Source organism: Sphingopyxis sp. 2PD (assembly GCF_005503695.1).
Lineage (GTDB): Bacteria > Pseudomonadota > Alphaproteobacteria > Sphingomonadales > Sphingomonadaceae > Sphingopyxis.
Window position 1 is genome coordinate 55,636 of sequence record NZ_SCMU01000008.1, and the last position, 57,109, is coordinate 112,744.

Below are 57,109 nucleotides of genomic sequence, written 5' to 3' on the forward strand. Positions count from 1 at the left end.
GAAGACGCAAGCGGAAATGGGACGTGCTGTCGGCGACCATAGGGCCAAGCCTCTAAAGCGTGGATCGCCGAAAGGGAAGCATGCTTGCGGCGTGGCGCTATTCTATTGCCCGCCGCCAGGCGGAGGAGGACCGGCCAGGTCGAGCAGCGCGAAACGCAGCATCGCGGCCACGTCGGCCAGCACTGCCACCCGTGCAACGCGGTCTTCTTCGTACAGCATTTCGTCGGCGGCAAAGCCGAGCTCGACCGCCAGCCGGAGCCGCGACCACAGCCGCTGTCGGTCGGGGGCCGCCAGATGCGCGGCGCAGGCGTCGGCCAGCCGGTCGGTCACATGCCGGTGCGATTCGAGCCGGACATGGACGAGCCGCGGCGAGGCGTGGAGCGCGCGCAAGATCCACACCGCGCCCGGCTCGGCGCGCGTCACGGCGGCATTGTCCGCGAGCAGGTCGCCGATATGGTCAGCCATCGCCGCGATCCCGGCGGGCGCGTGCCGCGCCAGCCAGGTCTCCAGCACCGCATTCTGCCGCTCCATCAAGCGGCGCCCGAGCGCCTCGAGCACCGCATATTTGTCGCTGAAATAGCGGTAGAGCGCGGGCGGCGTCAGCCCGGCGCGCGCGGCGATCATATTGGTCGAAATCCGTTCGATCCCGACCTCGGCCAACAATTCGCCCGCGACGTCGAGCAGGCGGGCGCGGGTCAGGTGCGCACGATCCTGTCGCGGCGGGGCAGCGATCATCGCGCCCGGCCGCGCGCGCTGACCGGCCAGATGTCGGTCAGCGTATCGCCCGCGACGACATGGTAGCTGTCGTAGAGATTCACCGTGGGATCGCAGTGCGGCACGGTCAGGCTGACCGGATCGCCGGGGGCGAGCTCAGCACCGATGCCCGGCGCGATCAGCGCCGCATGCTCGTCGCCCATGAAGGCAAAGAAGGCGGTTTCGGGCGCGCCGCGCTGAACCACCGCGACGCCGCCGTCGGTCGAAAGCGATTTATACCCGGCATCGATGGTCACCAGCCCGTCATGATTGGCGCTGACCACCCGGGCATCGACCGACAGCGAAACCGCGAATGGCGATTCGCCGCCCGCGCCGGTCAGGTCGCAGTCGAGATATTGTTTGTCCATAAACACATAGCTGCCCGCCTGGAGTTCGGTGAACACACCAAGTTCCAGGTCGATGCGGTGGGTTCCAGTCCCCGATCCGGTGACGATGGCCGGCGCAAAGCCCGCATCGGTCAAGGCCGCGATCACCGTCTGCAGATAGGCGGTGCGCTCGACGATCGCGGCGCGGCGATCAGCAAAGCTTTCGATATGCTGCTGCGACCCGCAATAAAATTGTACCCCGCGATAGGCGAGGTTCGGTGCGGCGGCGATGATCCGCGCCAGGGCGACGGCGGCATCGGCCGACGCGACGCCGGTGCGCGCGATGCCAGGGTCGATGTCGATGATCACGTCGAGCCGCGCGCTTGCCGCGGCGAGCGCGGCATCGATGCGCGTCGCGACGCCCGGATGGTCGACTACTGCCATCAGCCCTTCGGTGCGGCTCGCGAGCGCCGCGAGCCGGTCGATCGCGCGCGGCGCCGCAACCGGTGAGGTGATGAGGATGCCCGTCACCCCGCCGTCGCTCAATGCCTCGGCCTCGCCGATCTTGGCGCAGCAGATGCCGACCGCCCCCGCACCGATCTGCCGCTTGGCGATTTCAACGCTCTTGTGGGTCTTGGCGTGGGGGCGCAAGGCAACACCCTTGTCTGCGGTCAGCGCCGCCATCGCCGCGATATTGCGGTCGAGCGCATCGGCATCGAGCACCAGCACCGGGGTGTTGAGGTCGGCGCGAGACCCTTGCTGGCCGATCAGATGCGCGTGGAGATCGCGGTCGGTTGTCATGCGAACAGGCTTTCCAGATGCGGGTTGAGGAATTTTCCGCCGGGGTCGGCGGCGCGGCGGACCGCGGCATAGCGCCCCGCCATCGGATAGAGCGCCGCGACATCGGCGCGGGTCAGCGTGTGGCGTTTGGCCCAATGGGGACGCCCGCCATGGCCGCGAAAGATCGTCTCGGCCTCGGCGAACAGGTTTCGCCACGGCATTTTGGCATATTGATGCATCGAGATCGCCGCGACCGGCCCCGCGTTCATCGGGCTCATCCAGATGTCGTCTTCGGCGACGGTGCGAAATTCGAACGGAAAGGTGACCGGCAGGCGCTTGCGGCGAATCCACCCCACGACTTCAAAGAGCGTGTCGAGCCCCGCCGCGCGCGGCATTTCATATTCCATTTCCTCGAACCGGATCGTGCGGTCGGATGGAAAGACCAGGTGCGCGGGCCCGCGGCGGCGCCCCGAAATGCCGCTTTTCATCATCAGCCGCTGGAGCGAGGGGGTCAGGAAGGGCAGCCGCGCCGCGATGTCCAAGATACGGCGAAAACTCGCCTCCTCCATATCGGTCGTCGTCGGCGGCGGGTCGCATGGATCGCACGGATCGAGCGTTTTCAGGATCACATCGTCGCTGTGCGGAAAGAACCAGAATTCGACGTGGCGGTGTTGCTGCGCCAGATCGTCGTAGCTTTCGCGGATTTCGGCCCAACGGCGCTTTTCGATCCGCTCCGACAAGTGAAAGGCCGTGACGACCGCGACCTCGATCTCGGTCGCCACTCCGAACAACCCGAGCGACAGCCGCTGTGCCTGAAAGAGGTCGGGGTTGGTGGTCGCATCGCACCAATGCGCCGCGCCATCGGCGCCGATCAGCCGGAAGCCGCGCGCAAAGGTGGCGAGCGAGCCGAGTTCGACCCCGGTCCCGTGCGTCCCGGTCGCCATCGCCCCCGCGAGCGACTGCGGATTGACGTCGCCCTGGTTGGCGAGCGCCAGCCCTTCATCCCACAAGGCCGCGGTCAGGCGCCGGATGCTCCAGCCCGCCGGGATGCGCGCGCTCTGGCGGTCCGGGGAGATGTGCATATCGCCCGCCAGATCGTCGAGACTGACGATCAGTTCGTCCGATTCGCAAAGCGGCATGAAACTGTGTCCGGCGCCGGTGACGCGCACCTTGTGCGCGCTGCGGATCAGCGCGGCGAGTTCGTCTTCGCTATGCGGACGGGCAATTTGCGCGGGTGCGGTGACGCTGCCCGACCAGTTGCTCCAGCTCATAACTCTCTCCCGCCATCGGCATGGAAGCTGGATTCGGGAGAAAAGTTAGTCAAGACTATATTTATAAGTCCGACGACCGCTGGCGAACGGATAGCGGACATTTCTTCTCCCCTCCCGCAGGCGGGAGGGGTCGGGGGTGGGCAGCGACGGTGAGAAAGCCCACCCCGCTGCGACTAACGAACAAGTTGTAAGTCTCGCTGCCCCTCCCGCAGGCGGGAGGGAAAATTAGTTCACGATGCGAACGGCCGCGCGCCGACCCAAACGCAACGTCCGGCCCTCAGCGCGCCGCGATCTGCCGCGCGAAATGGATCTGGACCGCATCGCGCACCCCGCGCGCGACCTTCTTCTGTCCCGCCGCCGACGCCAGAAACTCGGCGTCCTCCTTGTTCGAGATGAAGCCGGTTTCGAACAGCACCGACGGCGTGTCGGGCGCTTTCAGCACCACGAACGAGGCAAAGCGGTGCGCGTTGGTGCGGAATTTGATCGCTTCGCCCGCTTCGCGCTGGAGCAGGCGAGCAAAATCGGAGGCAACATTCATCGTCTCGCGCTGGGTCAGGTCAATCAGGATCGACGATACGTCGCCGCTGTGCGCGCCAAGATCGACGCCGTTGATGACATTCGCCTTGTTCTCGCGCGCCGCTAGCCGCGCGGCCTCGCGGTCGGAGGCGACTTCGGACAAGGTGTAGATCGACGCGCCATTGGCGGCCTGATTTTCGGCGGCGTCGGCGTGGATCGAGATGAACAGGTCGGCTTTCAGCCGCCGCGCAATACCAAAGCGTTCCTCGAGCACCAGATACCGGTCGTCGCCGCGCGTCAGCGCCACGCGAACGCGGCCCGACGCGAGCAGATCGTCACGGATCGCGCGCGCTAGCGCCAGCGTGATGTCCTTTTCGCGCTTGCCGCTGTGCGGGCTGATAGCGCCGGGATCATGCCCGCCATGACCGGCGTCGATCACCACCAGCGGCAGGCGGCTGTTATTCGGCCCCTCGATCCGCGGCAACGCCACGCTGGGTTTGGGTTTGCCGATCGGGACGCTGACGCTGTAGCGCTTTTCAGGCGGCTTGGCCCGAAATCCGGCCGGCGGTTGCAATTCGGTGCGTGGGCCGCGCGATACGCGTGCGAATTCGTCGGCGGACACCGGGCGGAGGTGAAAGGTCAGGCTGCGGCCGTCGGCAGCGAAGCGCGCGCCCGTCACCACCGCGGGACGCGCAAGGTCGAGCACGATGCGGGCGGTCCCGGCGTCCTTCTGGCCCTGTCGCACCGCGCGGACCAGCCCCGCTCCTTGCGTCGAACGACCTGGCTGCGCGCCCGCGATGTCGAGCGCGATGCGGTCGGGACCGGCCAGCAAAAAGGTCGAGGCACCCGCCACCAGATCGTCAAAGCGCAGCGTCACGTCCGAATCGCCGATTTCAACCGCACCGACCGACCCCGCCAGCGCCGCTGCCGGGTTCATCATCATCGCGATCAGGACGAACAGCAGGCTCATGACGCTTTTATGCCGCCGCCCGCGCGCGCTGGTCCAGTGCTTATTCGAAAACATGTGGCCCCCAGCCATGGAATGTCGTGAACCCGGCATTAGCCATTGGGGGTCAAACCCCCGTCAACCGGCAGGGTTAACCGGCAATTCAGCATATGTTGGGCCTCCGCGGGACTTGCACGCGCGCGCCTGCGTCCCATCTTTCTGCCCGGCCGCTGTTGCCGTCGGCCCGTGCCGATGCTAGCACAGCGCCACTGACGGTGTCGTTCCCGGTGCCGTCCGGCCTTTTGAGGGGAAGGCCTGCTCCGCAAAAACTGCGGAACATGGCCGCCTTGGCGCCGGATATGCGGGGATCGGCAACCTGCCGTCAGTCCACCCGGTTGACCGGACAGTCGGGGCGATCGCCACACGCACGCCCTGCCTGCCCGCTCAACACCGTAAACAGGTTGATGCCGCATGAGGCTTGCCATGCCCTCTTTCTATCCCGACGCGGGCCTTTGCGCCCCGGTCGTCGCCGGATGGAACGACTGCATGCGCGTCCACGATCGGACGCAGGCCACGCGCAGCAATAACGTCTTTTGTCTTTCCACCCTTTTCCGCCGCGACCGTCCCTCGAGGAGGGCCGCGGGAATTTTTGATGGCGCGCCGAGGCGCGCTTGGAGTGTAACTAATGACCACGCGCATGTTGATCGACGCGCGGCACCGGGAAGAAACCCGGGTCGCCGTCACCAAGGGAAACCGCATCGAGGAGTTTGATTTCGAGTCCGCCGAGCACAAGCAGCTCAAGGGCAATATCTATCTGGCCAAGGTAACCCGTGTCGAACCGTCGCTGCAGGCGGCGTTCGTCGAATATGGCGGCAATCGCCACGGCTTCCTTGCCTTCAGCGAAATCCACCCCGATTATTACCAGATTCCGAAGGAAGACCGCGACGCGCTGCTGCGCGAAGAGGCCGAACATGCCGCCGCCGCCGCGCAGCGCGCCGAGGACGACCTCGATGAGCTGGAAGGCGATGTTGCCGACGTCGAATATCATGACGACGAAAATGGCGACGCCCCCGCGCCGGAAACCATCGGCGAAGGGGCCGATGACGATAGCGACGACGGCGCGGAAAATGGCGACGGCGAAGAGGGCGACGAAGGCGGCGATGCCGCAGACGACACCGAGGGCAAGGATGGCCGCGGCGACCGCAAGCGCCGTGGGCGCGACGGGCGCAAGGGCGGCCGCGGCCGCGGGCGTGGCCGCCGCAACGACGACGAGGAAGGCGAAAGCCGGATGTCGCTGCGCCGCCGCTACAAGATCCAGGACGTCATCCGTCGCCGTCAGGTGATGCTGGTGCAGGTCGTCAAGGAAGAACGCGGCAACAAGGGCGCCGCGCTCACCACCTATCTGTCGCTCGCCGGCCGCTATTGCGTGCTGATGCCGAACACGATGCACGGCGGCGGGATCAGCCGCAAGATTTCGAACGGCGCCGATCGCCGCAAGCTGAAGGCGATGATCGACGAGCTCAACCTGCCGCCGACGATGGGCTGCATCGTCCGCACCGCCGGGATGAGCCGCACCAAGGTCGAGATCAAGCGCGACTTTGATTATCTCGCCCGCCTGTGGGACGAAATTCGCGAGAAGACGCTGGCGTCGAGCGCCCCGGCGCTGGTCCATTCGGACAGCGACCTCGTCAAGCGCGCGATCCGCGACATCTATCACAAGGACATCGAGGAAGTGCTCGTCGAAGGCGACGAGGGCTATAAGGCCGCCAAGCAGTTCATGAAGCTGCTGATGCCGAGCCACGCCCGGCGCGTGAAACAATATGCCGACCCGGTGTCGCTCTATCAGCGTTACGGCGTCGAGGATCAGCTGGCGGGGATGCTCAATCCCGTCGTGCAGCTGAAATCCGGCGGTTACCTGGTGATCAACCCGACCGAGGCGCTGGTGTCGATCGACATCAACTCGGGCCGGTCGACGCGCGAGCATAATATCGAGCAGACCGCGCTCAACACCAACCTCGAAGCCGCGCATGAAATCGCCCGCCAGCTGCGCCTGCGCGACATGGCCGGGCTCGTCGTGATCGACTTCATCGACATGGATCATGGCTCGAACGTCCGCAAGGTCGAGCGCGCGATGAAGGACGCGCTGAAGAATGATCGCGCGCGCATCCAGGTCGGGCGTATTTCGGGTTTCGGCCTGATGGAAATGAGCCGCCAGCGGCTGCGCACCGGCGTGCTCGAAGCATCGACGCGCCCCTGCCCGCATTGCGAAGGCACCGGCCTCGTTCGCACCGCCTCGTCGGCGGGCCTCAGCGCGCTGCGCCTGATCGAAGAGGAGGCCGCGCGCGGCAAGGGCAGCCGCATCACCCTGCGCGCCAGCCAGGAAGCGACCTTCTACCTGCTCAACGAAAAGCGCCGCGAACTGCGCGACATCGAAGAACTTTACGGCGTCACCGTCGAAATCCTGCCCGACGGCGAGACCGAGGGCGCGCGGATGGCGGTCGAGGTCAGCGGCCCGCCGCCGGTCGCCCGCCGCAGCTTTGCCCCGATCGCGCCGATCGAGGATGACGACGACGACATCCCCGAGGACGAGGATGACGAAGCCGAGGACGAGGCCGCGGACGAACGCCCCGCGCGCTCGCGCGATCGCGAGGAAGGCGAAGGCGACGGTGAAGGCCGCAAGCGTCGCCGTCGGCGTCGCCGTGGCCGCCGCGGTCGCCGCGACGAGGAAGGCAATGAAATTGCCGACGGCAGCGACGACGGCGAAGCCCGTGATGGCGACGCCGAGGGCGACGACAATGGTGAAGCCGAGAGCGAGAGCGACGCGGCACCCGCAGAGGCGACCGCCGAAACCGACGCCGACACGGCCGACGCCAAGCCGCGCCGCCGCCGGGGCGGACGCGGACGCAAAAAGGCCGACGCGGCTGATGCCGCCGACGAAGCGGTAGTCACCGACGAACCCGCTGCGCCGGTCGAAGCCGAGGTAACCGAACCGGTCGCCGAGGAAGCCCCGGCAGCCGAGGAAAAGCCGAAGCGCAAGCGCGCACCGCGCAAGACCAAGGCCGCCGCAGCCGCGGAGGCCGCCGAGGCTGCCGAAGCGGCGCCCGAAGCGGTTGAACCGGAGCCTGTCGCCGAAACCGAAACCGAAGCCGAACCCGCCAAGCCCGCGCCGAAGAAGCGCGCCAGCCGCGCGAAAAAGGCGGTCGCCGCCGAAGCGGCGCCCGAGGCCGCGGCAACGCGCGAGGCTGAACCGGTCGCGGCCGATGCCGAAGACAATGGTGTCGGCCCCGACGGCGAACCGCGCCGCGGCTGGTGGCAGCGCACCTTCGGCAACTGATTGCGCCAACGCGTCTCATGAGATCGTCATCCCGGTACCGGCCGGGATGACGATTAAACGCCATGCAGCTTGCATCTCGCGCGCTGCCCCCCAATAGTCGTCACATGGCTTCAGTTGCGGTTCAGGCGTACAACGCAAGACAGTCGGCGATGACAGTCCCCCCGCCGCGAACCGCGCTGCGGGCGCATCGATCGCGCCCGCTTTTCCGCATCCTCCTGACCCTGCTCGCCATGCTGGCGGTCGCGATGCGCCCGGCGATGGCGCAGTCGATCCTGCGCGACGCCGAAACCGAGGCGCTGTTTCAGGACATGATGGACCCGCTGCTCGTCGCGGCAGGGCTGCAACCGGGGCAGGTGCGCGTCCACCTGCTCGGCGATCGCAGCATCAATGCCTTCGTTGCGGGCAGCCAGGATGTATATGTCTTTGCGGGTCTGATCGAGGCCGCCGACACCGCCGAAGAGGTGCAGGGCGTGCTCGCGCACGAGCTCGGCCATGTCATCGGCGGCCATGCGATTCGCGTCAACGAAGGCGCAAAGGCGGCAACCGGGATTTCGCTGCTCAGCCTGCTGCTCGGTGCCGCGGCGATCGCGGCGGGGGCGGGCGAGGCCGGCATGGGGGTGATGATGGCGGGGCAGCAGGCCGCGCTCGGCAAGTTCCTGGCGTTCAGCCGCGTCCAGGAATCGACCGCTGACGCTGCCGGCGCGCAATATCTGTCCAAGGCGGGGATCAGCGGGCGCGGCAGCCTGGCATTCTTCAAGAAATTACAGAATCTGGAATTCCGCTATGCGGTCAAGCAGGACGACGATCAGGCCTATGGCCGCACCCACCCGATGTCAGGCGACCGCATCCAGACGCTGCGCGAGGTCTATGTCATCGATCCGGCGTGGGCGAAGCCCGCCGACCCGGTGATCGAAAAACGGTTCCAGCGCATCAAGGCCAAGCTGTCGGGCTATATGACCGACCCCGACCGGACGCTGCGCAAATTCCCCGAAACCAATACGACCATTCCGGCACGCTACGCCCGCGCCTATGCCTGGCACCGCAGCGCCTATCCGCAAAAGGCGCTGTCAGAGGTCGACGCATTGCTCAAGACCGATCCGAACGACCCCTATTTCCTCGAACTCGAAGGGCAGGTGCTGCTCGAATCCGGGCGTCCGAAGGAGGCCATTCCCGCGCTGCGCAAGGCGGTGACGCTGTCGCGGTCGCAGCCGCTGATCAGCGCCACGCTGGGGCATGCGTTGATCGCGACCGAAGACCCGGCCAATTTCGCCGAGGCCGAACAGGTGCTGAAAACTGCGGTCGCGCTCGACAACCAGAACCCCTTTGCCTGGTATCAGCTGGGGATTGTTTACGCGAACAAGGGCGATCAGGCGCGCGCCGCGCTCGCCTCGGCGGAACGCTATACGTTGCAGGGTGGACAGGCGTCGCTGGCGCTGCGTAATGCCGAAATGGCGATGCAGGGTTTGGCGCAGAATACGCCCGACTGGATCCGTGCACAGGATATTGCGCTGGTTGCGCGCGCCGAGGTGGAACAAGAGCGCAAACGACGCTAGATTCGCCAGCAATTTGCGGGGACGCATCGCCAAAATCGATGCATAAGGGCAACAAGTGACTGACAATAAAGACGAATATTACCAGCCGTGGCTGCGCGATGCGGAGCCGACCCCGACGGCCGCGCCGCGGCCGCCGGTCGGCGCAGACGACGGGCTGGCGAAGCCGCGCGACATCCCGCCGGTCGGCATCGACCTTTCGCGCTACGCCGCCGACGCACCCGCCCCGCGCAAACCCGTCGTTACCTCGGCCCAGGTCAAGGCCGGTGCCGCAGGTGTCTGGCAGGCGCTGCGCGCCGGAGCCGACGCCTTTGCCGACTGGACGATCCGCGTCGGCGACCGCGCCGACATTCCGGCGCGCGTCGAAGCGATGGAGATTCCCCGGCGCACGCGCGACCTCACCGCCAGGACCGGCGCGCTGACGGCCAGGGCGGCGCGCGCGATCGGGCGCGGGTCGGCGCAGGCGGGCCGCGCCACCGCGCGGGCCAGCGGCGCAGCGTGGGACAAGTTGGCGCTCGGCGACAAGGCCCGGAAGCTGTCGAGCGACGCGGGCCGCGGGCTCGGCGAGGTCGCGGACCGCACGAAGGCCGGCGTCGGCCAGATCGCCAAGGCGGGAAGCGAAAGCATCCGGGGCAGCATCGGCGAAGCCGCGACAAAGCTGCGCCCGAGCCCGCGCGAAGAGCTGACGCCGCCGCCCTCGGGCCTGGAGCAATTGCTCGCCCGCGAGGAAGCCGCGGCGCGCGCCAAAGACCAGTCGGCACCCGACCTGCCGCTGTTCGCGGGCGAAGCGGCACGCGCGCCCGTATCGGTGGCGACGGCGATGGCCGAAGGCGACGATCGATCGCCAATGGTCGCGCCGCCAGCAAGGAAGCCGACGGCGACCAGGCCGATGGCCGCGCCGCGCTTGCCACAAATCGGGGGGATGGGGATGGACGGCGGATCGACACGGATCTGGGGCATCGCGCTTGGCGGGCTGTTACTGCTTGCCGCCACATTCTGGCTCGGCGGCCGCTTCGGCGGCGGGATGAGCAAGAGCGAGGTCGAGGGCGTAGTCGCCGATTACATCAAGGCGAACCCGCAGATCATTCCCGAGGCATTGGAAGCACAGCGCAACAGCGAAATCGCCAAGGCGATCGACGTCGTCCGTCCGGCGCTGGAAAAACCCTATGCCGGGGCGTGGGCGGGCAATGCCGACGGCGATGTGACGCTGGTCGTGTTCACCGATTATGCCTGCGGTTTCTGCCGTGCGAGCGTGCCCGACGTCGACCGGCTGATCCGCGAAGACAAAAGGCTGAAAGTCGTGTTCCGTGAACTGCCGATCATCGCGCCGCAGAGCCGCGATGCCGCGATCATGGCGCTCGCCGCGGCGCGCCAGGGCAAATATGACGCGTTCCACCACGCGATGTTTGCGGCGAGCTCGCTCGACAAGGCCGCGATTGCCGCCGCCGCCGCCAAGGTCGGGGTCGTTACCGACGGCACCGCCGACGCGACCGCGAACGAGGCTTTGTTCCAGCGCGAGATCGACAGCAACCTTGCGATCGCCACCCAGCTGCAACTGAACGCCACCCCGACGTGGATCGTCGGCGACCAGCTGTTTCAGGGGCAGATCGGCTACGACGCATTGAAGCAGGCGATCGCCAAGGCCCGCGCGGCCCAGAGCTGACGACGACGGGCATGGCGACGGTCACCCATGATGCCGCGATCGCCAATGCGCGCCGTCTGCTGGTCGCCGAACCCGCAAGCGCGCTGGCGCAGGCGCAGGCGATCATCGAGGCGGTGCCGACATCCGCGGCCGCGCACCGGCTGGCCGCCCAGGCGCTGCGCGCGCTGGATCGGGTGGGCGAAGCCCAAGCCGCGTCGCTTGCGGCGGTCGGCGCCACAATCCACGATGAAGCGATGGTCGATGCGGCGCTGGCGCTTGCCGACAACCGACTGCCCGATGCCGAAGCGGCGCTCCGCCAGCGGCTGCGCGAGGATGCGACCGATGTCGCCGCAATCCGGATGCTGGCCGAGGTCGCGGGGCGGATCGGGCGCTATGGCGATGCCGAAAAATTGCTCAACCGGGCGCTCGAGCTGGCACCGGGTTTCGGCGCCGCGCGCGCCAATCTCGCCACCGTCTATTACAAGCAGAACCGCTATGCCGAAGCGGCGGAAACGCTCGATGCGGTGCTGGGCGAGGATCCCGACAATCCGGCGCATGCCAATCTGAAGGCCGCGGCGCTGGGCCGGATCGGCGGCTATGACGAAGCGATCGCACTTTACGAACAACTGACCCGGCGCTTTCCGGATCATGCCAAGCTGTGGATGAGCTATGGCCATATGCTCAAGACCGTCGGGCGGCAGGACGACAGCATCGCCGCCTATCGCCACGCACTGGCGATCGATCCGGGGCTGGGCGAGCTCTGGTGGAGCCTCGCCAATCTCAAGACGATCCGCTTCGGCGCCGATGATCGGACTGCGATGGAGGCGGCGCTCGCCGCGATCGATACGCGCGACGCCGGGCGCGACGACGACCGACTGCACCTGCACTTCGCGCTCGGCAAAGCCTATGACGACGCGGGCGAGGCGGAACCCGCATTTCGCCACTATGCCGCGGGCAATGCGATCCGCGCCGCCCAGCTGGGCTATGACGCCGCCGACACCAGCGCGATCGTCGATGCCGCGATCGCGACCTGCACCGCCGATTTTTTCGTCGCCCGCGCCGATATGGGCGATCCCGCGCCCGACCCGATCTTCATCCTTGGCATGCCGCGCGCCGGATCGACGCTGATCGAGCAGATATTGGCCAGCCATTCGGCCATCGAGGGCACGATGGAGCTGCCCGACATCCCCGCGCTGGCGCTGGGGCTGGGGCGCGAGACGCAGGGCGAAGGGCGGCATTGGGTTGCCGCGCTCGCCGACGCGCCGCCCGAGCGGCTGGCCGAAATGGGCGCGGCCTTCCTTCGCCGCACCGCGGTGCAGCGCAAGACCGGCAAGCCCTTCTATATCGACAAATTGCCGAACAACTGGCGCTATGTCCCGCTGATCCGCCTGATCCTGCCGCGTGCAAAGATCATCGATGCGCGGCGGCACCCGCTCGACTGTTGCTGGTCCAATTTCCGCCAGCATTATGCCAAGGGACAGGCGTTCAGTTACGACCTCGCCGACATGGGCTCCTATTACCGCGATTATGTCCGGCTGATGGCGCATATCGACGCGGTGCAGCCGGGCTGTGTCCACCGGGTGATCCACGAAGCGTTGCTCGACGACCCGGAGGCCGAAGTCCGCGCGATGCTGGGCTATCTCGGCCTGCCGTTCGAGGAGGCGTGCATGGCGTTCCACGCCAATGCGCGCGCGGTCCGCACCGCATCGAGCGAGCAGGTTCGCCGCCCGATCAATCGCGACGGGGTCGATCAGTGGCGCCCCTATGACGGCTGGCTCGCCCCGCTAAAGGCCGCCCTCGGGCCGGTCCTCGGCGCCTATCCGGCTCCGCCGCTCGGCTTCGACTGAGCGCGCGAGCAAATTCGTTGCCTTTTGGCAACAGCAAGCGACATTTTCGACCAACGACGCACCGGGTCAGCGAACAAGGCTTGCGCTCTTGCTGCGCTGCGTCATGTTCGCGTCATACAGCTGTCATTTGAGGGGGGTCTCATGGTCAAGTTCTCAGCCGGTCTGGTACGGAGCAGCGCGCTGCTGCTCACCGGGACCATCCTGTGCACGTCGGGCGCGGCGTTGGCGCAGGAAGCGGCAATAGACGACGATCGCGACATTGTCGTCACCGCGTCGAAACGCGAGCAGAATTTGCAGGATGTGCCGCTGGCGATCACCGCGATCGGCACTGAGCGGCTCGACGAGCTGCAGGTCAAGGAATTCCAGGATGTCGTCAAATTCCTGCCGTCGGTGACAATCCAGACCGCGGGTCCGGGTTTTGCGCAGGTCTATTTCCGCGGCGTCGCCTCGGGCGAGAACGCCAACCACTCGGCCTCACTGCCGACGGTCGGCACCTATCTCGACGAAATGCCGATCACCACGATCCAGGGTGCGCTCGACATCCACGCCTATGACCTGGCGCGCGTCGAGGCGCTCGCCGGGCCGCAGGGCACGCTCTATGGCGCCAGTTCGATGGCGGGCACGATCCGCCTGATCACCAACCAGCCCGATACCAGCGGCACCTATGGCTCGATGGGCCTTGAGCTCAACACGGTGTCCAAGGGCGGCATCGGCGGGGTTGCCGAAGGCTTTGTCAACGCCGCGCTGGGCGAAAAGGCGGCGCTGCGCCTTGTCGGCTGGTACCGCCATGACGCGGGCTATATCGACAATATCGCGGGCAGCCGCACCTATGCGACGAGCGGTATCACCCAGTCGAACGCCAATCTGGTGGAAAAAGACTATAATGACGTCGATACCTATGGCGCGCGTCTGGCGCTGGGCATCGAACTCGACGACGACTGGACGATCCGCCCGAACCTGATGGGCCAGATCCAGAAGGCGAACGGCAGCTTTACGCAGGAGCGGTCGAGCGCGGTCACCGGTAAGCTGCAGACGGTGCAATATAACCCCGAGCGCGGCGACGACAAATGGATCCAGGCCGCGATGACGATCGAGGGCAAGATCGGCAGCTGGGACCTCACGGTCACCGGCGGGCATATGCGCCGCAAGACCGAGACCGAAAGCGACTATTCGGACTACGCCTATTTCTATGACGCGCTCTATGGTTATGGCGCCTATTTCACCGACAATAACGGCGATCCGGTCAACCCGAACCAATATATTCAGGGCATCGACCGCTATAAGCGCAGCTTCGCCGAAATCCGCGTCGCCTCTCCGGCCGACGCGCGTATCCGCTTCATCGGCGGCCTGTTCTGGCAGCGCCAGTCGCACAATATCGAGCAGAATTACATCATCGACAACATTGGTGACGCGATCACGGTCACCGGCACCGACAGCAATATCTGGCTGACCAAACAGCTGCGCATCGACCGCGACTATGCCGCGTTCGGCGAGATCAGCTTCGACATCACCGACCAGTTGACGCTGACCGGCGGCGGCCGCGTCTATAAGTTCGATAACAGCCTCGTCGGCTTTTTCGGCTATTCGGCAGGGTACAGCAGCCGCACGGGCGAAGCGGCGTGCTTTGCCCCGACGATCATCACGGGTTCGCCCTGCACCAACCTCGACAAGAGCACGAGCGACACCGACTTCATCCACAAGCTGAACCTGAACTACAAGGTCAACGACGACGTGATGCTGTACGGCACCTGGTCGCGCGGTTTCCGCCCGGGCGGGATCAATCGCCGCGGGACGCTCGATCCCTACGGGCCTGACACGCTCGACAATTATGAATTCGGTTGGAAAACGTCGTTCGGCCCGGTCCGTTTCAACGGCGCCGTGTATCAGGAGGATTGGAACAACATCCAGCTGTCGTTCCTGGGCGCCAACGGCCTCACCGAAATCCGCAACGCCGGCATCGCCCGGATCCGCGGTATCGAAGCCGACCTCAACTATCGTGCCGGCGGCTTTACGCTGAACCTCGGCGCCAGTTACAACGACGCGACGATCCGCCGCGATTTTTGCCGCATCGCCAATGCGACGTTCGATTGCACGATCAACCCGCCGGGTCAGACCAACGCGCTGCTCGCCCCGGCCGGTTCGCGCCTGCCCGTTACCGCCAAATTCAAGGGTAATGCCATCGCGCGGTACGAATTCCCGATCGGCGGCATGGACGGGCATTTCCAGTTCGCGGTCAACCATATCGGCAAACGCCGGTCCGACCTGCGTCCGTTCGAAAACGACATCGTCGGCAATTTCAAGGCCTATACCACCGCCGACATCAGCTTTGGCGTCAAGGGCGAAGGCTGGGATGCCGAGCTGTTCGCGACCAACTTGTTCAACAGCAATGGCGTGATCAACAGCGCGGTCCAGTGCGGCGAGTCGATCTGCGGCGACCCCGGCGGGGTCAGCAGCACCGGCGGCGTCTTTTACGACAATATCGTGCGTCCGCGCCTGATCGGGATCAAGGTCAGCAAGGATTTCTGACCGGGTGACCGCCAGCGTGACCAACGACGAAAGGCCGAGCCAAAAGCTCGGCCTTTTGATGTGCGTCGCGCTCGGCATGGGCAATATGATCGGAGCGGGGGTGTTCCTCCTGCCCCGCGATCTGGCGCCGCTCGGCTGGAACGCGGTCATCGGCTGGGGGGTGTCGATTGCGGGGACGCTCTGCTTGGCGGTCGCGTTCGCGCGGCTCGCAAAAAGGCTGCCGCGGGGCTGCGCGACTTACACCTACGCCGCCGCCGCCTTTGGTCCCGGCACCGGCTTCATCGTCGCATGGAGTTATTGGATCAGTTGCTGGACCGTCGTCGCGACGCTCGCCGTGGCAGCGATCAGCAACTTGTCGATCCTGATGCCATCCCTGGGCAACGCCGGAGCGGGGACGGCGGTGATCGCAATCGCGTTCATCTGGATTTTCACGCTGATCAATTTGATGGGGGTGCGCCGCGCCGGCGGAGCACAGTTGCTGACCCTCGGGCTCAAACTGATTCCGGTGGTCGGCGCAGTTATCGTCGCGCTGTGGCTGCTCGGCACCGGCGACGCGCCGACCGCGACGATGGTCGGCACCAAGCCCGTCAATATCGGCAATATCGGTACCGCCGCAACGCTGACGCTGTTCGCGCTGCTCGGGTTCGAGAGCGCCTGCATCGTCGGCGACCGCGTCCGCGACCCCGAACGAACGGTGCCGCGCGCAACGCTGATCGCCGCGGCGGCGACGGGGCTGCTTTATCTGCTGTCATGTACGACGGTGACCTTGCTGTTACCGCTCGCGACGCTCGAGGGCTCGAACGCCGCCTATGCGACCTTTTTCAGTGCGCTCGTCAGCCCGTCGGCGGGGCAAGCCGTCGCGCTGTTCGCCGCGGTTGCGGCGCTCGGAGCGCTCAATGGCTTCGTGCTGCTGCAAGGCGAAATCCCGCGCGACCTCGCGCATCGCGGACTGCTGCCCGCCGCCTTTGCCAAGGACAATCGTTTCGCGGTGCCTTGGGTAACGCAGATCGTGTCGAGCACACTCGCCAGCATTGTCGTCTATGCCAATTATTCGCGCGGTCTGGCCGAATTGTTCAAATTCATGGTGCTGGTGACCACCTCGACCGCGATCATCTTTTACATCGTCGGCGCGCTCGCCGCGCTGAAGCTCGAGCATGAAGGCGCGATCAAGGCGTCACCGACCTTTGTGACGCTCACCCTCCTGGGCTTCCTTTATAGCTGCTGGGCCTTTTACGGTGCCGGGTTGGACGCGAGCCTGTGGAGCATCGGGCTGACTGCCGCCGGGCTGCCGATCTATCTCGCGATGCGGCGATCAGGCCCAGCGGGGCGCGAACCAGCCGCGATCGCGTAGGATCACCTGCGCCGCATTGTGCCCTGGCGCGCCGGTAACGCCGCCGCCGGGGTGGGTGCCCGCGCCACACATGTAGAGGTTCTTCACCGGCCCGCGATAGGCGCCGTTGCCGAGCACCGGGCGCGCCGACGATAGCTGGTCGAGGCTCATATTGCCGTGCATGATGTCGCCGCCGACGAGGCCGAACTTGCGTTCGAGCCCCTTGGGGCTGAGGATCTGGCGGCCGACGATCGAGGCGCGGAAGCCGGGGGCGTGCGCTTCGACGGTATCGATGATGCAGTCGGCGGCGGCGCCCTCTTCGGCGTCCCAATCGCGACCATCCGGCAGCTCGGGCGCAAATTGCTGGCAGAACAGGCTGGCGACATGCTGGCCGGGAGGGGCAAGGCTGTCATCGACGGTCGAAGGAATGAGCATTTCGACGATCGGTTTCTTCGACCAGCCATGTTCCTTCGCGTCGAGGAACGCCTTGTCCATATAGTCGAGCGTCGGGGCGATGATGATCCCCGACTGATGATGCTCGCCCGGTTCGGGCAGGCAGGTGAATCTGGGTAGCTCGCTGAGCGCGACATTCATGCGGAACGTCCCGCTGCCCGCCTTGAATGCCTTGATCCGGCGGCGGAATTCGGGGGCGATGTCGGCTTCGTCGAACAGGCGTTCGTAGAGCAGTTTCGGGCCAACATTGGCGATGACGCGCGCCGCCGCGATTTCCTCGCCGCCGACCAACTTGACGCCGACCGCCTTGCCGCCGTCGACAAGCACCCGCGATACGGGGCTTTCGAGGCTGATCTCGACGCCCAGCTGGGTGCAGACCTTCGCCATCATCTGGGTGATCGCGCCCATCCCGCCGACGCTGTGTCCCCACGCGCCCTTTTTGCCATTCACCTCGCCAAAGACGTGGTGGAGCAGGACATAGGCGCTGCCCGGCGTGTCGGGGCTGGCGTAGTTGCCGACGACGGCATCGAAGCCGAACGCCGCCTTGACCGCCTCGCTTTCGAACCAGCTGTCGAGGAAGGTGCGCGCCGATTTGGTGAAGAGTTCGAGCACGTCGCGCTGCTGCGACAGGTTGAGCTTGGTCAGCCCGCGCCCCTGCCGCGCTGCATCGATCAGGGTCTTGAAGCCGTCGCCGACATTGGGAGGCGATTTGAGCGCGAGGTCGCGGAGGACATCGGCAACCCCCTCCAGCATGTCATAATATTCGGGAAGGCGCGCCGCGTCATGCGCCGAGAAGCGCGCAAATTCCTTTTGCGTGCGCTCCAGCCCGCCGCCGAGCTTCAGGTAACCGCCATCTTCCTGCGGCAGGAAGTTGCTGATCGGCCGCTCGATCACGCGATAGCCATGATCGGCGAGCTTCATGTCGGCGATCACCTTGGGCTGAAGCAGGCTGACCGTGTAGCTGGCGACCGAATTGCGGAAGCCCGGTGTGAACTCCTCGGTCACCGCGGCGCCGCCGACGACGTCGCGCGCTTCGACGATCCGCACCTTCAGCCCTGCCCGCGCGAGATAGAAGGCACAGACAAGGCCGTTGTGGCCGGCGCCGATGATGAGGGCGTCGTAAGATTTCGTCATGCTTTGCTCCATCCCGCACGCGGGGCTTGTTCGAGGCGGGATTCGGGGATCAGGTCGCGCATCCGGGCGCAGAAATGCTTGAGGCACACTTCCTTGTCGCTGAGCGGCCCCATGGTGAAACTCTGCGAGGCCATCCCCTGCTGGACGCGGGTGATGAGCAACGTGTCCTCGGCATTGACCTGGCGGTTGATCCGCCAGTTCAGGTAGCGCGCCGCCTTCATTTCGCGGCGCGCATCGGGGAGGACGTAGCTGATTTCGCGGATCAGGCAGCTGGTCGGGCCGGTCGGCAGCCATTGCATGAAATCGACCTGGTCGGGGTAGATGTCGAAGGCCACGTTGGGCCACAGCTTGAAATAGAGCCAGTGGCGCTGGTTCGCTTGCGGCAGATGCGGGACCGGCGGCAGCAGCCGCTGGTACATGTGTTCGGACCAGTTGACCGATGGCCGGTCGATCAAATCGCCCCACATCCGATCAACATGATCCGTCGCCTCGACCCCATAGCTTTTGCCAAACAGCCGGGTCAGGCCGGGGTGCGCGACTGGGATGTGGAGGCCGTCGGAATAATTGTCGCCGACATTTTTCCAGTTCACCTCGCGCGGGCGGAGCGTGACACGGCCGAGCGCGCCGAGGTCCTCGAAGCGATAGGGCGCGACCTGCTCCTCATAGGGCGCCATCATCGTGGCGACCGTAGGGCCGCCATCGTCGGTCAGGCGCACAAACCAGAAGCCGCGCCATTGTTCCAGATCGACCTGCACGAGGGACGCCTTGCCCTTGTCGAGGGTGGGATAGCTGGCGCTGTCGGGGACGCCGGTCAGGCGGCCGTCGAGGTCGTAGGTCCAGGCGTGATAGGGGCAGACGAGCTTTTTTGCGCAGCCCGCGCTGCCGTCGACCAAGCGCGAGCCGCGGTGGCGGCAGACGTTGGTGAAGGCGCGGACGATGCGGTCGGCGCCGCGCACGACGATCACGCTTTCGCCGCAATAATCGATGCTGTGCCAGTCGCCCGCGTTCGGAATGTCGCTATCGTGGCATACGACCTGCCAGCTGGGGCGGAAGATTCGCTCCATTTCGGCGGCGTAGAAATCGGGGTCGCTGTAGGTCCAGGCCGGGAGCGACCAGCCGTCGAGGTCGTCGATGTTGTCCAAAGTGTCGCGCAGCGTTGCCATGAATCGATCCTTGTTGTACAAACGTATAACAAGATGCAACCCGCTCGCCAAGCCTTTACGCGCGAAAGCGCCGATGCCCGCCGGGCTGACCTGATCGAGGCGACCGCGGCGGTGTTGGCGGAGCATGGGCTGGCGGGAACCAATGTCCGGGCGATCTGCGCCAAAGCGGGGGTGTCGCCGGGGCTGCTGCGCCATTATTTCGATGGCATCGACGATCTGGTCGCGGCGACCTATCAGGCGACGAGCGACCGGATGGACGCGATTTTTGCGGCGGCGGTCGCGGGCGCCGGTGCCGATCCGCACGCACGGCTGACCGCGTACCTCACCGCCAGCTTTCGCCCGCCGGTGACCGATCCCGAACTGCTGGGGGCGTGGACAGCCTTCTGGGCGCTGGCGCGCAGCGATGCGCGGATGGCGGAAATTCACGCGGAAAGTTACGCCGGGTACCGCGCACGGCTGGGCGAGTTGCTGACCGCATGCGGCGCGCGCGATGCCGAGCGGCTGGCGATCATGCTGACCGCGATGGTCGACGGGCTGTGGCTCGAACTGTCGCTGGATGCGGGCAGCTTTGGCGCCGAGGCGGCGGTGGCGATGATCGAGCGGGCGGTGGCGGCGTTGGCATAAACGTCGCCCCCGCGCAGGCGGGGGCCGCTGGCCACCTTAATCCACACCGCCGTGAAAAGCCGATGGCGGCCCCCGCCTGCGCGGGGGCGACGACCTGATTAGCACGCCTATTTCGACAAATCGCGGAGCAAACTGTCCCAATGCGCCAGCGCGGGCGCGATCGCGTCGACGGGGACGCGTTCGTTAAGGCCGTGCGCGAAGCTGTCGCTGGCTTTCGAGAACAGTCCCGCAACGCCATAGCTCGGCACGCCCTGCATCCGGAAATGATAGCTGTCGGTGGCGCCGGCGCTCATCGACGGGATGATCGGCAGGCCGGGCGCGCGGGCGTGGACCGCTTTCTTGACCGCCGCCATGACGTCGGGGCGCAGCGGCGAGGCGTCGCTGGCGCTGGCGTCGGGATCGGTGTTCACCTTGACGGCCGGATCGGCGATCACGCGTTCGAGTTCGGCGCGTACGGTTTCGACCGGCACACCGGGGAAGATGCGGCAGTTGATGTTCGCGGTCGCGCGCTGCGGCAGCGCATTTTCGGCATGGCCGCCCTTGACCAGCGTCGGCACGCAGGTGGTGCCGATCTGGCCGACATATTCGGGGTCGGCGCGAATCTTGGTGATCGCCGCTTCATCCTCCGGATTGGCGGCGAAGGTCTTGAGCGCGGCGCCCATATTGCCGCCGACCTGGTCGGCGACGATCGGCAGGCCGATCCTGGTGAGCTCGTTCTGCTGCGCGGCGAATTTATAGGCGCCAACCTTTTCGAGCGCCGCGGCGAGTTGGACAATCGCATTGACCGGCGACGGGCGCGAGCTGTGACCGCCGGGGTTGGTGACTTCGAGCGTGAAGTCGGCGTAGGTTTTTTCGCCCGCCTGAAGCCCGTAATATTGCGGCTTGCCATCCTCGCCGAGCGTCCCGCCGCCGCCGTCGCCGTTCAGGGCAAATTCGGCGTCCTTATATTTGGCGGCGAGCGCGCGGGTCGTCACCATCTGGGTTTCCTCGTCACCCGTCAGCAACAGGATGATCGAGCGCTGCGGCTTGAAGCCGTCCTTTTTCAGCTGCGCCATCGTCGCGACCATCATCGCGATGTCGAACTTGTTGTCCTCCGACCCGCGACCGAAAATATAGCCATTTTCCTCGACCGGCACGAACGGATCGCGCGTCCAGTCCTTCGGGTCGGCCGCGACAACATCCATATGGCCGAGCAGCAGGATCGGTTTCTTCTTCGTCGTGCCGGTCAGCGTCGCGGCGAGGGTCGCGGTTTCGCCCATCGGGGTGATTTCGATGTCGCTGTCGGCATAGCCCGCGGCCTTCAGCACCCCGGCATAATAGGCCGCCAGTTCAGGCACCTTGCCGCGCCCCTCGACCGTCGGGATCGCGATGCTGTCCTTCAGGATCTGCTTCGCGGCGTCGGCATCGGCAGGTTTGGCGTGGACGGGCGCGGCGGCGAGCATGGCGGCGGCGAGGGCGAGCGGGGCGTAAGGCATGCGCATAGCAACGGGTTATGGCGGGTCATGGGCAGACGGCAAGTGGCAATCGCCAGTGCCGCACCGCGACCGGATGCCGTACGGCAAGATACGACCGAATCAAGACGTCGCCCCCGCGAACGCGGAATGAGCTGTCCGCTCCCCACCCCAAAGTGGACATCCGCGAAACAGGGACAGCTCAGCCCCTCTGCCACCCCTTCGGCGCCGCCGTATTCGGCTTGAACCGGCACAGGTCAGCGACCGGACAACGCCAGCATTCGGGCGTCCGTGCCTTGCAGATGTAGCGACCGTGGAGGATCAGCCAGTGGTGGGCGCCGACGCGAAACGGCGCGGGGGTGGTTTTTTCCAGCGCCTTTTCCACCGCCAGCACCGTCTTGCCGGGCGCGAGCCCCGTGCGGTTGCCGACGCGGAAGATATGGGTGTCGACGGCAAAGGTTTCGGCGCCGAACGCGCAGTTCATCACGACATTGGCGGTCTTGCGTCCGACCCCCGGCAGTTCGACCAGCGTATCGCGGTCGGCAGGAACCTCGCCGCCATGGTCGCGGACGAGGATTTCGGAGAGCGCGATGACGTTTTTCGCCTTACCGTTGAACAGCCCGATCGTCTTGATATGCTCTTTCAGTCCCGCCTCGCCGAGCTCGACCATTTGCTGCGGCGTGGTGACTTCCTGAAACAAGCGCCGCGTCGCCTTGTTCACCCCGACGTCGGTCGCCTGCGCCGACAACACAACCGCGACGAGCAGCTGGTAGATGTTGCCAAATTCGAGCTCGGTTTCCGGACTGGGGTTCAGTTCGGCAAGCCGACGGTAGAATTCGAAGATGTCGGCGCGTTTCATCCGGTGAACCCCAAAGCGCGCCCGAACGATGCGGCGCCGCGCCTGCCCTAGCGCGGCCAGGGGGGCAACTCCAAGTCGGGAAATTTGACTCGGGTCAAGGAGAAGCGCAGCCTCCGCGCTCCCGATGCCGAGTCGCGCTGCGACAGGCGTTGGCGGGGCGTCGACACCGGGGACCGGACAAGAGAGCCAGGGGGGTTCTCGTTCCGGCATTGGAGGACCAGACCATGTCCAATTTGTTGAAAACGGCCGCTTTGGCCGTCGCGATGTCGTGCGCCGTCGCCGCGCCCGCGTCTGCGCAAAATTATCCGCTGGCCCCGGGCAATTATAGCGAAGTGGCGATGATCGACGTCGCCGATGGCGGCGGCATGCAATATGCGACCTATCTGGCGAACGAATGGCGCAAGGCGCAGGAATTCGCCAAATCGAAAGGCTGGATCGTCAGTTACGCGGTGTTCAATAATGTCAATTCGCGCCCGGGCGAACCCGACCTGTATCTGTCGGTCACCTTCCCGAGCTTTCCCGACGCGGCTGAGGATGAAAAACGCGATCAGGCCTATCGCGATTTCATGAAGCGCACCGACACGCAAATGATCGCCGAATCGGGCGACCGAGCGAAATTCCGCACCGTATTGGGCAGCTTTTTGCTGCGCGAACTGAAGTTCAAATAGCCGAATGAGGTCGTCGCGTGTGGCGGGCCGGGTCGGTCCGCCACGCTCGGCGCGTGTCGAACGTTAGAGCCCCAGCACCTGCGGCATCGTGTAGCGCCCCGGCTTTTGCCCGGTCAGCCACAGCGCCGCGCGTACGGCGCCGCGTGCAAAGATCATGCGGTTTTCGGCGCGGTGCGACAGGGTGAGCATCTCTTCCGGCCCGGCGAAGATTACGTCGTGATCGCCCGCAACGGTGCCGCCGCGCAACGACGCAAAGCCGATCTTGCCATGCCCGCGCGCGCCGGTCAGCCCGTCGCGGCCGCGTTCGGAACAGGTGGCGAGGTCGATGCCGCGCCCGGCAGCGGCGGCTTGTCCGAGCAGGAGCGCGGTGCCGCTGGGCGCGTCGAGCTTCATCCGGTGGTGCATCTCGACAATCTCGATGTCATATTCGGGATCGAGCCGCGCCGCCGCCTCGCGCACCAGATGCGCAAGCAGGGTGACGCCGAGCGACGTATTGCCGGTCTGGAGCACCGCGATATCGGCGGCGGCATCGTCGATCAGATAATGATGGCGTTCCTCGAGCCCGGTGGTGCCGATGACGATCGGCTTTTTGGCCGCGACGCAGGCATCGAGCGTCGCTTCAAGCGCCGCGGGGGACGAAAAGTCGACGAGGACGTCGGCGTCGCCCGCGAGCTTCACCACATCACCGCCCTTGTCGATGCCGCAGCGCCGCTGCCCCGCTTCGGAAATCGCCGCGGCGAGCGCGACGCCCATCCGTCCTTCGCTGCCGATAATGCCGATGCTGGTCATATGCCGTCCCCTGATACGCGGCCTTCCTTTAGCCGTTCGTGTCGAGCGAAGTCGAGACACGTTGGTCCGGCGCCAAACGCCTCTCGACTTCCACCGGCGGTGGAAGTTTATCCTGAGCGCCTGCTAAGGCAGTCGAAGGGCTCGAGGCGAACGGATAGGGTTGGGCATGGAAAAAATTCGAAACATCGTCATCCTGACCGGTGCCGGGGTGTCGGCCGAAAGCGGCATCGATACGTTTCGCGACGGCGGCGGATTGTGGGAACAGCACCGCGTCGAGGATGTCGCGACGCCCGAAGCTTTTGCGCGTGATCCCGATCTGGTGCTGCGATTCTATGACATGCGCCGCGAAGCGATCCAGACCAAGGTGCCGAACGCCGCGCATGAAGCGCTGGCGCGGCTCGACGCGGAATGGCTGGGCGAGTTGCTGATCGTGACGCAAAACGTCGACGACCTGCACGAGCGCGCCGGGGCGAAGCGGCTGATCCATATGCATGGCGAGCATCTGAACGCCTGGTGCACCGCGTGCGATGCGCGGATGCCGTGGCGCGGGACGTTGCTCGACCGGCCCGCCTGTCCGGCCTGCGGCGCAAGAGGTACGCTGCGCCCCGACATCGTGTGGTTCGGCGAGATGCCGTACCGGATGGACGAGATTTACCGCGCACTTACCCAAGCCGACCTGTTCGTGTCGATCGGCACCTCGGGTGCGGTCTATCCGGCGGCGGGATTTGTGCGCGAGGCGCGCCAATCGGGGGCGCTGACGCTGGAGCTCAACATGGAACCGAGCCAGGGGAGTTACTGGTTCGCCGAAGCCCGACACGGCCCGGCGGGGGTGCTGGTGCCGGCGTGGGTGGAGGAGGTTTTGGGGCGGTAACTGCGTCAGGTAACGACCGCTTGCTGACGTAGCGATCCTCCCCAGCGGGGGGCACCCGAAGGGTGGCGGAGGGGCACGGGCGGTCTACGCTGCGCTGGGCTGGAAGAACCAAGCTTCTCGGGAACGTAGCATTGGAGCACGACTTCGGCGGCAGGGCAAGCCGATGGTGCTCCTACACCAGCTTCGCTGGTCCCCCTCCCCGTGCCGGGGAGGATCTAGATGCCCGCTCTCTACCCCAAAGCCGACGCTTACGCCGCGCGTCGGCGCGACCCTAAAACAGCCCCGGCAATTCGCGCTGCGCAACGCTCGGTCGCGCGGGGACCAGCATCTCGGGTTCTGCCTGCACGCGCGTACTGCTGCGCTGCGCGGCCGCCCCGACGCTCGCTTCGGCGATCCGCGTCGTGCAGCTGCCGGTGGCGAGGAAGTCGATTGCCGCGCGCACCGACGCTTCGCGTGCATCGCCCAGCGGCAGGTTCAAATCGTCGCCCGCGGCGCAGCTGTTCGAAATCTGGGGTGCCAGGCCGTTGTAATAATTGCCTGCCCCGGTCGAATTGGCGGTGGCAAAGGCAACGACGCGCATCCGGTCGTCGCATTCGGCCTTGTCGAGCGCGATCTGGCCGACCGGCTTGCCGAAGGTATTGCTGCCAACCAGCGTCATGTTGGTGCCGAGGTACGGCAGCATCGAATTGATCACCAGCTCACTCGCCGATGCGGTGGATCCGGTGCCGATAAAGGCGATGCGCGTCGGGGCGATCGATTCGGCGGTCGGGGCAAAACGATGCTCGTCATTCTCCACCGCTTTCGACGGGCGGAACACGGTCTGCGAAAACAGCAACCCGCTGCGCCCCTCGCCCATCAGATCGCCCATCAGTTCGGCGGTCGAAACCAGCCCGCCGCCGTTGTAGCGGAAATCGATGATGATGTCGGTTACCCCCTGATTGCGGAAATTCAGGAAGGCGGTGCGGAGTTGCGGGTTCGCCGACGAGATGAAGCTGCGCAGGTTCAGATAGCCGTAATTGCGACCGCCCTCGCTGATGATCTTCGCGCCATAACGATCCGAAATCGGGTCGAGCGAATAATCGGCCTTGGCGACGGTGACGTCGCGGGTGCCGGCGCTGTCCTGAATGCGCAGGATGCGGGTGACGCCGGGGTCGCTGGGGCCGAGGGCGTTGGTGATCCCCTGCGTGCCTTCGGCCGCGACGATGTTCGCGATCGTGCGCATGTTGCTCGCCGTGGTGCCGATCGCCACGATGCGCGTGCCGCGGTCGATGCCCGCGGCGATCGCGGGCGCGCCTTCATAGGCTTCGGCGATGACGACGACATTGGCGCTCGGGTCATAGGTCAGGCGGACGCCGAACCCCGCGCTCGATCCGCTGGCAAAGAACGCATTCTCCTCGGCGATCGAGGTGATATAAGTGAAGAAACGATCCTTGCCGAGCGCGCGTGCCGGGGCGACCAGCGCGTCGATATAGGCGTCGACATTGCCGAAGCTCGCGGGATTGACCCCGGTCGCGACGTCGCCGGGGAACAGATACCATTCGTCGATCACCGCCTTGGCAAATCCCTGCCGCGCGGCAAGGCCGCAGCCTCCGGTCGGGGTCGGGGTCGGCGATGGGGTCGGGGTAACGGTCACGGGTCCGCCATTGCTACCCGTACTCGAACCGCCGCCGCCCCCGCACGATGCCAGCACAAAGGCGGAAAGGGTAAGCAGGGCAATGGATTTGCGCGACCGATGCGTCATGGATCGTCCTTGGGAATGGCTATGCGACCGGCGCCGGATCCCGAAAGATCCGATCGCCACCGTCGTATCTATGCGCGAATGAATGACCCGGCAATGAACTTGGCGCAAGGCGCGCTCAGTCGTCTTGCTCGCCCGGGTTTTCTGCCGTTTTCGGATCGCCGCGGCCTTTGAACCCCTGCGCGATCACATACAGCTCGGGCGATCCCTTGCGGCTGGCCGGAGGCTTGGCGTGCTTGACCGTGGTAAAATGCTTTTTGAGCAAGGTCAGCAGCGTGTGGTCGGCGCCACCGGCAAACACCTTGGCCACGAACGCACCGCCGGGTTGCAGGTTCTGCACCGCGAAATCGGCGGCGGTTTCGGCCAGGGCGATCGTGCGCAGATGGTCGGTTTGCTGATGGCCGACGGTGTTTGCCGCCATGTCCGAAATCACCAGGTCGGGCGCGCTGCCCAGCACTTCGATCAGCGCGTCGGGCGCCGCATCGTCCATGAAGTCCATCTCGAGGATCGCGACGCCCTCGATCGGCTCGCACGCCAGCAAGTCGATCCCCGCGACGCGCGCGCGCGGGTTGGCCTTGCGCACGACCTGCGACCAGCCGCCCGGGGTAATGCCCAGATCGACGACGGCGCGGGCTTTCTTGATGAAGCCGAATTTGTCGTCGAGCTCGATCAGCTTGTAGGCGGCGCGCGACCGATAGCCCTCGGCCTGCGCGCGGCGGACATAGGGATCGTTGAGCTGGCGCTGCAGCCAGCGCGTCGACGACGTGCTGCGCCTTTTCGCGGTCTTGACGCGGACGTGCAGCCCGCCGCGACCGCTCGAACCCTTGGCGCCGCCGCCGCTCTTGCCGCTGCCGCCGCTCATTTGCGATACTCGCGGCGCGTCACCGGGACGTCGCGCCCCTGCATCGCCAGCGTCCGCAAAATTCCCTCGCGGATGCCGCGGTCGGCGACCCCGACGCGTGCGGCGGGCCACAGGTCGATGATGCTTTCCAGGATCGCGCAGCCGGCAACGACCAGGTCGGCGCGTTCGCGGCCGATGCAGGCAATCTCGGCGCGGTCGGCGATGCTGGCGTCGGCCAGGCGGCGGCTGATGCCGCGCATCGCATCGGCCGGCACGACCAGCCCGTCGACCGCGCGGCGATCATATCGCGGCAGGTTCAGGAACACGCTGGCCAGCGTCGTCACCGTCCCGCTGGTGCCCAGCAAGCGCAGCTTTTGCCCGGCGAACTGTTCGGCGCGCCCGGCAAAGGCCGCAAAGGCGGTGCGGGTCACCTCGCGCATATGGGCATAGGCGGCCTGGCGTCCGGCCAGGCTGTCGTCGGGCAGCGGCGCATGTTCGGTCAGCGACACCACGCCCCACGGCACGCTGATCCAGTCGCGAATCGTGACGTCATGGTCGGATACGTCGACGCGCATCAGCTCGGTCGAGCCGCCGCCAATGTCGAAAATCAGCGCCGGACCATCGCCGGGTTCCATGAGGTTGTGACAGCCGAGCACCGCGAGTCGCGCCTCTTCGGCGGCGGAAATAATGTCGAGAACGATGCCCGTTTCGCGCCGCACCCGCTCGGCCAGTTCGGCGCCGTTTGCCGCGCGGCGGCACGCTTCGGTGGCGACCGCGCGCGACAGCGACACATGGCGGCGGCGCAGCTTGTCGGCGCAGATCGCCAGCGCCGCGACGGTGCGATCCATCGCTGCATCGCTGATCCGCCCGCTGCCGTGCAACCCTTCGCCCAGCCGGACGATGCGCGAAAAAGCGTCGATGACGACCAGCTCGCCGTCCTGCGGACGGGCAATCAGCAACCGGCAGTTGTTGGTGCCAAGGTCGATCGCGGCATAGCTGCGCGGTCGTACGAAATTTGCGGGACGCGTGGCGGCTTCCGCCTTGGTTCGCGTCTTTGCCGTCGGCCCCGTCCTCGAACTTGGCCGCGGCGGTCGCCCGGATGGCGCTGCCATTTGCCGCATGGCTAGTATTACCTGTCTCTCTCACGCATCCGTCACCTGCGGATGTGCACTTGGATGAGAACCTAGGCTTTGGCGGCGTGCAAGGCAACCCCGCCCCCTTTGCGCGCCGATCGAACAAAGAAAACCCCGCCCGGCGGTGGCCGGGCGGGGTAAAGGAGGGAAGGAAATTTATTGGAGGTCGGGACTACCCTTAACGGCAGCCGTCATTCCCCTTGTCGATCGCGCGGCCGGCGATGGCGCCGACGGCGCCGCCGATGATCGTGCCGACGGTGCGGTCGCCGCGGCCGGCGATTTCATGGCCGGCGAGGCCACCGGCGATCGCGCCGATGATCGTGCCGCCGGTGCCGTTGTCGCACTGGCGATAATTGCGGTTGTTGTACCGCTGGTTGTAATAGCGGCGGTCCTGACGGTAGTCGCGGCGATCGGCACGGCGATCGTAACGACGGTCATAGCGGCGGTCGTCGCGGTCGTAGCCGCTGTAATAGCTCGAATAGCCGTCACGGTCATAATAACCATTCTGTGCTGCGGCGGGAGCCGCCATCCCCAGCGTCGCGGTGGACATCAGGGCGGCGATCGAGAGGGTCACCATCTTTTTCATCGTCGTTCTCCTTCTTTCGTCGTTGGGCCCTTCTGGGCGTTGTCGATGGAGGGGTTATGCGCGATTCGCATTGAGCCGAGCCTGAACGCGCCTGTTGGCTGGCGTTCAGCTTTGCCGCCCGTAATGCTTCCCTTTCGCGCGCCGCCCCCCTAACCCGCGCCGATGCGCCGCCTGATTTACCCCGCCCTGATCTTTGTTGCGCTCGGCCCGGTGCCGGGAACGGTGCAGCGCTTTCCCGTCGATAACCTCACCCAGCGCGCCAGCGCGCGGTCGCTGGCGCGGGCGCCGGAGACAAGCGGTACGATGCGCTTCGTGCGCGGCTGGCATCTCGTCAGCCCGCACAGCCGCTTTGGCGGTTTCTCGGGAATCGCGCAAATCGCGCCTGATCGTTTCCTGCTGATCGGGGACAATGGCTATAGGACGCGGCTGACCTTTAATGGCGAGGGACAGCTGACCGTCTTTAACATCGCGCCCCTGCCTGTTCCGTCGGGCTGGCCCGACCGCAAAACGATGCTCGACAGCGAATCGCTGTTCGTCGATCCCGCACAGGGGACCGCGTGGGTCAGCCTGGAGCGCACCAACCAGCTTTGGCGGTTCGATCATGAGTTGACGAGGCTGGAGGCGCGCTATGCCCCTGCTGCTCTACGCGACTGGCCTCGGGGCCGTGGGCCCGAGGCCATGGCGCGGCTCGCCGAGGGGCGAATCATCATCCTGGCCGAGGGGGGACGCGAGGATTCGCGCCGCAATCGCGCGGTGATGCTGGCGGGCGCGCCCGGAACCTCATCGGGGCCAGCGACGCGCTTCTTTTATGATTCGCAGGGCAAAGGCGCCGTGAGCGATACCACGCCGCTTCCCGACGGCCGCATCCTCATCGTGCACCGCAAAGTCGGCTGGAACCCAATATTCACGACGACTGTGGCCATCGCCGACCCGCACGACATCCGGCCGAACGCCGTTCTGCGCTCGCGGACGATCGGGGTTGTCCCGCCCGGCCTCGCCGACAATTTTGAGGGCGCCGCGCTGACGGTCGAAAATGGTCGCACTTGGCTCTGGCTCGTCTCCGACAATAATTTTCAAAGCTGGCAGCGCAGCCTGCTGCTGCAATTCGAGCTGGTGGACCTGCCGCCCGCCCGGACGCCGGACAGCAAAAAGGCGGCCCGGTAACCCGGCCGCCTTTTGGCGTCAGCGATGGAAATGCGCTTAAGCGGCCTTTTCGGCCAGCTTCTTCGCGACTTCCTTCTTCACCTTGCGCGCGCCGGCCGAAAGCTGGTCGTCGCCGGCCTTCAGCAGCCAGTTGTCGAGGCCGCCATTATGCTCGACGGTACGCAGGCCGTGCGTCGACACGCGCAGCTTCACGCCCTTGCCCAGCGCATCCGACAGCAACGTCACATTCTGCAAATTGGGCAGAAAGGTGCGCTTGGTCTTGTTGTTGGCGTGGCTGACATTGTTGCCAACCATACGACCCTTGCCGGTCAGTTCGCAGATGCGCGACATGCTGTTTGTCCTCGTACAAAATTTCGGTTCGGCGTCCGGGTGCGTCCCGCAAAATCGGGGGCGGCAGGACCGGAGTGAGCCGGGAAAGGCGCGCGCTTATCGGCTTGCCGCAGATTCGTCAAGGGACTAGCGGGAAAAGCGATGTCACAATTTCCGCTCCCCGAACCGATGCGCGCCGCGCTGAATCTCGCGAAAAGCGCCGCCGCGGCGGGCGAAGTGCCGGTCGGGGCGGTCGTCGTCAAGGACGGGATGATCGTCGGCGAAGGTCATAATGCGCCGCGCACCGCCCACGACCCGACCGCGCACGCCGAAATCGTCGCGATTCGCGCTGCGGCGCGGGCGCTGGGAAATGAAAGGCTCGACGGTTGCGATCTCTATGTCACGCTCGAGCCTTGCGCGATGTGCGCGGGGGCGATCGCGCACGCGCGCATCGCACGGCTTTATTATGGCGCCGACGATCCGAAAGGCGGCGCGGTCGCTCACGGCCCGCGCGTGTTTGCCCAGCCCACGGTGCATCACCGGCCCGAGGTTTACGACGGCATCGGGGCAGGGGAGGCGGCGGCGCTGCTCAGAGAATTTTTTGCGGTGCGGCGGTGACGAGGGACGTCTGGTTTGGGGCGGATCCGAGATCTTCCGACTGACTGTCGCCCCCGCGAAGGTGGGGGCCGCTAGCCGCCTATTCCTGCGTCGCTGCGTAAACCGACAGCGGCCCCCGCCTGCGCGGGGGCGACGTCTTGCTTCCGGCCAAAACCCGCTGCTCACTGCCCTTCTTTGATAGCAAAACACTCATCCGGCGCCATCCGTATCGGACCGATGCGGTACGGTGATTGACCGCCGCCCCCAAACCAAGCTAACGGGCGGCAAGCGACAGGTTCCCCGGCGACGGGGACTAAGAGGGAACGGGAAAACCCCGGCTGCCCCTGCAACTGTACGCGGCGAGCCATCGGCCACATGCCATTGGGACTTTCCGTCCCGAGAAGGCGGCCGATCCGGCGCTGACCCGCAAGCCAGGAGACCTGCCCGTCGCCGTCGTCTTTCGCGCGGGCAGGGTGCACCGGGCGGACGGGGGTGAACCCGCATGACGACAAAGTGGACCGCGTTCGCGCGGGGACGTTGTCGTGCGCCCGGTGGCCCAGACATCGATCCCGCGTGCGTGCGGTGTTGTCGATGAGGTTACCCAGATGAATTGCGTTTTCCGTCACTCCGTTTCGCTCGCCGTGCTGGCGGCGTCATCCCCCGCGCTTGCCGAGGAAGCGGCGCATGCCGTCGCTGCCGACGGCGACAGCATCGTCGTGACCGCGACGCGCGCGCCGCTGACCCTTGATGAGATCCCCGCCGCGATCGCGGTGCTCGACAAGGATGCGATCGACCGCGCGCAGGACATCGGGGTCACCGAATTGCTGCTGCGCACGCCCGGCGTCAGCATCTCGCGCAACGGCGGTTATGGCACCGCGACGTCGCTGCGCATTCGCGGCGCCGAGTCCGAACATACGGTCGCCGTCATCGACGGGGTAAAGCTGAACGATCCGTCGTCGACGGGCGGCGGGTTCAACTTCACCAACCTGCTCGTCGGCGACATTTCGCGGATCGAGGTGCTGCGCGGGCCCCAATCGATCCTGTGGGGCAGCCAGGCGATCGGCGGGGTGGTCAATATCGTGACCGCATCGCCCGAAAAGAGGCTTGAAGGCAGCTTCGACCTCGAGGCTGGGTCGCGCGACACCGTCAGCGCGCGCGCCGCAATCGGTGGTCGCACCGGGCCGCTCGCCTGGCGCATCGGCGGGCAGCGTTTCACCACCGACGGCATTTCGTCGCACGGAAAGGCGTTCGGCGGGGTCGAACGCGACGGTTATCGCAACCATAGCGTATCGGGCCGCGCCGAACTGACGCTCGCCGACAATGTCAGCGCCGAGGTGCGCGGTTATTATTCGAGCGGCCGCGTCGAATTTGACGGCTTCAACGTCGACAGCAACGATTACGGGCTGAACAAGGAATTCGTCGGCTATGCGGGGCTGAATTTCGACCTCGTCGGCGGGCGTTTCCGCAATCGCATCGCCTATGCTCATACCGACACCAACCGCGACAATTTCAACCCCGACCGCGCGCGGCCGCAGAGCTTTGAAGCCGACGGCAAAAACAAGCGCTGGGAATATCAGGGCAGCTTCGCCCTCTCCGACCGTATCTCCGCAATCTTCGGGGCCGAAAACGAACGCTCCGATTTCCGCAGCCGCTCGCCTTCAGCTTCGCTCGCGCTCCCGCTTCCGGCTTTTGCGCGCGGCAAGGCCGAGCTGACCAGCGCCTATGGCCAGCTCAGCGTCGAACCGGTGGACGGGCTGATCCTGAACGGCGGCGTCCGTTACGACGATCACGACCGCTATGGTGGCCAGACCCTGTTCGCGGCGGGGGGCGTCTGGCGCCTGCCCACCGGAACGCTGCTCCGCGCAAGCTATGGCGAAGGGTTCAAGGCGCCGTCGCTGTTCCAGCTGTTCAGCGAATATGGCAATGTGGCGCTCGATCCCGAGGCAGCGGATGGTTGGGAAGCGGGAATCGAGCAGTCGCTGTTCGATCGCAAGTTGGTTGTCAGCGCGAGCTGGTTCGACCGCACCACCACGAACCAGATCATCTACAACAGCTGTTCGGGCACCTCGACCAATCCGCTATGTTTTGTTCCGGGCGATCCGGCGACGCGGCGCTTCGGCTATTATTCGAACGTCGCGCGCAGCAAGGCGCAGGGCGTCGAAGCCGCCGCCGCGCTGACGCTGGGCGGGCTGGTCCTCGACGGCAATTATAGCTTGATCGCCAGCGAGGACCGGTCGCCGGGGACCGCCAATTTCGGCAAATGGTTGCCGCGCCGTCCGCGCCATACCGCCAATGCATCGGTCAGCTATGGCTTCGGTTTCGGGCTTGAGCTCGGCGCGGCGCTGCGCTGGTCGGGCAAGAGCTACGACAATGCGAGCAACGCAACGCGGCTCGACGACTATACGCTCGTCGATTTGCGCGCCGAGTTCGCGCTGTCCGACGCGGTCAAGCTGTTCGCGCGCGCCGAGAATGTCTTCGACGAGCAATATATGACGGCATTCCGCTACGGCTCGATCGGGCGCAGCATCTACGCCGGCATCCGGGGGCGGTTCTGATGGCGGCGCTGTCGCAGCGCGGCGCGTCTGCGCTATGGGTTGCGCTCCTCACTGCGGCGAGCACGGCGACGACGCTGGCGCTCGCCTGCGCGACGCCTTTTCCGTCGCTCGCGGCGCTCGCGGCGGTGCATATGCGCCGCCCGGGCGGCGTGGCGCTGATACTGCTGGCGTGGCTGGCGAGCCAGTGCGTCGGTTTTTTCCTGCTCGGCTATCCGCGCGATGGCAGCACGCTGGCGTGGGGCTTTGCGCTCGGCACCGCGGCGGTAGGGTCGGCGCTGGCGGGTTATGCCGCGGTGCGGGCGCTGGATTACCGGTCGGTCGCGGCGCGGCTCGCGCTGGCTTATGCGGCGGGTTTTACCGCGTATAAGGGGATCATCGTTGGCTGGGCGCTGGTGCTGGGCGGGTTGCACACCGCGACGGCGCCCGACCTGCTCGCCGAGCAATTTGTCCGTAATGGTGCGATCCTGATCGGGCTGTACGGGCTCTATCGCCTGCTCGTCGCAGCGGGGGTTCCGCCGCCGCCGCAGCCCGCGGCGAGCGCAACCTGATGCTCACGCGCGTCGATCCCGGACCGGCGGTGGTGGTGTGCAACAGTTGCCGCCACAGCCGTGATGCACAGGTCGATGCGGGCGGGGTGCGCGGCGGGGCGCGGCTGGTTGCGGCGCTCCGCCGCCTGCGCGCGCACGAGCCGCGCTATGCGGGAATTGCCGTGCAGGAGATGGCGTGCCTGTTCGCGTGCCAGGATTTCTGCACCGTGCACCTGCGCGCGCCCGACAAGATCGGTTATGTGCTGGGGCGGTTCGGCGCAGACGATGCGGCGGCGCGCGCCATTCTCGACTATGCGGTCCATTATGCCGCGAGCGACGATGGCCGCGTCGCCTATGCGCTGTGGCCCGAAGGGGTCAAAGGGCATTTCATCACCCGCATCCCGCCGCCGGGATGGATCGCCGAATGACCGCCTTTGGTTCCGTCGCGGCGTTCGAAGCGGCGCTCACCGACCTCGGCGATGCCGACGCCGATGCCCGCGCCGACGCCCGAATGCGGCAGGCCGAACTGACCAAACCCGCCGGGTCGCTGGGACGGCTGGAGGAGCTGGCGCTGTTCTTTGCCGGCTGGCAGCGACGGGCGCGGCCACGGATCGACCGCGCCCGCGCCGCGATCTTTGCCGGCAATCATGGCGTCACCGTGCATGGCGTCAGCGCCTTTCCGGCAAGCGTGACGGCGCAGATGGTGGCGAATTTTGCGAGCGGCGGCGCGGCGATCAACGCGCTGGCGGGTGCGGCGGGGTTGGAATTGACCGTCGTCGCGCTCGACCTCGATCGGCCGACCGCCGATTTCACTGCCGCAGCGGCGATGCGCGCGGATGAGTGCCTCGACGCGCTCAATCGGGGCGCGGCGGTGGTCGAGGCCGATCTCGACCTGGTCGTGCTGGGCGAAATGGGGATCGGCAATTCGACCGCGGCGGCGGCGCTGTGCGCCCGCAGCTTTGGCGGCGACGCGGCGGCGTGGGTTGGCCCGGGCACCGGGGTCGATGGCCATGGCGTCGCGCGCAAGGTCGAGGTGGTCGCGCGCGCCCTCGCCTTCCATGGCGGGGCGCCGGTGACCGCGTTCGAGACGCTGCGCAGCGTCGGCGGGCGCGAGATTGCGGCGATCGCGGGCGCGATTGTCCGCGCCCGCCAGTTGAGGATCCCGGTGCTGCTCGACGGTTTCATCTGCAGCGCGGCGCTCGCACCGCTCGCCGCCGACAATCCGGCGATCGCGGCGCATTGCATCGCGGGCCATTGTTCGGCCGAGCCGGGGCACCGGCGCCTGCTGGGTCAGCTCGGGCTCGATCCGCTGCTGATACTGAATATGCGGCTGGGTGAGGGCAGCGGCGCGGCGGTGGCGGCGAACATCATCCGCAGCGCGCTCGCCGTGCATGACGAGATGGCGACCTTTGCCGAGGCAGAAGTGTCGGCGTCGCTGTGAGCGGCTTTGCGCTCCATCTGCTGCGCCACGGGGCGCCCGGCACCCCGGGGTTGCTGATGGGGCGCACCGATTGCGCACCGACGCCCGCGGGCATCGCGGCGTGCGCAGCGCAGGCGGCGGGGCTGGGCATTGAGCATATTATCGCATCCGACCTTGGCCGCAGCCACGCTGCGGGCGAAGCGATCAGCCGCGCCCTCGCGCTGCCGCTCACGATCGATCCACGCTGGCGCGAGCTCGATTTCGGCGACTGGGACGGATACCCGAGCGGCGCGGTCGATCAAGACACGCTCGGGCAGTTCTGGGAAGATCCCGACGCGAACCCGCCGCCGGGCGGCGAACGCTGGTCGGCGCTGGTCGCGCGCGTGGCGGCCGCGCTGGCCGATCTGGCGCCGGTGCCGACGCTGGTCGTCGCGCACGGTGGTTCGATGCGCGCGGCGCTGCACATCCTCTGCGGCTTCGACCAGCGCCAGCTGTGGGCCTTCGACCTGCCCTATGCGGCGCGGCTGTCGCTCCACGTCTGGCCGGGCGAGCCGATGAGCGCGCAGGTTGTCGGACTGGTGCCATGAAGGGCTTGCTGATCGCGGTCCAGTTCCTGACCCGGCTACCGACGCCGCGTATCACCGTGACAGGTGACGAATTCGCCGCGTCGATGCGCTGGTTCCCGGCGGTCGGGCTGATCGTCGGTGTGCTTGTCGCGGGTGCAGGCTGGGCGGGGGGACGGATCGATCCCTGGACCGGGGCGCTCGCGGCGCTGCTGGTCTGGGTTGCGGTCACCGGCGCGCTGCACCTCGACGGGCTGGGCGACATTGCCGACGCGAACGGCGCGGCGCACAAGAATCGCGACCGGTTGCTGGCGGTGCTGGCGGACCCGCATGTTGGCAGCTTTGCGGTGGTGACGATCGCCTTGCAGCTGATCGCCAAGCTGGTGCTGCTCCATGCACTGGTCGATCGCCAAGAGTTTGTTGCGATTGCGCTGATTCCCTTTGCGGCGCGGATCGGCCCGCTCGTCTGGTCGCGTGCGCTGCCCGATCTGCACGCGGGGCTGGGGTCGCGGTTCCGCAATGTCGTGCGTCCCGTTGATTTCGCGATCTGGAGCGCGCTGCTGCTGGCAGCGGCTTGGGCGTCGCCGTCGCTGCTGGCTGCGCCGCTGGTCTTTCTGCTGTGGGGTTGGTGGCTGAAGCGCAAGATCGGCGGTATTTCGGGCGACGGCCATGGCGCCGGGATCGAACTCGGCGAAAGCGCACTGCTCGCCACCGCGCTGCTGGTCGTTCATCTGGCATGAGCGACGCATGGACCTGGCACGGCGGCGCGCTGGCAGCGGCGCAGCGCTATTTTGGCGGCACCGACTGGATCGACCTGTCGACCGGGATCAACCCGCATCCCTGGCCCAGCGCCGCCGACATAGTGTTCGACTGGCAGCGCCTGCCCGACCCCGCGGCGCTGGCGGCGCTCGAAGCCGCCGCGGCGTCGTATTTCGGCGTCGATCCGCGCCATGTCTGCGCGGTGCCGGGCAGCGAGATCGGGCTGCGGCTGGTCGGGGCGCTGGTGGGCGGTCCGGCGCAGCATATGGCGCCCGGATACCGCACCCATGGCGCGATGATCGCGGGAGGCACGGCGGTCGATCCCGAAGCAACGCGCGAAAGTCGCGGCACGCTGATCCTCGCCAACCCGAACAACCCCGACGGGCGCGTCATCGACGGCGCGGCGGTACTGGAGCTGCTAGCCGACCGCGACGGCTGGCTGCTGGTCGACGAGGCGTTCGCCGACACCGATCCGGCGCACAGCGTCGCGGCGGCGGTCGGCAACGACCAGCGGCTCGTCGTCTTTCGCTCGTTCGGCAAATTTTTCGGGCTTGCGGGCGTCCGGCTGGGCTTTGTTATCGCGGCACCCGCGTTGCTCGCGGCGCTGCGCGACCGGCTGGGCGCATGGCCGCTGGCGGCGGCGGCGATTGCGATCGGCACCGTGGCCTACGCCGATCAGGGTTGGATCGCCGCGACGCGCGCGCGGCTGCTGCGCGAAGCCTCCGCGCTCGACGCGGTTCTGGGCCGCCATGGCCACCAGCCCATCGGCGCCTGCCCCCTGTTTCGGCTGATCGCCGTCGATGACGCGCGCGCGCTGTTCGAGCGGCTTGCACGGCGCGCAATCCTGACCCGCCCCTTTGACGACCAGCCACGCTGGCTGCGCATCGGCCTGCCCGCCGATGGCGCTGCGCTGGCGCGGCTCGACGCGGCGCTCGCCGATGGCTGAACCGATCGCGCTCGCGGCGCTGGCGCTCGATGCCGCGTTCGGCTGGCCGCGGCGGCTCTATTGCCATATCGGCCACCCGGTCGGGCTGTTCGCGCGGATCATCGCTGCCTGCGAGACGCGGTGGAACCGTCCGCAGCGCAGCGATCGGCGGCGCCGCGCCTTTGGGGTGCTGACCCTGCTGCTGCTGTTGATCGTCGCGGCCGGTCCAGCATGGACAATCCAATATGGGCTGCTCGCATCGTTCGGCGGTTGGGGCTGGGTCGGCATTGCTGTGCTGGCCTGGCCTGCGCTCGCGCAGCGCAGCCTGTTCGACCATGTCCGCGCGGTCGCCGAGCAGCTGGACCGCAACGACCTGCCCGCGGCGCGCGGCGCGGTCGGCGCGATCGTCGGCCGCGACACCGCGGCGCTCGATCAGGCCGGGGTCGCGCGTGCGGCGATCGAAAGCCTTGCCGAGAGTTTCTGCGACGGGGTCGCGGCGCCGCTGTTTTGGCTCCTACTCCTCGGCCTGCCCGGCATCTGGGCGTATAAGGCGGTGAACACCGCCGACAGCCTGATCGGCCACCGCGAGGCGCGCTGGCGCGCCTTCGGCTGGGCCGCCGCGCGCAGCGACGATCTGGCCAACTGGATCCCGGCGCGGCTGTCGGGCGCCCTGATCTGCCTTGCCGCTCGCGGCGGGTGGTGCGTAATGCAGCGCGATGCGCGGCGCCACGCCTCGCCCAACGCCGGCTGGCCCGAGGCGGCAATGGCGGGCGCGCTGGGGCTGCGACTGGCGGGACCAATCGCTTATGATGGGATCATGCATGACAAGGCCTGGATCGGCGATGGCCGCGTCGATGCCGATGCCGGCGACATCGATCGCGCCTTGACGATCTATCTGCGCGCTTGCCTGTTCCTGTGGTTGATCGCAGGAGGCACCTTATGGCTGCTTTGATGCTTCAGGGAACCGGCTCCGACGTCGGCAAGTCGGTGCTTGTGGCGGGGTTGTGCCGCGCCTTTGCCAACCGCGGGCTGACGGTTCGCCCGTTCAAGCCCCAAAATATGTCGAACAACGCCGCGGTGACGAGCGACGGCGGCGAAATCGGGCGCGCGCAGGCGCTGCAGGCGATGGCGTGCCGGACCGCGCCGCACAGCGACATGAACCCGGTGCTGCTGAAGCCGCAGGCCGACCGCACGTCGCAGCTGATCGTCCATGGCCGGGTGCGCGGGACGCTGGGCAGCGGCAATTTTCGCGAAGCGCGCGGCGCGCTGCTGACCGAGGTCATGCGAAGCTACGAACGATTGCAAGCGCAGTGCGATATCGTGGTGGTCGAGGGCGCGGGATCGCCCGCCGAGATCAACCTGCGCGTCGGCGACATCGCCAATATGGGCTTTGCCCGCGCCGCCAACGTCCCCGTCATCCTGATCGGTGACATCGACCGCGGCGGCGTGATCGCGTCGGTCGTCGGTACCCGCGCAGTGATCGATCCCGCGGATGCGGCGATGATCCGCGGGTTCCTGATCAACAAGTTCCGCGGCGATCCGGCGCTGTTCGACGATGGCTATCGCGAGATCGAAAAGCGCAGCGGCTGGCCGGGTTTCGGCGTCATTCCCTGGCTCGGCGCCGCAGCGCGGCTGCCGAGCGAGGATGCCGTGATCCTCGAACGCCCCGCCGACCCGCGCGAGGCGCGGCGGATCATCGCCTGCCCCATCCTGCCGCGCATTTCCAATTTCGACGACCTCGACCCGCTCAAGCTGGAACCCGGGGTCGAAGTGGTGATGGTACCGCCGGGGCGGCCGATCCCCGCCAAGGCGGCGATCATCATCCTGCCCGGATCGAAAGCGACGATTGCCGATCTCAAGGCGCTGCGCGCCGAGGGCTGGGATATCGACATCAGGGCGCATCACCGCCGCGGCAGGATGATCATCGGGCTGTGCGGCGGCTATCAGATGCTCGGGAGGCGGGTCTCCGACCCGATGGGGATCGAGGGCGTGCCGGCGGCGGTCGACGGACTGGGGCTGCTCGATGTCGAAACGACGCTTTCGCCAGCCAAAACGCTGCGCCACGTCACCGGATCGGCGCTCGGCGCAGCGCTCGAAGGCTATGAAATGCATATGGGCGAAACGCGCGGCCCTGGCACGAACCAGCCCTTTGCGGTGCTGGCCGACGGCGCGCGCGACGGTGCGGTCGGGAGCGATGGCCGCGTGATCGGATCCTATCTCCACGGCCTGTTTGCCTCGACCGAGCTGCGTCGCGCACTGCTCGCGCGCATCGGCGTCACGGGCGGCGCACGCGACTATGCCGCCGATGTCGATGCCGCACTCGACGACATCGCCGCCGAACTGGCGCGCCACGCCGATCTCGAGGGTTTGCTGGCGCTCGCAGGCGTGCGCGCATGACGGGATCGAGCCTCTTCGTCCTCGGCGGGGCGCGGTCGGGCAAGAGCCGTTATGCGCAGGCGCACGCCGAGATGCTGGCCGGCCGCCATCATTTTGTCGCAACCGCCGAAGCGTTCGACGATGAGATGCGCGAGCGAATCGCGCGGCATCAGGCCGACCGCGACGCACGCTGGCAAACCGTCGAGGCGCCGCGCGACCTGCCCGCGGTACTCGATGCGCTGAACGCGCCCGACGCGGTGGTGCTGGTCGATTGCCTGACATTGTGGCTGTCGAACCTGCTGCTCGCGGGCGCCGACCCGGACCGAACCGAAATTGAATTATGCAGCGCAATCAACCGGTTTGCCGGTCATATCATCCTCGTATCCAACGAGGTCGGGCTGGGGATCGTGCCCGCCAATTCGCTGGCGCGGCGTTTCGGCGATGCCGCCGGGCGGCTCAATCAGGCGGTCGCGGCGACCGCGGCCGAGGTCGTGCTGCTCGCCGCGGGGCTACCGCTGACGCTCAAGCCACGCACCATCGCGCCATAACGCGCCGATTCGCGCATCGACCGCCCGTAAAACCGGGACTTGGCGAACGCCGTATCATGCGGCTATGGCAGCGCATTGATCGGGAATCGCCCGGTCGAGACCAGGAGAGAATTTATGAATCACGCCGAACTGTCGGACGCCGTCGCCGCGTCGCTGGACCTGAGCAAAGCCGACGGGCGCAAGGCCGTCGACGCCGTCTTCGCCGCGATCGCCGATGCCGCCGCCAAGGGCGACGAAGTTTCGGTCAACGGCTTTGGCAAGTTCAAGGTCAAGGCAACCCCGGCCCGCGAAGGCCGCAACCCTTCGACCGGTGCGACGATCCAGATCAAGGCCGCCAAGAAGCTGACCTTTGGCCCGGCAAAGGCCGTCAAGGATCGCCTGAACGGCTGATCCACGGCTGATCGATTGCGGCTCAACGCCGTACGCAGGGCTCCGCCGAACCATCGGCGGAGCCCTTGTGCTATGGACGACCGACGCCGAAGCGAAGCATCGTCACAGCGCACCGCACTGCGGCCACAGCGTGCCGCCTAATCCCGTCGATGGGGACAATCCCAGCCACAAAACGGCCTCCAGGGACATGGCCGACCGCCCAAATGGGCCGAGTTCCGCTTGCCATAGCGCCCTTGCGTGTCGCTCCAAGATCCGCCAGTTCGCCGAATGGGAAGCATCCGATTGCGAAAGAACCTGCTGTCGCTAACCGGTCGTGCCAGCACGGATGCTTCAGCGTTCCCCCGGCACTTCCAATATGCCGGCACAGGCTTGGCCGCTCGATGCCAGATTATTGCTGTCTACCGAAACGCGTACGTCGGCGACCAGAGCCTTGCCGCCGGGGCCGGGCATTAGAATATAGTCGACGTCGCAATGCATGTAGATGCCCTCCTCCCATGCAGCCCCGGTTTTCATATCCTGCACGGCGACGCGATTGTCGAATTGCTGGCCATATGACAGGATCCGCAGATCGCCGGCCGATGTGAGGTGCGGCGTCCCCATTGCGGCCACGACATCGCTTTCGCCGCGGCCCTGCCAAACCATGATCAATTGGGCCTCCGCACGATTCAGCTTGCGGTCGCCGCGAAGCTTTGCTGCCTGCTTGTCGAATTCGAACCCCGCAGCCATGCGTTTGACGTTCTGCTCATATTTGCTCCGCAGTTCGGTCGCGAGCAGGTCCACCTGCTGTTTTATTGCTGCCATCTTCGCCTGCGCGGCTGCCCGGTCGGCGGCGCTTGCAGGCTGGCCCCATCGTCCCGAGGGGTCGGGACGGACCGCGCCGCGCCACAAGCGGGACCAAGTGAGATCGAGCTGCTCGGCAGCGGTGGTTTCGGCCAGCACCATAACCGCCTGGGTCAGCCCAAAAGGCTTCAGCCGATCATTGAAGGCCGCCATGTCGAAGCGCCCGTCACGATAGGATGCGTGCATGGCCCTTTCGATGTCCTGTGCGTTGCAGGCAAGCTTGTGCGCCTTCAGCATCGCGGGATCGTCGCTGGTCGTCCACGGCTCGGCCGGTATCGCTTGTGTCTGCAAATCGCTCCGTCGCAGGATCGAACTGCCCTCGCCCAGCCTGACCTTCACCGACGCGGATGGCGCAGCGGCAGCCTTGCCGCGCTTTGCCGTGGCGAGCGCCATAAGGCTCGGGCATTCGAACTGCAGGCGCTTCACGGTCCATTCGGGCTTGGCGGCATTTTCGTGGATAATCGTAACGTCGAGCTGCTTTATCTCGACGCCTCCGCCCAATTGGTCGAACGGTGTACGCGACATGACGATCGTGTCCGAATAATAGGCCTGGCGATCCCCTTGTGTCCCGTCGACATGAAAGAACAGCGCCTGCGCTGCCGCGCCCGATGGACACAAGGCAGCGGCAGTTCCGAACAGCACGGCGGCGCGAACCGCAGTAAACTTCCCGGCACTGCGCCGGATTGGAGAGGAAAGTCCGATATTCATTTCTTCACGCCCTCTTCCGCTTCGCAAGACATTGTTCGAGCCTGCTTCGGGCGGCAAGTCCGCCAGTCCAGTCCAGCTTGGCCACCGATTGACCGTTGACGAGGACTTCGAAACCCTGGCGGTCTTCCATCGCAGCCATGGCCGCTTCGATCGTCGGCACGGCGAAGGCGATCGATGCATAGGCTTCGCCCGGCAACCGATAGTTGAAGGCCTGCACGGTCTGTGAGGAGCCGTCGCTCTGGTTGAGCGTCACCCTGATCTTTCGAACATCTTTCGAACCGGTAATTTTTCCACCGGAGAAGGTCATCAGCGCACCCGAATAGCTGCCGCCCGGTCCCGAAATGCGTAGCATCACATCGCCCTTTGAATATAGAGCAACACAAAATTCTCCGGGTTTTGGGCCGATCCCGTCCTGAAGATAATCCCAACCGCCATTATGGTAGCGTTCGTAAGCTGCCTTGAATTTCGGATCGCGTTTCCGCGCTTCAATCTCCTTGGGGTCCTTGCCAACCGAGCGGGATATATCGGCCATTGCAGCCATGGCCGCCGCCATCGGATCACCACCCGCAGCCGGCGAATGGCCCGTATCGTCCCGATCATCTTGCGATGGTTTCGGCGTCGCCGCGATATCCATCATGTTCTGATGATGCTGCGCATTTTGGGCGCAGATATTGGGAAGATCGGAGCAAGCATGGGCAGGACCGGAATGCGCAAGCGACAATGCCGCGGCGCCGACCGTCGACAATATGACAGCGGGGCATTTTTCGCGACGGGAATTCAGGAATATCCGCATGAGAACAACTTGCCTCGCAGCTTGAACCTAGTGTTTCACGATAGCCAACAAGCGATTTGGAGACACGATCAGACATGCACCAGTGCTCCAAGCGATATCACCGGCCCACCATACTTCGACTTCACGTCGCGGGTCGTCGCTTCCGAAACCGTATTCCGTCGAGCAAGGTCCGCCGTCTGCGCGCTGCCGCGGCTTCTTTCAGATCGACCCGTGCGCCTTGCTCTTCGGATTGGGAAACAGGCAAATTTATCGAACGCCGATTGTGCGTAACGCTAGGTCGTCACACCCACGAATGTCCCGTGCAGCCCAAGCGGAACCGGACTGTCCAACCAAGCGCGGGCGAGAAATTTGCGCTCCGGTCGGCTCGCGTCGAAGATTGTCAATGCACTCTGCTGGGTTTTCCAGTTCAGCGCCGTGCCGACCAACCAGCCATCGTCTTCTTTCAATGCGCCGGCTTTCGGAACGAAAACATGTTCTTCCACCATCCAGTCGGCCCCATAATGGAACGTCTGGCTTTTCCCGCTTTCGAGATCGAGCTTGACCACCGAATCGAACCAATCCGTGCGAGCCGGATCGTTGATACAGGACGCGTACACATATCGATTGCGAATGGTGTCAAACTTTGGGTTTACCTTTGGAAATTCGACGCGGGCGTGCAAGCGCTCGAAACGCGCCGCTCCCGTTTTCGGCAAGGTCACCCGATAGGAACCCGCCTGCCAATTGGGAAAGGCGCCCCGCATCGGCTTGAAGAATTCGAGCATCGCATCACCGTTGGCATCATGACAGATGTCAAAGCATATCGTTCCGTCCGCCTCTTCCCAGCCGTTACCGAAATGGAACGCGAAACCGCCCGGCAATTCTGCCTGCCGGACAAGTTCGAACGTTTCGCGGTCGAAGACATGCACACGCATCGGCTTTCCGGAAACACCGCGAATGCTGCCGAATGTTCCGTTCTCGATAGAGCTTTTGCCATCCGACGCGGTCGAGCATTGGACGAGCACGATCGATCGCTGGGTCAGCAGGAAGTCGTGATAATACCCCTCCTGCCCCAGTGGCTGCACTTTCAGATGCTCGAGCTTTCCAAACCTGTCCAGCCGATACAGGATGACCCGCGAACCGAGTGAACCGATATTCCACATTCTTCCATCGGCACCGACCCGTGGATGGGCGCTGAACGGAGCGCCTTTTGCGGCATCACCGAGATCGACATAGCCGCGGGATTCCAGCTCGTTCGGAGTGACCCGAAAAGGACTACCGCCTTCCCACAATGCCCACATCTCGCCATTGACCGCAATGACACTGGTGTTGGACGGGTTGACGCTGTCGGCGCCTGTGGCCGATGCGAGCAGCGGCATTCCGCCGCCAGACGTCGGAAGCAGAAACTTGCCCGCTTCTTCCTCGAGCCGGTGCTTGCGGGTGCCGACAAACCGGCTGTGATATTGAACGCCCGCACCGCCGATCGTCCACCGTTGCAGCAGGCCATCGCCGTCGAACCAATGCCGATATCGCACGCCGAGACGTTCAAAAAGCGCAGGACCGTTTCTGAAGAACGAACCTTCAAGTCCTGAAGGGATATTCCCTTCGATGCGCGGTTGAACAACGTCCAGCGCAACGGCATTATCGAAAGCGATCAGCCGGGGGTCGTCGCGCTTCGCCTTGGCAAAGTCCAATGCGAGGGCGGACGCGTCTCCGGCGCCTGTCGAAGCCATCGATTTTTCGCCGACCGCAACGGCCAACATGCTTGCCGCCATCGACGACAAGCAGAAGGTGCGCCGATCGACCTTCACCCCATGTTCGACGCTCATGGCGCATACGCCAGCACCGCGACCGCCGCGCTGTCGGCTGGGACGACGACCTTCATGGTGTCGAACGGGGGAATGCCGCCCCGCACGATTAAAACATTGGAAAAGCCATAGCCCTCGGTCGGCACGCCGACGATGTTCAGGTCGACCTTTGAGTTTCCATTTTCGTCGTGGTAGAGCTGGACAGCATAGTCGCCCGCCGCAAGGCCAGAAAAGCGGATGACATTCGTGCCAGCGACCGCGTCTTGAACGGCGTATGTGACCGTCTTCGGCTTTTCTTCACCTTCCGACCGCCCCAATAGCTCCGCGCGGAGTTGGCCCTTCGCCGAGCGAACATCCTTGACGGTCAAGACAAGTTCATGTGTGACCCTATCGGAGGGCGGCGGGACTGGTTGTGCAACAACTTTCGAGGTCGTGTTTTGCACGCACGCCGTTACCAGAAGCGCAGCGGCCAAAGCGAAATATCTCATGATGTGTCCTTGGGAATTTTTGGTTCTATGGTCTGGCGGATGGAGCCGCCATCAGGAGCTTGAACGATGCTGAGCCACTGGATAAAGCCGATTTACGCGAAATGCCGTTCGCGCTTCGTGAAGGATCGGCCCGTTCTCAGATAGGCATGAATGCACGTGGGCACCGATGAAAAATCCCCGGCGATCGAACTGATAGGCAAAACAGTCCTGACCGGCATATGCGCCGGGATATTGCTCGCGATGCTTTCGCCTTACAGGACCGAGACGATATTTTCTGTCGGCGAGCGTTTCCTGTTCTGGATTGCCTCAGCCGTTTTTGGCTGTTTCACGCTCGTCGCCTTCTACCTCACCGGCCGCAATATAGCACAAGACTATCGGATCGCCCAATACACCTGGCTGCCCATATCGGCCGCTCTGGCGGCGGTCCCGGTGACCCTGATGGTTCATGCGGTCGCGCCAGCGGTAAATAGCGAAATCGAGCTGCAACCTTTTTGGCAGCTGTTTCCCTCTGTCCTAATATTGTGCCTTCCGCTGCAACTGATCATGCACCTGCTGCTGCGTACCGTTGCGAAGCCACCGCTAGCATCCGCATTGCCAACAGTCGCAAACGATCTTTCACCGTTGTTGGCCAAGCTGCCCCCGCACCTCGGCAGAGACATAATGTGCCTCAAGATGGAAGATCACTATCTCCGCGTCTACACGGCTGTCGGGCACACGCTGATATTGATGCGAATAGGCGACGCCGTAAAAATGCTTCACGCCGTCGACGGGCTGCATGTCCACCGGAGTTGGTGGGTCGCGCGCACGGCGGTCGATGAGTCTAGAATGGATGGAACCAGGCTATTGCTTGTCCTTCGAAATGGCCTGCAGGTGCCAGTATCAAAGGATCGCCGGGCAATATTGGAAGCCAAGGGCTGGCTGACAGGATGAAGGCGTGGAAGCGCGAGAATAGCGCGCTTCGCCAGGCCAACGCGAGACGTCGCCAAGCGTCCGCATATTTTCGCAAACAAGGCTTGATCACCCAATCACGCGATGGCCGCGTTCGGCGAGGTGGACTTGCGCGTCGCTGGATGCATGCCACGTCGTGGTTTCAATAGGGCGCGGCTCTGGCACGCAAAAAGTGCACCGGTTCGCTTGTTTCGGTTGAATCCAGCTTTCGCTGCTTGAATGAACGCAACAAGCCGCCCGATCGTGCGGCTGCGAAGGGGCCGGAACAACTATGCGGATCAGCTTGTCGGTAACCGCCGCAATCGCGGCGATGACTTTTTTCACCAGTGTTGCGCAGGCGGAGGCCGTCAAACCAGTGCAGGCAGAACAGATCGAGCAGCTTTGCCCGGGATTGAAAATGACCGAATTGAGCCTTGGTTTGCCAAGATCCCAACAGAACACGCATTTCCTCAAGCAAGTCAATCGCTTGCCAGAAGCTTTCGCACCGTTCACCGAAGCAGATGTTGAATTTACGCCTTGGTCCGGACTGCTTGCCGGCATCACTTACCTGGGCGTGAGCCCGGACGGAGATGTCAATCAGAGTCTGGCCGCCGCCCTGGAAAGCAGTTTGCTGGCCGCTGGGTGGACGACGTCTGAACGCACCGATTTCGCATCACCCTTGGGTTTCAATTCACAATATTTTAGCAAGGAGGTCGAAACGCCGCAGGGAATGCGGGAGCTGTTCATCGAATTCGACACACCCGGCGCCCTGCTGCTTCGCTGTGGCGATCGCCGCCTCTTCAATATCCAGAAACGGGAATATGAAGGCGAACTCGAGCCGGGTAGCAAGCGCCCCCGCCAACCGCTGGCAGCGAACAAGGATGCCAAGATCGCCGCCGAATCCGATTGTGACGATATTTTGCTTCTCGAAGCATTCGGCAAAGCTGGTATTGTCGATGAAACATCACCGGCGTTCGCGGATTTCATTGCCGGCGGCGCATCACTTTCGGCGTATGAGAACTACAAAGGCCGTATCGTGACCTGGCTGAAATGGTCGCTTCTCGATTCGAAAAGGATCGATCGCGACCGGATGTGGAAGCTTGAGGACGAAGCTGGCCGAGGCAGGACAGAGCAGACGCTTGCCGCTATCGGCAGTCTTCTCGAGGCCGTCGCGCAAGTGGGCGCAGCGAGCGAGGAAGGCGACTCCAAGGCGGTGTGTAAGTCTTTCGTTGGTGTCATGCGGGCACAGGCCGACGCGGATCGCCGCAAAATTGCCTATCACGAACAGATAACGAAACTTCTTGAGCAGGAAGCCGCACGGGTTGGCCTGAACCTCGAATCCGACGCAGGCTGAGCGGCCAAAATTAGCGGTAGTGCCGGTCGCTATGCCGATTTCCAGGGGATGTCGAGCGAGGCACGATAACGTCCCGGCCCCACAACCCCCGCGGAGAAATGTCCCTCGTCGGCAAAGCGGGCACGCAGTCGTTCCGCGACATTCTTCAGGCCGATCCCCATGCCCCTCACTGCATGCCGTGGAGTGTTGATCGGCATGTCATTTTCCACAAGCAACCGCAACCTGTCGCCTTGGCGGCTTGCGCCCAGATAGATGCTGGACGCACCGGTCATTTGCCCCACGCCGTGCTTGATGGCATTTTCCACAAGCGGCTGCAGGATCAGGCTCGGCACCAGCGCTTTTTCCACCTCGGGTGACATGTCGATGTCGAACGTCATCCGGTCGGAGAAGCGTTGGTATTCGATCTCCAGATATTCTTCCTGGAGCGCAAGTTCGTCGGCCAGCGGCACGTCGTGGAAGGGATCCAGCGTGAGCGTGGTGTGCAGGAAGGTGGAGAGCGAAAGCACCATTTTTTCCGCGCGGGTCGCCGATCCTTCCTCGATGAGTCCGGCGATCGAGTTCAGCGTATTGAATAGGAAGTGGGGATTGACCTGATAGCGCAGCGCCCGCATTTGCGCGGACAGGGCTTCTTCGCGTACCGCCGCCAGCCGACGCTCCTTGTCGCGGACATCGAAACTATAGAGCAATGTGAGAAACATACAGGACCAGCCGAAAAAGACGGCCATGCAGGTGAACAATCCATTGGAATTTGCGTCCCAGCCGAAATCGATGCCCACGTCGGGATAGAAATATTTGTAAGCCTGCATCGTCAGCAGGAAATCGGCCAGCGACACGCCCGACGAGATCACAAAACAATAGAGAAGATTGAGCGTCATGCTCTTCCCGCGCCATGCAAGCACGAGGAATGACATAAGCGAAATCGAGAAGATGTAGCTCAAGATGTCGATGGCAGCCGAATTGCCCGAAAAGCCTAGGGGCTGCCCCGAGCTTGCACCGCCTCCCGCAAAATGGGCCACCGCGGAATAAAAAATGCCGTTCAGCACGAAGTACAGGATTGCGATCTTGACGCTTTCCCCGAATATGGAATCGCGCGCTGGGATGGAAATCGTCATATGTGGCGGCCAGCTTCAATCCAAAACTGATTGAACAATACTGCCCTCCCTGTCCGAGGGCTACTTTGAATCGGCAAAGGACGCATGTGGAAAATTGGCCGCAAGGCCGAGTTCGGCGACAGCAAACTTTGGCCTCAAACAGGTCTTCCCGCCCGCCGCCTATGTTTGCTGTTCTCGACCACGCGGTGCCGCTGTGGCGTTTGTGCAAGATTGCGAGAATCGGCCTCGCCAACGACAATCCGGCTTCCATCCAGCGATTTCATGCCTAGGCGATGGCCGGGCAGGACAAGGCGAACGCAAAACATCATCGGCAAGTATCTCGGCCTGCTCATGAGCAGGAGATTAGGGCACGCGGCGCCGTACGGTGCAACCTAGACTGGCAGCTTGAATCAACATTGCTCGACGAAACTTCACGCAGAGAGGGGTTCGGCGCTGCTGACGAGGTCACCGGTGAAGGTCGGACGAAAAAGCAAGGCGAAAGCTCGTGCCTCGACCACCTTTGGTTTCGCCAACGGTCAGACCGATGCCGGCCGCATCACACAAGCGCCGTGAGATGTCGAGGCCGAGGCCGCTCCCACTACTGGCATTGCCCTTTGCAAAGGGAACGAACGGGTTCTCGCTCGTTTCAAACCCGGGACCGTCGTCCGAGATTGACAAAGCCCTTTCATCAAAATCGATCACCAGCTGTCCGGATCCAACATGCTGAAAACAATTCCCGATCAGATTGTTGAGTACGAGTTGCAGCGAAGTGGGATGGACGAAAGCCGCGGCGCCGCTGTCGACCTTGTTCGAAACGGCAATCAGGCTGTCCGAGTAACGCACTTTGGCCCAAGCTACAGCCTTGTCGATCATAGGCCGGAGCGCCACTCTTCCCCTGACTACTCCCTTATTTTCGCGCGCCAAGGCAAGCAGTTGATCGAGCGCCAACGTCATATCTGTCGTGGCGGTTTCGATACGGCGCAGCGGTTCGACCAGATGCAGCGGAAGATCGCGCTTGAGTGCGATTACCTCCGCGGCGCCGAGGACGACGGCCAAGGGCGTCCGCAACTCGTGGCTGGCGTCGCGGGTAAAGGCCTGCTCCCGGTCGATAAATCCGCGAATACGTCCAAAGGCCTGCTCCAGCGCTTCGGCCAGCGACCCGATTTCATTGGCGGGATAGTTGGACGCGTCGATCATCGGGACGTCAGGCTCGGCTTTGGCTACGTCCAACGCCAAGTCGCTCAGGGGCTTCATCGTCCGATCAACGAGCCACCAGGCAAAGCCCGCTACCGATATGGTAATGAGCAAACTCATCCAGACGAGCAACTTGATAAGCGAGTCCCGGAAAGGACGAACGAGCAAATCCTGGCTGACTTCGATCACCGCGAACGCCGATGCAGCCGAGGCGCCTGACCGACTGCCATTCAGATCAAATTTCTGGATATGGTAATGACGGCCTTCGCAACCGTAGAATTCGGTCTGTTTCGGATTCTGTGCGACTTCGTTCCGGATATCCAGCGGAAGCATTTCAACTCGCCGATAAATTGCAACGTCAGAGTTTTTTGCCGCTGCTACCATACCGGTCCGCGCCCATGAGGATTTCTGGTGTGCGACTTCGTCGGCCAGAGCGTTCTGGAAAAGATCGTCTTCCACGGAATAGGCTATGGCAAAGGCGGTAAGGCCAAAAATGATGCTGGTCAGAAGCACACCGCCGACGATGGTGAGCACCACCCGCGCGCGCAGGCTGTGTCGCCGCCGGTTCACGGATCGGTCTTCAGACGAAATCCGAAACTGTGTACGGTCTCGATCAGGTGCCCATCAAATGGCTTGTCCACGACCTGCCGCAAGAGGTGCATGTGCGCGCGCAGCGAGTCCGAAGATGGCGGCTCATCGCCCCAGAGCCGCAACGTCGCCTCGTCGCGGCTGACGGGATGCGGCCAGGCTTCGGCGAGCAGCAACAGCAGTTCCCAAAGAAGCGGCGTCAGACGAAGCGGTCGCCCGTCTCGCGTGGCGATGCGCGCCTGTCGGTCGATCGTCAACGGACCCACTGAAAAACGATGCGACTGCCCGAGTTGCGGTCGCTGGGCGAGCGCCACGACCCGCGCGGCAAGCTCCGCCAGCGCGAAAGGTTTCACCAGATAATCGTCGGCGCCGTTGGCAAAACCTGCCAGCTTGTCATCAAGTGTATCGCGCGCGGTTAGCATCAGGATGGGGACGCGAAGGTCGGCGCGGCGGCGTATCTCGGCACAGACACTCAATCCATCGCGGTTCGGCAAGGCAAGGTCGAGGAGTATGATGTCAACCCGGCTGACCAACGCTTCCCGCAATCCGGCCTCGCCATCCGCAGCATAATGCAATCGGTGCCCAAGCGCCTCGAGATAGTCGATGATGTTGCCGGCGAGATCCGCATTATCCTCCACCAACAATATGTCAAAGCGGTCGCCCAAAAACACTGTCCCGACTGTTGCCGACACTCATTGGCGCGTGTTTTGTCAAAAGAACGTCAAAGAGCGTTTCACATCCATATGACATATCGTGTGCAAAAGGCACCGGCATCATCAAATATTCGAAAGGTTAGAAGATGTCGTTCCGGATGACAAAAATGCTGTCATGCGTGCTTGCCTTGCTGATCGTCGCGCCCGCAAACGCGGCCACCAGCGCGAATAATCGCGTCCTGTTGGTCGTCAGCGGTTATGGATTGGATGGTGGCAAAACGCGCCCTGGTTTTGAAATGGATGAACTGACCCAAGCTTATGTGGTCTTTGCTGACAACGGCCTTGACGTCGACATTGCAAGTCCATCCGGCGGGGCAGTCGTGGCCGACCAATATAATCCCAAAAAGCCCTATAACAGCCGATTCCTGGCCGACTCCGCAGCCGCAGCAAAGCTGGCCAGCACCCGCTCGCTCGCGAGCGTGAGCAAAGAGAAATATGCGGCCATCTTCATCATCGGCGGAAAAGGCTCGATGTTCGATTTGCCGATCAACGTCGAACTGAAAACATTGCTGGCCGATACCTATGAGGCCGGTGGCGTCATCGGCGCCGTCTGCCATGGCCCTGCCGTGCTGATGAATATCCCGCTCAAGGGTGGCGCCTTGCTGTTGGAAGGACGCTCAGTTACTGGCTTTTCCAACGAAGAAGAAGCCCTGTTTCACAAGGGTTGGGGGTCATCATTCCCCGTTCTGCTTGAGAACGGGCTGCGTGGCTCCGGCGCAAAATTCAGCGAGGCGCCGATGATGTTGAGCCATGTCGTCACGGATGGTCGGCTCATAACCGGACAGAATCCGGCGTCCACTGCGGCGGCTGCAGAAGCCATGATCAAGGCTATGGGCCGAACGCCAGCGCCGCGGCAGCCATGGGTAGATGAGCGTAGCATGGCGCTACTCTCTCAAATGCTCAGCGACGACAAGGTGAAGGCACGCGCCGCCTTCAACGCGGACCCCAAGCTTTATGACGTTGCGCTTATTGCGACGTGGGGCTTTTTTCGGGCCCAATCGGCAGGATCGGATCGAAGCGCACTGGCCCATGCGGTCGAGGTGATGGAGCTGGCCCTGCCTCATTTCAGCCGACCAGAGCTGGTTGCCGGCCTCGCCGAGGCCCGAAACAAGCTTGAAAAAATGCAGTGACAATATGATTGTCCGAATTCGCCGTTGCGAAGCGACCGCTGCTGCGGTCGGGGGCGTCCGACACCTGGTCTGACCGACGCCGGGAGCCCCCGCAGTGCAGCCGCCCCAAAGCCGGCGCACGTTCTGGCAAATATTTTTTGCGGCCGCCTGCATCGACGCTTCCGCGCGTGTCGGCAGGTCGTCTTTCACCTTCATTCGACATTGGCTGGGGCGAAAGTCCGGCGGAGAGAGGAACAGACCATGCAGGACATGATCGAATTGCATGACATCAGCCATCACTTTGATACGGCCAGCGAGAGGATTGGCCTGTTCCAGGGGCTTTCCTGCACCATCCGTGCGAATGAAACCCTGGCCATCGTGGGGCCGTCGGGGGCGGGAAAATCCAGCCTGCTGTCCATTGCCGCAGGCCTGGAGGTTCCTGCCGGCGGCACGGTCTGCTTCACCATCGACGGCGTTCCTGTGGATGCGCTGACAATGCGCGCCAATTCCGGTTTCATCTTTCAGCAATTCCACCTGATGCCGGAGCTCGATGCGATCGGCAATCTGGCATTGCCGCTCCGGCTGAAGGGCAACAGACACGCGTTCGACATCGCCGCCCTCTGGCTAGACAAGATCGGCCTCAAAGATCGAGCCCGACACCGCCCCCATCAGTTGAGCGGCGGCGAGCAGCAGCGCATTGCGGTGACGCGGGCATTCGTGACCGCGCCGCGTTTCATTTTTGCCGACGAACCCACGGGCAACCTGGATATGCATACTTCCGAAAGCGTGGCCGAGCTGATGTTCGGCTGCGCCCGCGAGACTGGGTGCGGCCTGGTCATAGTGACGCACAGCAAACCATTGGCAAGGCGTGCTGACGCCAGTCTGCATCTGTCGGCCGGCCGCCTGGAGGCGGCAGCATGAGCTGGTTTAAACTGATCCTTGAAAATAGCTGGCGTGACCTGAGGATGGGTGACGGTCGCATCAGTCTGGCCACGCAAACCGTCCTGCTGTTCTTCCTCATGACGCTGACGCTCTCCAGCGCGTCGATCCAAAACTATCTGGCAGGCAATCTTGATCAGATGCTCGGGTCCGACCTCGTTGTCGAGAGCCATGCGCCGCTGAAGAGCGAAGACGAAATCGCCCTCAGGTCGCTGGCGCAGCGCGTCTCGGTAACGCAATTAATCGACATCACTGTGACCCACAAGAATGAATGGGCAAGGGTGAAACTGAAGCTGATCGATGACGCATACCCCATGCAGGGCAATCTTCAGGTTGGCGATACACCGGTTGCGACGCAGCGCGCCGTGAACAAGGGGCCGGCGATCGGAGAGGTCTGGCTTGAACCGCGGCTCGCGGGGCAGCTGCAAATGCAGGTCGGAGACATTCTCACCATCGGCGGCACGGAATTGCGGCTGGGTGCCATCCTGTTTCACGAACCCGACCGGATCATGGAAGGCCATAGCACCGCTCTGCGGGCGATGGTGCATACCGGCAGCCTGAAGGCTGGGTCGATTGACCGCGGAAACAGCCTTACGCGCTATTTGGCCAGCGCGGACGAAAGCCAGCAAATCGCCGTCGAAAGCTGGGCGCGCGATGCCCTTGCCGGCGCCAATGTGATCAAGAAGATCGGCGGGCAGCACCCGCTCGCCAGCTTCTGGCAGCGGACCGAAAATTTCCTCGGCCTCGCATCGGTGATCCTCTTCTTCATGGGCGCCGTCGCGCTCGACATGACCAATCGCCGCTGGCTCGCCAAAATGCGCTATCGGCTCGCGATCTATGCGAGCTTCGGCGTCCGCACCAGCACTGCCATGCTGATGGCGCTGGGAGAATGGCTGATCGGATTCCTGCTGTCAGCCTTGCTCGCCGCTTTGCTGGCGATCTTCGCCTGCGGCCTCATTGTCGGCCAGCTGCAGGGCCAGTTTCCCGGGCTTCAGACATCATGGCACTGGGTTGCTGCATTGAAGACCGTCGGACTTGTCTTTTTGCTTTTGATCGCGCTCCAGATTCCGAGCTTCCTCCAACTCTCCCGCGCCTCGCTGCTTTCGCTGATCCGCAATCCCGCCGAAGGCAGCTTTGTGTGGCACCGGCTCGTCTGGAGCTTTCTATCGGTGGCCCTGCTGGCTGCCGCCTATTCGGACAATTGGCTGCTAACCGGTCTGACGCTTTCGGCAATCGCCGCTGCTCTCGCATTGATGGTAGCGTTGACTTGGACATTCGTCCGGCTGGGCGATTTGTGGGGGCGCCGACGTACCGGCCTGCTTCCCTTCGCATTTTTCATGATGCGCCAGCGCCTGTTCGCCAAATCGGCGCAGGTACTGGGCCTGGGTCTCTGCGGACTTCTGCTGCTGTTTACGTTGATGCTGATGCGCGATCTCGGCGCAACGATGGAAAGCCATAGCCGCAGTCACGACGGCAATCTCATGATCTCGGACGCCCGGTCCGACCAGATTGACGGGATCCATCGCTGGGCCGCGCAAACGGGCAGCACCGTACGCACGCTACGTCCATTTGTGCCAGCGCAGCTTGTTGCCGTGAACGGCAAGAGCCTCGATGAGTTTCAAAAGCCGAGCGACACTCTGGCCACACTTCAGGATCCCATCCGACTAAGTTGGGCAAAAGACATGCCCAGGAATAACCGTCTCGTCGGCGGCAAATGGTGGCCGACAGACACCGCCAACTGGCAACAGATTTCTGCCGAGCCCGAAGTCATGACGGACATGGGGTTCAGCTATGGCGATGTTCTTACGTTCCGGATCAACGGTAAATCCTATGATTTCAACTTGGCGGCGAGCCACGCCTACAAGCCTGGCGCTGGGTCGATCACCTTCTGGTTTCAGGTCCCTTTATCGGCGCGAGCACAAATCGATGCTGCCACGCACCATATGGGGAGCATGGAACTGCCGGAAACGGCTTGGGATGCGCTGGCGCAACTCTGGCAGCAATATCCCACCCTCTCGCTGGTCCCGCTCAAGGAGTTGACCGAACGGTTTGATCAAACGCTCGGGATAGTCACCAAGTTGACCACTGGTTATGCAGCCATGGTGCTCTTGCTGGCGCTCTTTGTACTCGCTGCTTCAATCAGCGGTTTCAGCGCCGACGACCGCCAGAAGAACGGCTTGCTGATGAGCATGGGGCTAAAAGGCACGGACTGCCTCAGGCTCAATCTCTATGAGTGGGGCGGCACGGCCTTGATCGCCGCAGCTGGGGCCGTCGCAGGCACTTGGATTGCAGGGCGGCTGATCTATCAGGCGCAGTTCAATCTGGCCTACGATCCGGACATTCTTTGGGTTGCAGCGATGGTCTTTACCATGATCATCACGGTGTGCCTGGTGGGCTATATAGCTTGTCGTCACAGTCTCAACGTCTCGGTCCGGACGCTGATGACAACATAGCGCCAGCATGACGGGTTAACCGCGATCGCGCCGATGCTGCCCGGCAAGGCATCTGATCCTGGCCGCACAGCATTGGATAACCGCGTGTTCGTGAACGGTGTTTTGTGGGTTTTGCGGTCGGGTGCGCGCTGGTCGGACCTGCCGGAGCGCTATGGCAAGTACAAGACTATCCACAAGCGCTTCACCCGCTGGGCCGCCGCCGGGGTGTGGGAAGGCATCTTCACCTCGCTCGCCCGCGATCGGGACAATGAGTATCTGATGATCGACAGCTCGATCGTGCGCGCCCATGCCCAAGCGGCGACGGGTCAAAAAGGGGGCTCGGCGACCAGGCTCTGGGGCGCTCCCGAGGAGGACTGACCTCCAAATGGCATATCGCGGTCGATACCTTCGGACGACCGATGCGCTTCATTCTGACCGGCGGCCATGTCAGCGATGCCAAGCTCGCGATCCCGTTGCTGACCGGTCTCGACGCTCGCCATGTCCTCGCCGACAAGGCTTATGACAGCCACGCCATCCTCGACCATGTCGAAACCAGCGGCGCTCGGCCCGTCATCCCCCAGCGCGTCTGCATGCCACGCCGACGCGATTTTGACCCTGCCACCTACAGGCTTCGCAACAGGATCGAGCGCACCATCGGCAAGCTCAAACAGCTGCACCGCGTCGCCACGCGATACGACCGCCTCCCACACAACTACCTCGCAACTCTATACCTCGCCGCCATCGCCTTCTGGTGCTGAATGTCGATTCAACCTAGGCCGTGTTGACAAAAGGGATTCCCAAATCCTCCTCCTTCTGATTCAAGACTGCTTTTTGAGGATCAGTCATGGGTCGCGGGGATTTGTCGGATGCGGAGTGGGACCTGAT

At 64.5% G+C, this 57,109-nt stretch carries 49 protein-coding genes, 1 pseudogene and 1 riboswitch (1 of these 51 cut by a window edge); of the genes and pseudogenes, 28 read left to right on the forward strand and 22 right to left on the reverse strand.

The genetic code is table 11. From position 1 onward, the window contains the following. The 5 genes from FFS18_RS08550 to FFS18_RS08570 all read right to left on the reverse strand — a co-directional run. A protein-coding gene (locus tag FFS18_RS08550) for a penicillin-binding protein 1A (protein WP_137870453.1) crosses the window boundary here: on the reverse strand, window positions 1-40 show its 5' portion. The gene continues 2,477 nt to the left of window position 1, outside the view; only the first 40 of its 2,517 coding nucleotides appear in the window; the start codon lies at window positions 38-40; its stop codon lies beyond the left edge, outside the window. A gap of 62 nt (window positions 41-102) precedes the next feature. Then, window positions 103-735, reverse strand: a complete 633-nt coding sequence (locus tag FFS18_RS08555; protein WP_137870454.1) for a TetR/AcrR family transcriptional regulator — start codon at window positions 733-735, stop codon at window positions 103-105. Further along, window positions 732-1,880, reverse strand: coding sequence for a DSD1 family PLP-dependent enzyme (locus FFS18_RS08560; protein WP_137870455.1), 1,149 nt, complete (start codon window positions 1,878-1,880; stop codon window positions 732-734). The genes FFS18_RS08555 and FFS18_RS08560 overlap by 4 nt, the downstream gene beginning before the upstream one ends. After that, window positions 1,877-3,130 (reverse strand): D-arabinono-1,4-lactone oxidase, encoded by a 1,254-nt coding sequence (locus FFS18_RS08565; RefSeq protein WP_137870456.1) that lies wholly within the window; start codon window positions 3,128-3,130, stop codon window positions 1,877-1,879. The genes FFS18_RS08560 and FFS18_RS08565 overlap by 4 nt, the downstream gene beginning before the upstream one ends. A gap of 277 nt (window positions 3,131-3,407) precedes the next feature. Further along, on the reverse strand, window positions 3,408-4,670 hold the full coding sequence (locus FFS18_RS08570; RefSeq protein WP_120217983.1) for an N-acetylmuramoyl-L-alanine amidase: 1,263 nt from the start codon (window positions 4,668-4,670) through the stop codon (window positions 3,408-3,410). Between the two features lie 607 nt (window positions 4,671-5,277). Between FFS18_RS08570 and FFS18_RS08575 the strand changes: the two genes are divergently transcribed. The 6 genes from FFS18_RS08575 (at window position 5,278) to FFS18_RS08600 (ending at window position 16,842) form a co-directional block, all read left to right on the forward strand. Then, on the forward strand, window positions 5,278-7,926 hold the full coding sequence (locus FFS18_RS08575; protein WP_171005265.1) for an Rne/Rng family ribonuclease: 2,649 nt from the start codon (window positions 5,278-5,280) through the stop codon (window positions 7,924-7,926). Window positions 7,927-8,075: 149 nt separating this feature from the next. Then, entirely contained in the window at window positions 8,076-9,479 is a 1,404-nt protein-coding gene (locus FFS18_RS08580) for a M48 family metalloprotease (RefSeq protein ID WP_120217982.1), read from the forward strand. 55 nt (window positions 9,480-9,534) lie between these two features. Continuing rightward, window positions 9,535-11,139, forward strand: a complete 1,605-nt coding sequence (locus FFS18_RS08585) for a DsbA family protein (protein WP_137870457.1) — start codon at window positions 9,535-9,537, stop codon at window positions 11,137-11,139. Window positions 11,140-11,150: 11 nt separating this feature from the next. Further along, window positions 11,151-12,965: a tetratricopeptide repeat-containing sulfotransferase family protein gene (locus tag FFS18_RS08590; protein ID WP_137870458.1), complete on the forward strand. Its 1,815-nt coding sequence runs from the start codon at window positions 11,151-11,153 to the stop codon at window positions 12,963-12,965. A 141-nt stretch (window positions 12,966-13,106) separates the two neighbouring features. Beyond that, the gene (locus FFS18_RS08595) at window positions 13,107-15,491 is read left to right on the forward strand and encodes a TonB-dependent receptor (protein WP_137870459.1); all 2,385 of its coding nucleotides are present in this window, start codon (window positions 13,107-13,109) and stop codon (window positions 15,489-15,491) included. Window positions 15,492-15,495: 4 nt separating this feature from the next. Beyond that, window positions 15,496-16,842 carry an APC family permease gene (locus FFS18_RS08600; RefSeq protein ID WP_120217978.1) on the forward strand — a complete coding sequence of 449 codons (1,347 nt, stop codon included), beginning with the start codon at window positions 15,496-15,498 and terminating at the stop codon, window positions 16,840-16,842. Here FFS18_RS08600 and FFS18_RS08605 read toward each other — a convergent pair. Together FFS18_RS08605 and FFS18_RS08610 are read right to left on the reverse strand one after the other, a co-directional pair. Then, window positions 16,804-18,408, reverse strand: coding sequence for a phytoene desaturase family protein (locus tag FFS18_RS08605; RefSeq protein WP_137870460.1), 1,605 nt, complete (start codon window positions 18,406-18,408; stop codon window positions 16,804-16,806). The two genes, FFS18_RS08600 and FFS18_RS08605, sit on opposite strands and share 39 nt — an antisense overlap. Next, window positions 18,405-19,571: an aromatic ring-hydroxylating oxygenase subunit alpha gene (locus FFS18_RS08610; protein WP_137870461.1), complete on the reverse strand. Its 1,167-nt coding sequence runs from the start codon at window positions 19,569-19,571 to the stop codon at window positions 18,405-18,407. Before FFS18_RS08610 ends, FFS18_RS08605 begins: the two co-directional genes overlap by 4 nt. 33 nt (window positions 19,572-19,604) lie before the next feature. On the opposite strand from FFS18_RS08610, the gene FFS18_RS08615 reads away from it, so the two are divergent. After that, window positions 19,605-20,195 (forward strand): TetR/AcrR family transcriptional regulator, encoded by a 591-nt coding sequence (locus tag FFS18_RS08615; protein WP_137870462.1) that lies wholly within the window; start codon window positions 19,605-19,607, stop codon window positions 20,193-20,195. Window positions 20,196-20,302: 107 nt separating this feature from the next. Here FFS18_RS08615 and FFS18_RS08620 read toward each other — a convergent pair whose 3' ends face one another. Both FFS18_RS08620 and nth read right to left on the reverse strand, forming a co-directional pair. Then, on the reverse strand, window positions 20,303-21,676 hold the full coding sequence (locus tag FFS18_RS08620) for a M20/M25/M40 family metallo-hydrolase (RefSeq protein WP_137870463.1): 1,374 nt from the start codon (window positions 21,674-21,676) through the stop codon (window positions 20,303-20,305). Between the two features lie 172 nt (window positions 21,677-21,848). Continuing rightward, complete coding sequence (gene nth / locus FFS18_RS08625; protein WP_137870464.1) at window positions 21,849-22,505, reverse strand: endonuclease III; 657 nt, start codon at window positions 22,503-22,505, stop codon at window positions 21,849-21,851. Window positions 22,506-22,729: 224 nt separating this feature from the next. Here nth and FFS18_RS08630 point away from each other — a divergent pair, with 224 nt between their 5' ends. Then, window positions 22,730-23,173, forward strand: coding sequence for a hypothetical protein (locus FFS18_RS08630; protein ID WP_120217973.1), 444 nt, complete (start codon window positions 22,730-22,732; stop codon window positions 23,171-23,173). A 63-nt stretch (window positions 23,174-23,236) separates the two neighbouring features. Here the strand turns inward: FFS18_RS08630 and dapB are convergent, their stop codons facing one another. After that, the gene (gene dapB / locus FFS18_RS08635; protein ID WP_120217972.1) at window positions 23,237-23,962 is read right to left on the reverse strand and encodes a 4-hydroxy-tetrahydrodipicolinate reductase; all 726 of its coding nucleotides are present in this window, start codon (window positions 23,960-23,962) and stop codon (window positions 23,237-23,239) included. 166 nt (window positions 23,963-24,128) lie between these two features. Here dapB and FFS18_RS08640 point away from each other — a divergent pair, with 166 nt between their 5' ends. Beyond that, window positions 24,129-24,833 carry an NAD-dependent deacylase gene (locus FFS18_RS08640; RefSeq protein WP_137870465.1) on the forward strand — a complete coding sequence of 235 codons (705 nt, stop codon included), beginning with the start codon at window positions 24,129-24,131 and terminating at the stop codon, window positions 24,831-24,833. A gap of 271 nt (window positions 24,834-25,104) precedes the next feature. On the opposite strand, the gene FFS18_RS08645 is transcribed toward FFS18_RS08640, so the two are convergent. From FFS18_RS08645 to FFS18_RS08660, 4 genes are all read right to left on the reverse strand, one after another. Further along, a complete protein-coding gene (locus FFS18_RS08645) occupies window positions 25,105-26,574 on the reverse strand; it encodes a S41 family peptidase (RefSeq protein ID WP_137870466.1) in 1,470 nt (489 codons plus the stop codon). A 115-nt stretch (window positions 26,575-26,689) separates the two neighbouring features. After that, entirely contained in the window at window positions 26,690-27,433 is a 744-nt protein-coding gene (locus FFS18_RS08650; RefSeq protein WP_249340346.1) for an RlmE family RNA methyltransferase, read from the reverse strand. Further along, window positions 27,430-28,533 (reverse strand): Ppx/GppA phosphatase family protein, encoded by a 1,104-nt coding sequence (locus FFS18_RS08655; protein ID WP_120217966.1) that lies wholly within the window; start codon window positions 28,531-28,533, stop codon window positions 27,430-27,432. The genes FFS18_RS08650 and FFS18_RS08655 overlap by 4 nt, the downstream gene beginning before the upstream one ends. A gap of 190 nt (window positions 28,534-28,723) precedes the next feature. Continuing rightward, window positions 28,724-29,131, reverse strand: a complete 408-nt coding sequence (locus FFS18_RS08660) for a glycine zipper 2TM domain-containing protein (protein ID WP_120217967.1) — start codon at window positions 29,129-29,131, stop codon at window positions 28,724-28,726. A 162-nt stretch (window positions 29,132-29,293) separates the two neighbouring features. Here FFS18_RS08660 and FFS18_RS08665 point away from each other — a divergent pair, with 162 nt between their 5' ends. Continuing rightward, window positions 29,294-30,295: an esterase-like activity of phytase family protein gene (locus FFS18_RS08665; protein WP_137870467.1), complete on the forward strand. Its 1,002-nt coding sequence runs from the start codon at window positions 29,294-29,296 to the stop codon at window positions 30,293-30,295. 36 nt (window positions 30,296-30,331) lie between these two features. On the opposite strand, the gene rpmB is transcribed toward FFS18_RS08665, so the two are convergent. Continuing rightward, the gene (gene rpmB / locus FFS18_RS08670; RefSeq protein WP_120217969.1) at window positions 30,332-30,625 is read right to left on the reverse strand and encodes a 50S ribosomal protein L28; all 294 of its coding nucleotides are present in this window, start codon (window positions 30,623-30,625) and stop codon (window positions 30,332-30,334) included. 141 nt (window positions 30,626-30,766) lie between these two features. On the opposite strand from rpmB, the gene tadA reads away from it, so the two are divergent. From tadA to FFS18_RS08730, 12 genes are all read left to right on the forward strand, one after another. Further along, window positions 30,767-31,222 carry a tRNA adenosine(34) deaminase TadA gene (tadA, locus tag FFS18_RS08675; RefSeq protein ID WP_137870468.1) on the forward strand — a complete coding sequence of 152 codons (456 nt, stop codon included), beginning with the start codon at window positions 30,767-30,769 and terminating at the stop codon, window positions 31,220-31,222. Window positions 31,223-31,477: 255 nt separating this feature from the next. Then, window positions 31,478-31,663, forward strand: a riboswitch (cobalamin riboswitch). Between the two features lie 143 nt (window positions 31,664-31,806). Next, complete coding sequence (locus FFS18_RS08680) at window positions 31,807-33,756, forward strand: TonB-dependent receptor plug domain-containing protein (RefSeq protein ID WP_137870498.1); 1,950 nt, start codon at window positions 31,807-31,809, stop codon at window positions 33,754-33,756. Next, entirely contained in the window at window positions 33,756-34,304 is a 549-nt protein-coding gene (locus FFS18_RS08685) for a hypothetical protein (RefSeq protein ID WP_137870469.1), read from the forward strand. Before FFS18_RS08680 ends, FFS18_RS08685 begins: the two co-directional genes overlap by 1 nt. Further along, complete coding sequence (locus FFS18_RS08690) at window positions 34,304-34,711, forward strand: DUF1636 domain-containing protein (protein WP_137870470.1); 408 nt, start codon at window positions 34,304-34,306, stop codon at window positions 34,709-34,711. The genes FFS18_RS08685 and FFS18_RS08690 overlap by 1 nt, the downstream gene beginning before the upstream one ends. Further along, window positions 34,708-35,724, forward strand: a complete 1,017-nt coding sequence (cobT, locus tag FFS18_RS08695; RefSeq protein WP_137870471.1) for a nicotinate-nucleotide--dimethylbenzimidazole phosphoribosyltransferase — start codon at window positions 34,708-34,710, stop codon at window positions 35,722-35,724. Before FFS18_RS08690 ends, cobT begins: the two co-directional genes overlap by 4 nt. Further along, window positions 35,721-36,290, forward strand: coding sequence for a histidine phosphatase family protein (locus tag FFS18_RS08700; RefSeq protein WP_137870472.1), 570 nt, complete (start codon window positions 35,721-35,723; stop codon window positions 36,288-36,290). The genes cobT and FFS18_RS08700 overlap by 4 nt, the downstream gene beginning before the upstream one ends. Further along, window positions 36,287-37,006: an adenosylcobinamide-GDP ribazoletransferase gene (locus FFS18_RS08705; protein ID WP_120217958.1), complete on the forward strand. Its 720-nt coding sequence runs from the start codon at window positions 36,287-36,289 to the stop codon at window positions 37,004-37,006. The genes FFS18_RS08700 and FFS18_RS08705 overlap by 4 nt, the downstream gene beginning before the upstream one ends. Beyond that, entirely contained in the window at window positions 37,003-37,971 is a 969-nt protein-coding gene (locus tag FFS18_RS08710) for an aminotransferase class I/II-fold pyridoxal phosphate-dependent enzyme (RefSeq protein ID WP_137870473.1), read from the forward strand. Before FFS18_RS08705 ends, FFS18_RS08710 begins: the two co-directional genes overlap by 4 nt. After that, window positions 37,964-38,902: an adenosylcobinamide-phosphate synthase CbiB gene (cbiB, locus tag FFS18_RS08715; RefSeq protein ID WP_137870474.1), complete on the forward strand. Its 939-nt coding sequence runs from the start codon at window positions 37,964-37,966 to the stop codon at window positions 38,900-38,902. Before FFS18_RS08710 ends, cbiB begins: the two co-directional genes overlap by 8 nt. Continuing rightward, window positions 38,890-40,347 (forward strand): cobyric acid synthase, encoded by a 1,458-nt coding sequence (locus FFS18_RS08720; protein WP_137870475.1) that lies wholly within the window; start codon window positions 38,890-38,892, stop codon window positions 40,345-40,347. Before cbiB ends, FFS18_RS08720 begins: the two co-directional genes overlap by 13 nt. Continuing rightward, the gene (gene cobU, locus FFS18_RS08725; protein WP_137870476.1) at window positions 40,344-40,874 is read left to right on the forward strand and encodes a bifunctional adenosylcobinamide kinase/adenosylcobinamide-phosphate guanylyltransferase; all 531 of its coding nucleotides are present in this window, start codon (window positions 40,344-40,346) and stop codon (window positions 40,872-40,874) included. Before FFS18_RS08720 ends, cobU begins: the two co-directional genes overlap by 4 nt. 114 nt (window positions 40,875-40,988) lie before the next feature. Next, window positions 40,989-41,264, forward strand: coding sequence for an HU family DNA-binding protein (locus FFS18_RS08730; protein ID WP_088440085.1), 276 nt, complete (start codon window positions 40,989-40,991; stop codon window positions 41,262-41,264). 330 nt (window positions 41,265-41,594) lie between these two features. Here FFS18_RS08730 and FFS18_RS08735 read toward each other — a convergent pair whose 3' ends face one another. The 4 genes from FFS18_RS08735 to FFS18_RS08750 form a co-directional block, all read right to left on the reverse strand. Further along, window positions 41,595-42,812 (reverse strand): hypothetical protein, encoded by a 1,218-nt coding sequence (locus FFS18_RS08735; RefSeq protein WP_137870477.1) that lies wholly within the window; start codon window positions 42,810-42,812, stop codon window positions 41,595-41,597. 4 nt (window positions 42,813-42,816) lie between these two features. Next, complete coding sequence (locus tag FFS18_RS08740) at window positions 42,817-43,605, reverse strand: hypothetical protein (RefSeq protein ID WP_137870478.1); 789 nt, start codon at window positions 43,603-43,605, stop codon at window positions 42,817-42,819. 272 nt (window positions 43,606-43,877) lie between these two features. Beyond that, window positions 43,878-45,410, reverse strand: a complete 1,533-nt coding sequence (locus FFS18_RS08745) for a carotenoid oxygenase family protein (RefSeq protein WP_137870479.1) — start codon at window positions 45,408-45,410, stop codon at window positions 43,878-43,880. Beyond that, complete coding sequence (locus FFS18_RS08750) at window positions 45,407-45,757, reverse strand: DUF2141 domain-containing protein (RefSeq protein WP_249340347.1); 351 nt, start codon at window positions 45,755-45,757, stop codon at window positions 45,407-45,409. The genes FFS18_RS08745 and FFS18_RS08750 overlap by 4 nt, the downstream gene beginning before the upstream one ends. A gap of 270 nt (window positions 45,758-46,027) precedes the next feature. On the opposite strand from FFS18_RS08750, the gene FFS18_RS08755 reads away from it, so the two are divergent. Then, the gene (locus tag FFS18_RS08755; RefSeq protein ID WP_137870481.1) at window positions 46,028-46,807 is read left to right on the forward strand and encodes a LytTR family DNA-binding domain-containing protein; all 780 of its coding nucleotides are present in this window, start codon (window positions 46,028-46,030) and stop codon (window positions 46,805-46,807) included. A gap of 289 nt (window positions 46,808-47,096) precedes the next feature. Beyond that, entirely contained in the window at window positions 47,097-48,158 is a 1,062-nt protein-coding gene (locus FFS18_RS08760) for a hypothetical protein (RefSeq protein WP_137870482.1), read from the forward strand. Window positions 48,159-48,187: 29 nt separating this feature from the next. Here the strand turns inward: FFS18_RS08760 and FFS18_RS08765 are convergent, their stop codons facing one another. The 3 genes from FFS18_RS08765 to FFS18_RS08775 all read right to left on the reverse strand — a co-directional run bounded on the left by FFS18_RS08765 (window position 48,188) and on the right by FFS18_RS08775 (window position 51,696). Further along, on the reverse strand, window positions 48,188-49,270 hold the full coding sequence (locus FFS18_RS08765; protein ID WP_137870483.1) for a sensor histidine kinase: 1,083 nt from the start codon (window positions 49,268-49,270) through the stop codon (window positions 48,188-48,190). Window positions 49,271-49,714: 444 nt separating this feature from the next. Then, window positions 49,715-51,013 (reverse strand): sensor histidine kinase, encoded by a 1,299-nt coding sequence (locus FFS18_RS08770; RefSeq protein WP_212743033.1) that lies wholly within the window; start codon window positions 51,011-51,013, stop codon window positions 49,715-49,717. Continuing rightward, window positions 51,010-51,696, reverse strand: a complete 687-nt coding sequence (locus FFS18_RS08775; RefSeq protein WP_137870485.1) for a response regulator transcription factor — start codon at window positions 51,694-51,696, stop codon at window positions 51,010-51,012. Before FFS18_RS08775 ends, FFS18_RS08770 begins: the two co-directional genes overlap by 4 nt. Before the next feature lie 146 nt (window positions 51,697-51,842). On the opposite strand from FFS18_RS08775, the gene FFS18_RS08780 reads away from it, so the two are divergent. The 4 genes and pseudogenes from FFS18_RS08780 (at window position 51,843) to FFS18_RS08795 (ending at window position 56,982) form a co-directional block, all read left to right on the forward strand. Continuing rightward, a complete protein-coding gene (locus tag FFS18_RS08780; RefSeq protein ID WP_212743034.1) occupies window positions 51,843-52,874 on the forward strand; it encodes a type 1 glutamine amidotransferase domain-containing protein in 1,032 nt (343 codons plus the stop codon). 240 nt (window positions 52,875-53,114) lie between these two features. Then, window positions 53,115-53,774 (forward strand): ABC transporter ATP-binding protein, encoded by a 660-nt coding sequence (locus FFS18_RS08785; RefSeq protein ID WP_137870487.1) that lies wholly within the window; start codon window positions 53,115-53,117, stop codon window positions 53,772-53,774. Further along, the gene (locus FFS18_RS08790; RefSeq protein WP_137870488.1) at window positions 53,771-56,245 is read left to right on the forward strand and encodes an ABC transporter permease; all 2,475 of its coding nucleotides are present in this window, start codon (window positions 53,771-53,773) and stop codon (window positions 56,243-56,245) included. The genes FFS18_RS08785 and FFS18_RS08790 overlap by 4 nt, the downstream gene beginning before the upstream one ends. 33 nt (window positions 56,246-56,278) lie before the next feature. Beyond that, window positions 56,279-56,982: pseudogene (locus FFS18_RS08795) on the forward strand (IS5 family transposase). The last annotated feature ends 127 nt before the right edge of the window (window positions 56,983-57,109 follow it).

What these genes read in the sequence shown, in the direction of transcription:
- FFS18_RS08555 (WP_137870454.1), bottom strand. Translation starts at nt 735, where the DNA reads ATGATCGCTGCCCCGCCGCGACAGGATCGTGCGCACCTGACCCGCGCC.
- FFS18_RS08560 (WP_137870455.1), bottom strand. Translation starts at nt 1,880, where the DNA reads ATGACAACCGACCGCGATCTCCACGCGCATCTGATCGGCCAGCAAGGG.
- FFS18_RS08565 (WP_137870456.1), bottom strand. Translation starts at nt 3,130, where the DNA reads ATGAGCTGGAGCAACTGGTCGGGCAGCGTCACCGCACCCGCGCAAATT.
- FFS18_RS08570 (WP_120217983.1), bottom strand. Translation starts at nt 4,670, where the DNA reads ATGTTTTCGAATAAGCACTGGACCAGCGCGCGCGGGCGGCGGCATAAA.
- FFS18_RS08575 (WP_171005265.1), top strand. Translation starts at nt 5,278, where the DNA reads ATGACCACGCGCATGTTGATCGACGCGCGGCACCGGGAAGAAACCCGG.
- FFS18_RS08580 (WP_120217982.1), top strand. Translation starts at nt 8,076, where the DNA reads ATGACAGTCCCCCCGCCGCGAACCGCGCTGCGGGCGCATCGATCGCGC.
- FFS18_RS08590 (WP_137870458.1), top strand. Translation starts at nt 11,151, where the DNA reads ATGGCGACGGTCACCCATGATGCCGCGATCGCCAATGCGCGCCGTCTG.
- FFS18_RS08595 (WP_137870459.1), top strand. Translation starts at nt 13,107, where the DNA reads ATGGTCAAGTTCTCAGCCGGTCTGGTACGGAGCAGCGCGCTGCTGCTC.
- FFS18_RS08605 (WP_137870460.1), bottom strand. Translation starts at nt 18,408, where the DNA reads ATGACGAAATCTTACGACGCCCTCATCATCGGCGCCGGCCACAACGGC.
- FFS18_RS08610 (WP_137870461.1), bottom strand. Translation starts at nt 19,571, where the DNA reads ATGGCAACGCTGCGCGACACTTTGGACAACATCGACGACCTCGACGGC.
- FFS18_RS08615 (WP_137870462.1), top strand. Translation starts at nt 19,605, where the DNA reads ATGCAACCCGCTCGCCAAGCCTTTACGCGCGAAAGCGCCGATGCCCGC.
- FFS18_RS08620 (WP_137870463.1), bottom strand. Translation starts at nt 21,676, where the DNA reads ATGCGCATGCCTTACGCCCCGCTCGCCCTCGCCGCCGCCATGCTCGCC.
- nth (WP_137870464.1), bottom strand. Translation starts at nt 22,505, where the DNA reads ATGAAACGCGCCGACATCTTCGAATTCTACCGTCGGCTTGCCGAACTG.
- FFS18_RS08630 (WP_120217973.1), top strand. Translation starts at nt 22,730, where the DNA reads ATGTCCAATTTGTTGAAAACGGCCGCTTTGGCCGTCGCGATGTCGTGC.
- dapB (WP_120217972.1), bottom strand. Translation starts at nt 23,962, where the DNA reads ATGACCAGCATCGGCATTATCGGCAGCGAAGGACGGATGGGCGTCGCG.
- FFS18_RS08640 (WP_137870465.1), top strand. Translation starts at nt 24,129, where the DNA reads ATGGAAAAAATTCGAAACATCGTCATCCTGACCGGTGCCGGGGTGTCG.
- FFS18_RS08645 (WP_137870466.1), bottom strand. Translation starts at nt 26,574, where the DNA reads ATGACGCATCGGTCGCGCAAATCCATTGCCCTGCTTACCCTTTCCGCC.
- FFS18_RS08650 (WP_249340346.1), bottom strand. Translation starts at nt 27,433, where the DNA reads ATGAGCGGCGGCAGCGGCAAGAGCGGCGGCGGCGCCAAGGGTTCGAGC.
- FFS18_RS08655 (WP_120217966.1), bottom strand. Translation starts at nt 28,533, where the DNA reads ATGCGGCAAATGGCAGCGCCATCCGGGCGACCGCCGCGGCCAAGTTCG.
- FFS18_RS08660 (WP_120217967.1), bottom strand. Translation starts at nt 29,131, where the DNA reads ATGAAAAAGATGGTGACCCTCTCGATCGCCGCCCTGATGTCCACCGCG.
- FFS18_RS08665 (WP_137870467.1), top strand. Translation starts at nt 29,294, where the DNA reads ATGCGCCGCCTGATTTACCCCGCCCTGATCTTTGTTGCGCTCGGCCCG.
- rpmB (WP_120217969.1), bottom strand. Translation starts at nt 30,625, where the DNA reads ATGTCGCGCATCTGCGAACTGACCGGCAAGGGTCGTATGGTTGGCAAC.
- tadA (WP_137870468.1), top strand. Translation starts at nt 30,767, where the DNA reads ATGTCACAATTTCCGCTCCCCGAACCGATGCGCGCCGCGCTGAATCTC.
- FFS18_RS08680 (WP_137870498.1), top strand. Translation starts at nt 31,807, where the DNA reads ATGAATTGCGTTTTCCGTCACTCCGTTTCGCTCGCCGTGCTGGCGGCG.
- FFS18_RS08685 (WP_137870469.1), top strand. Translation starts at nt 33,756, where the DNA reads ATGGCGGCGCTGTCGCAGCGCGGCGCGTCTGCGCTATGGGTTGCGCTC.
- FFS18_RS08690 (WP_137870470.1), top strand. Translation starts at nt 34,304, where the DNA reads ATGCTCACGCGCGTCGATCCCGGACCGGCGGTGGTGGTGTGCAACAGT.
- cobT (WP_137870471.1), top strand. Translation starts at nt 34,708, where the DNA reads ATGACCGCCTTTGGTTCCGTCGCGGCGTTCGAAGCGGCGCTCACCGAC.
- FFS18_RS08705 (WP_120217958.1), top strand. Translation starts at nt 36,287, where the DNA reads ATGAAGGGCTTGCTGATCGCGGTCCAGTTCCTGACCCGGCTACCGACG.
- FFS18_RS08710 (WP_137870473.1), top strand. Translation starts at nt 37,003, where the DNA reads ATGAGCGACGCATGGACCTGGCACGGCGGCGCGCTGGCAGCGGCGCAG.
- cbiB (WP_137870474.1), top strand. Translation starts at nt 37,964, where the DNA reads ATGGCTGAACCGATCGCGCTCGCGGCGCTGGCGCTCGATGCCGCGTTC.
- FFS18_RS08720 (WP_137870475.1), top strand. Translation starts at nt 38,890, where the DNA reads ATGGCTGCTTTGATGCTTCAGGGAACCGGCTCCGACGTCGGCAAGTCG.
- cobU (WP_137870476.1), top strand. Translation starts at nt 40,344, where the DNA reads ATGACGGGATCGAGCCTCTTCGTCCTCGGCGGGGCGCGGTCGGGCAAG.
- FFS18_RS08730 (WP_088440085.1), top strand. Translation starts at nt 40,989, where the DNA reads ATGAATCACGCCGAACTGTCGGACGCCGTCGCCGCGTCGCTGGACCTG.
- FFS18_RS08735 (WP_137870477.1), bottom strand. Translation starts at nt 42,812, where the DNA reads ATGAATATCGGACTTTCCTCTCCAATCCGGCGCAGTGCCGGGAAGTTT.
- FFS18_RS08740 (WP_137870478.1), bottom strand. Translation starts at nt 43,605, where the DNA reads ATGCGGATATTCCTGAATTCCCGTCGCGAAAAATGCCCCGCTGTCATA.
- FFS18_RS08745 (WP_137870479.1), bottom strand. Translation starts at nt 45,410, where the DNA reads ATGAGCGTCGAACATGGGGTGAAGGTCGATCGGCGCACCTTCTGCTTG.
- FFS18_RS08755 (WP_137870481.1), top strand. Translation starts at nt 46,028, where the DNA reads ATGCACGTGGGCACCGATGAAAAATCCCCGGCGATCGAACTGATAGGC.
- FFS18_RS08760 (WP_137870482.1), top strand. Translation starts at nt 47,097, where the DNA reads ATGCGGATCAGCTTGTCGGTAACCGCCGCAATCGCGGCGATGACTTTT.
- FFS18_RS08765 (WP_137870483.1), bottom strand. Translation starts at nt 49,270, where the DNA reads ATGACGATTTCCATCCCAGCGCGCGATTCCATATTCGGGGAAAGCGTC.
- FFS18_RS08780 (WP_212743034.1), top strand. Translation starts at nt 51,843, where the DNA reads ATGACAAAAATGCTGTCATGCGTGCTTGCCTTGCTGATCGTCGCGCCC.
- FFS18_RS08785 (WP_137870487.1), top strand. Translation starts at nt 53,115, where the DNA reads ATGCAGGACATGATCGAATTGCATGACATCAGCCATCACTTTGATACG.
- FFS18_RS08790 (WP_137870488.1), top strand. Translation starts at nt 53,771, where the DNA reads ATGAGCTGGTTTAAACTGATCCTTGAAAATAGCTGGCGTGACCTGAGG.